The 57,671-nt window shown below is 40.6% G+C and carries 48 protein-coding genes (1 of these 48 running past the window's edge); 18 read left to right on the forward strand and 30 right to left on the reverse strand.

The window, feature by feature from the left end; genetic code table 11:
- Nucleotides 1–143 precede the first annotated feature (143 nt).
- Both H5200_RS01635 and H5200_RS01640 read left to right on the forward strand, forming a co-directional pair.
- On the forward strand, nt 144–1,268 hold the full coding sequence (locus H5200_RS01635) for a sterol desaturase family protein (RefSeq protein WP_149982407.1): 1,125 nt from the start codon (nt 144–146) through the stop codon (nt 1,266–1,268).
- A gap of 186 nt (nt 1,269–1,454) precedes the next feature.
- Nucleotides 1,455–3,209 carry a hypothetical protein gene (locus H5200_RS01640; protein ID WP_182760793.1) on the forward strand — a complete coding sequence of 585 codons (1,755 nt, stop codon included), beginning with the start codon at nt 1,455–1,457 and terminating at the stop codon, nt 3,207–3,209.
- 198 nt (nt 3,210–3,407) lie between these two features.
- Here H5200_RS01640 and H5200_RS01645 read toward each other — a convergent pair whose 3' ends face one another.
- From H5200_RS01645 to H5200_RS01660, 4 genes are all read right to left on the reverse strand, one after another.
- A complete protein-coding gene (locus H5200_RS01645; protein ID WP_182718565.1) occupies nt 3,408–4,682 on the reverse strand; it encodes a leucine-rich repeat-containing protein kinase family protein in 1,275 nt (424 codons plus the stop codon).
- Nucleotides 4,683–4,770: 88 nt separating this feature from the next.
- Nucleotides 4,771–5,484: a YebC/PmpR family DNA-binding transcriptional regulator gene (locus H5200_RS01650; protein ID WP_145233481.1), complete on the reverse strand. Its 714-nt coding sequence runs from the start codon at nt 5,482–5,484 to the stop codon at nt 4,771–4,773.
- A 179-nt stretch (nt 5,485–5,663) separates the two neighbouring features.
- On the reverse strand, nt 5,664–7,733 hold the full coding sequence (locus tag H5200_RS01655) for a M13 family metallopeptidase (protein ID WP_182760794.1): 2,070 nt from the start codon (nt 7,731–7,733) through the stop codon (nt 5,664–5,666).
- Between the two features lie 173 nt (nt 7,734–7,906).
- Entirely contained in the window at nt 7,907–9,649 is a 1,743-nt protein-coding gene (locus H5200_RS01660; protein WP_182740248.1) for an ABC transporter ATP-binding protein/permease, read from the reverse strand.
- A 222-nt stretch (nt 9,650–9,871) separates the two neighbouring features.
- On the opposite strand from H5200_RS01660, the gene H5200_RS01665 reads away from it, so the two are divergent.
- The 4 genes from H5200_RS01665 to secF all read left to right on the forward strand — a co-directional run bounded on the left by H5200_RS01665 (nt 9,872) and on the right by secF (nt 14,430).
- Nucleotides 9,872–10,921 (forward strand): NAD(P)-dependent alcohol dehydrogenase, encoded by a 1,050-nt coding sequence (locus tag H5200_RS01665; RefSeq protein WP_182760795.1) that lies wholly within the window; start codon nt 9,872–9,874, stop codon nt 10,919–10,921.
- 127 nt (nt 10,922–11,048) lie between these two features.
- Nucleotides 11,049–11,546 carry a hypothetical protein gene (locus H5200_RS01670; protein ID WP_182718568.1) on the forward strand — a complete coding sequence of 166 codons (498 nt, stop codon included), beginning with the start codon at nt 11,049–11,051 and terminating at the stop codon, nt 11,544–11,546.
- 107 nt (nt 11,547–11,653) lie between these two features.
- Nucleotides 11,654–13,507 (forward strand): protein translocase subunit SecD, encoded by a 1,854-nt coding sequence (secD, locus tag H5200_RS01675; protein WP_182760796.1) that lies wholly within the window; start codon nt 11,654–11,656, stop codon nt 13,505–13,507.
- Nucleotides 13,504–14,430, forward strand: coding sequence for a protein translocase subunit SecF (gene secF / locus H5200_RS01680; protein ID WP_149982401.1), 927 nt, complete (start codon nt 13,504–13,506; stop codon nt 14,428–14,430). The genes secD and secF overlap by 4 nt, the downstream gene beginning before the upstream one ends.
- A 68-nt stretch (nt 14,431–14,498) precedes the next feature.
- On the opposite strand, the gene ttcA is transcribed toward secF, so the two are convergent.
- From ttcA to ccoN, 11 genes are all read right to left on the reverse strand, one after another.
- Nucleotides 14,499–15,404 carry a tRNA 2-thiocytidine(32) synthetase TtcA gene (gene ttcA, locus H5200_RS01685; protein WP_145233494.1) on the reverse strand — a complete coding sequence of 302 codons (906 nt, stop codon included), beginning with the start codon at nt 15,402–15,404 and terminating at the stop codon, nt 14,499–14,501.
- 74 nt (nt 15,405–15,478) lie between these two features.
- On the reverse strand, nt 15,479–16,405 hold the full coding sequence (gene uspE, locus H5200_RS01690) for a universal stress protein UspE (RefSeq protein ID WP_182760797.1): 927 nt from the start codon (nt 16,403–16,405) through the stop codon (nt 15,479–15,481).
- A 92-nt stretch (nt 16,406–16,497) separates the two neighbouring features.
- Nucleotides 16,498–17,232 (reverse strand): FNR family transcription factor, encoded by a 735-nt coding sequence (locus H5200_RS01695; RefSeq protein WP_145233499.1) that lies wholly within the window; start codon nt 17,230–17,232, stop codon nt 16,498–16,500.
- A 41-nt stretch (nt 17,233–17,273) separates the two neighbouring features.
- Entirely contained in the window at nt 17,274–17,945 is a 672-nt protein-coding gene (locus H5200_RS01700) for a sulfite exporter TauE/SafE family protein (RefSeq protein ID WP_182718572.1), read from the reverse strand.
- On the reverse strand, nt 17,938–18,105 hold the full coding sequence (gene ccoS, locus H5200_RS01705) for a cbb3-type cytochrome oxidase assembly protein CcoS (protein WP_145233504.1): 168 nt from the start codon (nt 18,103–18,105) through the stop codon (nt 17,938–17,940). The genes H5200_RS01700 and ccoS overlap by 8 nt, the downstream gene beginning before the upstream one ends.
- Nucleotides 18,102–20,477, reverse strand: a complete 2,376-nt coding sequence (locus H5200_RS01710) for a heavy metal translocating P-type ATPase (protein ID WP_182760798.1) — start codon at nt 20,475–20,477, stop codon at nt 18,102–18,104. Before H5200_RS01710 ends, ccoS begins: the two co-directional genes overlap by 4 nt.
- A gap of 10 nt (nt 20,478–20,487) precedes the next feature.
- On the reverse strand, nt 20,488–20,979 hold the full coding sequence (locus H5200_RS01715) for a FixH family protein (protein ID WP_182718574.1): 492 nt from the start codon (nt 20,977–20,979) through the stop codon (nt 20,488–20,490).
- Between the two features lie 148 nt (nt 20,980–21,127).
- Nucleotides 21,128–22,093, reverse strand: coding sequence for a cytochrome-c oxidase, cbb3-type subunit III (gene ccoP, locus H5200_RS01720; protein ID WP_182718575.1), 966 nt, complete (start codon nt 22,091–22,093; stop codon nt 21,128–21,130).
- Nucleotides 22,090–22,275, reverse strand: coding sequence for a cbb3-type cytochrome c oxidase subunit 3 (locus H5200_RS01725; RefSeq protein WP_064667100.1), 186 nt, complete (start codon nt 22,273–22,275; stop codon nt 22,090–22,092). The genes ccoP and H5200_RS01725 overlap by 4 nt, the downstream gene beginning before the upstream one ends.
- 6 nt (nt 22,276–22,281) lie before the next feature.
- Nucleotides 22,282–22,956, reverse strand: a complete 675-nt coding sequence (gene ccoO, locus H5200_RS01730) for a cytochrome-c oxidase, cbb3-type subunit II (protein ID WP_149982438.1) — start codon at nt 22,954–22,956, stop codon at nt 22,282–22,284.
- A 12-nt stretch (nt 22,957–22,968) separates the two neighbouring features.
- The gene (gene ccoN, locus H5200_RS01735) at nt 22,969–24,402 is read right to left on the reverse strand and encodes a cytochrome-c oxidase, cbb3-type subunit I (RefSeq protein ID WP_149982386.1); all 1,434 of its coding nucleotides are present in this window, start codon (nt 24,400–24,402) and stop codon (nt 22,969–22,971) included.
- Nucleotides 24,403–24,741: 339 nt separating this feature from the next.
- Here ccoN and H5200_RS01740 point away from each other — a divergent pair, with 339 nt between their 5' ends.
- From H5200_RS01740 to H5200_RS01755, 4 genes are all read left to right on the forward strand, one after another.
- Nucleotides 24,742–25,164 (forward strand): hypothetical protein, encoded by a 423-nt coding sequence (locus H5200_RS01740; RefSeq protein WP_259398507.1) that lies wholly within the window; start codon nt 24,742–24,744, stop codon nt 25,162–25,164.
- A gap of 821 nt (nt 25,165–25,985) precedes the next feature.
- On the forward strand, nt 25,986–28,676 hold the full coding sequence (locus H5200_RS01745) for a TonB-dependent receptor (protein ID WP_182718576.1): 2,691 nt from the start codon (nt 25,986–25,988) through the stop codon (nt 28,674–28,676).
- Nucleotides 28,677–28,792: 116 nt separating this feature from the next.
- Nucleotides 28,793–30,148 (forward strand): hypothetical protein, encoded by a 1,356-nt coding sequence (locus H5200_RS01750; protein WP_182740239.1) that lies wholly within the window; start codon nt 28,793–28,795, stop codon nt 30,146–30,148.
- Between the two features lie 70 nt (nt 30,149–30,218).
- Nucleotides 30,219–30,767, forward strand: coding sequence for an HPP family protein (locus tag H5200_RS01755; protein ID WP_149982382.1), 549 nt, complete (start codon nt 30,219–30,221; stop codon nt 30,765–30,767).
- A gap of 49 nt (nt 30,768–30,816) precedes the next feature.
- On the opposite strand, the gene H5200_RS01760 is transcribed toward H5200_RS01755, so the two are convergent.
- The 8 genes from H5200_RS01760 to H5200_RS01795 form a co-directional block, all read right to left on the reverse strand.
- Nucleotides 30,817–31,068, reverse strand: coding sequence for a DUF3862 domain-containing protein (locus H5200_RS01760; RefSeq protein ID WP_149982381.1), 252 nt, complete (start codon nt 31,066–31,068; stop codon nt 30,817–30,819).
- 18 nt (nt 31,069–31,086) lie between these two features.
- Complete coding sequence (locus tag H5200_RS01765; RefSeq protein ID WP_182760799.1) at nt 31,087–31,923, reverse strand: peptidoglycan binding protein CsiV; 837 nt, start codon at nt 31,921–31,923, stop codon at nt 31,087–31,089.
- On the reverse strand, nt 31,923–35,396 hold the full coding sequence (mfd, locus tag H5200_RS01770) for a transcription-repair coupling factor (RefSeq protein ID WP_182760800.1): 3,474 nt from the start codon (nt 35,394–35,396) through the stop codon (nt 31,923–31,925). The genes H5200_RS01765 and mfd overlap by 1 nt, the downstream gene beginning before the upstream one ends.
- A gap of 44 nt (nt 35,397–35,440) precedes the next feature.
- Entirely contained in the window at nt 35,441–36,334 is an 894-nt protein-coding gene (locus tag H5200_RS01775; protein WP_182760801.1) for a carbon-nitrogen hydrolase, read from the reverse strand.
- Nucleotides 36,331–37,386 carry an agmatine/peptidylarginine deiminase gene (locus H5200_RS01780; protein WP_182760802.1) on the reverse strand — a complete coding sequence of 352 codons (1,056 nt, stop codon included), beginning with the start codon at nt 37,384–37,386 and terminating at the stop codon, nt 36,331–36,333. The genes H5200_RS01775 and H5200_RS01780 overlap by 4 nt, the downstream gene beginning before the upstream one ends.
- An 87-nt stretch (nt 37,387–37,473) precedes the next feature.
- Complete coding sequence (locus H5200_RS01785; protein ID WP_182740247.1) at nt 37,474–38,106, reverse strand: PilZ domain-containing protein; 633 nt, start codon at nt 38,104–38,106, stop codon at nt 37,474–37,476.
- A gap of 123 nt (nt 38,107–38,229) precedes the next feature.
- Nucleotides 38,230–41,403, reverse strand: coding sequence for an efflux RND transporter permease subunit (locus H5200_RS01790; RefSeq protein ID WP_182740235.1), 3,174 nt, complete (start codon nt 41,401–41,403; stop codon nt 38,230–38,232).
- Between the two features lie 14 nt (nt 41,404–41,417).
- Entirely contained in the window at nt 41,418–42,614 is a 1,197-nt protein-coding gene (locus tag H5200_RS01795; RefSeq protein WP_182760803.1) for an efflux RND transporter periplasmic adaptor subunit, read from the reverse strand.
- Nucleotides 42,615–43,098: 484 nt separating this feature from the next.
- On the opposite strand from H5200_RS01795, the gene H5200_RS01800 reads away from it, so the two are divergent.
- From H5200_RS01800 to H5200_RS01810, 3 genes are read left to right on the forward strand one after another with little or no spacing between them, the layout of a single operon-like run.
- Nucleotides 43,099–43,656, forward strand: a complete 558-nt coding sequence (locus H5200_RS01800) for an RNA polymerase sigma factor (protein WP_145233553.1) — start codon at nt 43,099–43,101, stop codon at nt 43,654–43,656.
- The gene (locus H5200_RS01805) at nt 43,653–44,729 is read left to right on the forward strand and encodes a FecR family protein (protein WP_145233555.1); all 1,077 of its coding nucleotides are present in this window, start codon (nt 43,653–43,655) and stop codon (nt 44,727–44,729) included. Before H5200_RS01800 ends, H5200_RS01805 begins: the two co-directional genes overlap by 4 nt.
- Before the next feature lie 40 nt (nt 44,730–44,769).
- Nucleotides 44,770–47,769, forward strand: coding sequence for a TonB-dependent receptor plug domain-containing protein (locus H5200_RS01810; RefSeq protein ID WP_404936373.1), 3,000 nt, complete (start codon nt 44,770–44,772; stop codon nt 47,767–47,769).
- Nucleotides 47,770–47,826: 57 nt separating this feature from the next.
- On the opposite strand, the gene H5200_RS01815 is transcribed toward H5200_RS01810, so the two are convergent.
- From H5200_RS01815 to H5200_RS01845, 7 genes are all read right to left on the reverse strand, one after another.
- The gene (locus tag H5200_RS01815) at nt 47,827–48,222 is read right to left on the reverse strand and encodes a biopolymer transporter ExbD (RefSeq protein ID WP_145233557.1); all 396 of its coding nucleotides are present in this window, start codon (nt 48,220–48,222) and stop codon (nt 47,827–47,829) included.
- A gap of 215 nt (nt 48,223–48,437) precedes the next feature.
- Nucleotides 48,438–48,881 (reverse strand): PA2169 family four-helix-bundle protein, encoded by a 444-nt coding sequence (locus tag H5200_RS01820; protein ID WP_145233559.1) that lies wholly within the window; start codon nt 48,879–48,881, stop codon nt 48,438–48,440.
- 167 nt (nt 48,882–49,048) lie between these two features.
- A complete protein-coding gene (locus H5200_RS01825) occupies nt 49,049–49,987 on the reverse strand; it encodes a LysR family transcriptional regulator (protein WP_182760804.1) in 939 nt (312 codons plus the stop codon).
- A 15-nt stretch (nt 49,988–50,002) separates the two neighbouring features.
- On the reverse strand, nt 50,003–51,721 hold the full coding sequence (aceK, locus tag H5200_RS01830; protein WP_182760805.1) for a bifunctional isocitrate dehydrogenase kinase/phosphatase: 1,719 nt from the start codon (nt 51,719–51,721) through the stop codon (nt 50,003–50,005).
- An 82-nt stretch (nt 51,722–51,803) separates the two neighbouring features.
- Nucleotides 51,804–52,280 carry a DUF4124 domain-containing protein gene (locus H5200_RS01835; protein WP_149982373.1) on the reverse strand — a complete coding sequence of 159 codons (477 nt, stop codon included), beginning with the start codon at nt 52,278–52,280 and terminating at the stop codon, nt 51,804–51,806.
- Nucleotides 52,281–52,356: 76 nt separating this feature from the next.
- Nucleotides 52,357–53,853 (reverse strand): DUF3413 domain-containing protein, encoded by a 1,497-nt coding sequence (locus H5200_RS01840; RefSeq protein WP_182760806.1) that lies wholly within the window; start codon nt 53,851–53,853, stop codon nt 52,357–52,359.
- Between the two features lie 5 nt (nt 53,854–53,858).
- A complete protein-coding gene (locus H5200_RS01845; protein WP_016707302.1) occupies nt 53,859–54,071 on the reverse strand; it encodes a DUF1414 domain-containing protein in 213 nt (70 codons plus the stop codon).
- A 62-nt stretch (nt 54,072–54,133) separates the two neighbouring features.
- Here H5200_RS01845 and yejK point away from each other — a divergent pair, with 62 nt between their 5' ends.
- The 5 genes from yejK to H5200_RS01870 all read left to right on the forward strand — a co-directional run.
- Entirely contained in the window at nt 54,134–55,147 is a 1,014-nt protein-coding gene (gene yejK / locus H5200_RS01850) for a nucleoid-associated protein YejK (RefSeq protein ID WP_149982371.1), read from the forward strand.
- Nucleotides 55,148–55,446: 299 nt separating this feature from the next.
- On the forward strand, nt 55,447–56,238 hold the full coding sequence (locus H5200_RS01855; RefSeq protein ID WP_182760849.1) for an alpha/beta fold hydrolase: 792 nt from the start codon (nt 55,447–55,449) through the stop codon (nt 56,236–56,238).
- A 342-nt stretch (nt 56,239–56,580) separates the two neighbouring features.
- Complete coding sequence (locus H5200_RS01860) at nt 56,581–56,928, forward strand: hypothetical protein (protein WP_182740231.1); 348 nt, start codon at nt 56,581–56,583, stop codon at nt 56,926–56,928.
- A gap of 233 nt (nt 56,929–57,161) precedes the next feature.
- Nucleotides 57,162–57,464, forward strand: a complete 303-nt coding sequence (locus H5200_RS01865; RefSeq protein ID WP_182718594.1) for a hypothetical protein — start codon at nt 57,162–57,164, stop codon at nt 57,462–57,464.
- Between the two features lie 97 nt (nt 57,465–57,561).
- Nucleotides 57,562–57,671, forward strand: the start of a protein-coding gene (locus H5200_RS01870; RefSeq protein ID WP_182760807.1) for an SMI1/KNR4 family protein. It continues 307 nt past the right edge of the window; only the first 110 of its 417 coding nucleotides appear in the window; the start codon lies at nt 57,562–57,564; its stop codon lies beyond the right edge, outside the window.

Below are 57,671 nucleotides of genomic sequence, written 5' to 3' on the forward strand. Positions count from 1 at the left end.
CGAGCTAAATAAAGCGCTAACTGCGTTATAATTTTTTCAAGTAGAACAACTACATGTCAAAATTTACGCCTTGTTATCACTGTATTTATCTGTCGCTATAAATGGTCAGTAACTTAACACGATTGATATAAAAGGAATTACTAATGAAAAATACTCTAAAAACTCACCTGTTTCGTACTAACCACCTACAAATAGGTGAAGGTAATATTAGCGGTTATATCGGCTGCTTTTTAGCTATGCTGTCTTGTTTAGGCGTGCTCGCCTTTCATTTTCCAGAATATTTAACCACACCGGAACTGAGAAAGAGCTACAGTGTCGAATTTTTACGTCAACTGATGTTTGGTGCGCTTATCGTGGCCGGTAGTTTGGGGTTACTTAACTTTGTACGTAACAAAAATAAACGTTTAGGTGCAACTGCGTGGTTTTTTATTGTGCTGGCCATTGCGTTTGGCGGCCCTAATGTTGAGGTGAATGATTTTGCTGATAACACCCCCTATATAGGCCTAGACTGGTTTATATTAGATTTATTGGGCTCAACCTTAATATTTATTCTCATTGAAAAGCTGTTACCGCACCGCAAAGAACAAAAGATATTACGCAGTGAATGGCGCGGTGATCTAAACCACTTTTTTGTTAACCATTTGATTATTGGGTTTGTGTTATTAGTGACTAATCACTTTGTGCACTATGGTTTTGGTTGGGCAGTGTCAAGCACTGTGCAGGGCTACATCAGTCAATTACCTTTTATATTGCAAGTGCTGTTAATTATTTTAGTCGCTGATTTGATGCAGTACTTTGTACACCGCGCTTATCATGAAGTGCCTTATTTATGGCGTTTTCATGGTATTCATCACAGTGCAAAAGAAATGGACTGGCTTGCAGGCTCTCGCCAGCACATTTTAGAAATTTTAGTGACGCGCAGTTTAGTACTTACGCCTATTTTCGTGCTGGGTTTTTCGCAGCAAGTGATCAGCTTATATGTGATAATCGTGGGTTTTCAGGCGGTATTTAACCATGCCAATGTACGGGTGAAATTTGGTTGGTTGAAATATTTATTGGTTACGCCACAGTTTCATCATTGGCATCACTCTTCAGATAAAGCGGCCATTGACCGTAATTATGCTGCGCACTTTTCATTCTTAGATTATGTTTTTGGCACGGCCGTAAAAGGCCAACAAGAATGGCCAGAAGCTTATGGCGTAGTCGGGGACTATGTACCAACTGGGATGTTAAAACAGCAGCTGTTTCCGTTTAAAAAGCAAAAATAGTCGCGATATGGGAATCCTTTCAATTTAGTGTTTTCGATAGTGATCATATTTTATCGAGTATTGGTATGGACAGATAATAACCAAAAATATATTGCTAAAAAAGGTACTAGTAGTAATAATTGATAACTGAAGGAATATGTATTAGTAGCGACTTTTTTGAAACTAATTAAACACAAGGATTCTATTTTGCAATTTAAATCATTTTTAGTGAGCTTATCTATTTTAGCCGCAAGTGGATGCGGTGGCTCTTCTGGAGACAGTCAAGATACAAAGCCACCTGCTATTTCAGAGCAAACGTTTACGCTCAAAATAACAGCCAATGGTGTTGCCGCAGGACTTGAAGTGTCATGGATGGATAACAAAGCGAAGCTTACTGCAGACAAGGTTATTGAACTGAGCGCAACGTCAAAAACATTTGTACAACCAACCTTATTAGCTATACCAGAAAGTATCACGTGCGACACACAGCTGAGCAATACAACAACGTTGAATTATAACCTTGCTGTTAAATGTGTATCTTCTCAGGCGAGTTTTGCACAAACAACCCCTTATTCATACCCTGTAACTATTCGTTATGGCGAGCAAAGTATTCAGTTAAAAGACTCTCCAGTCTCGGTTCCACCACTTACAATGATTGAGCCTGAAATTACAGCGCTTGGCGGGCCACAGATTTGTGAAGTTGATGACTCCTCTAATCTTAAGTTTAAAGTAGCTTGCCGTCCTTATACTGTGGTGTATGAAAAACGTAAATTGTATTTGGTGTTTAGTGAACAAGAAAAGCAATTATTATTTGATAACCCCGACAAAGAGCGGTTAATTGAATCTGAATATTTATGGTTTGATGAGCAAGTTTGGTTTATTACTGAAGGCGCCTCTACGCAATACAAATTACACTCAGCCTCTTTTAATAATGGCCAATTAGGTAATTATAAAGTCCATGATATTAACGCTTCAATTTTAGCTATTTCAGGCGGTAAACTATTTGCATTAACGTCTTTTCCTGATGGTGTTTATAGTTGGCAAAGTGGTAAATGGAAAGCTGTATCTAACCTAATCAACAATGGGGTTTTGAAAAGTGAATTTATTGCAAATAATCAAGACCTTTATCTAGCGCTTGAAGATAATAATGAGGTTTCATCAAAATCGTATATACAGATCATAAATGCTCAGATCCGAGGGAGCACTGTATTGAGTAAGCAGATCAGTACATTTAGTCATACACCATTTTTTGAATATGATGACATCACATTTGGTCTAGGTTTTGGTACTGATGAGCAGTTGCTTATAAATGTAATGGACGTTATACCAAGTGCGCGCGATGACGCTGTGTTTTCATTGAATAATGTACGCAATGCTACTATTTGGCAAAATGGTAATAACCAGTTCTTATTTACAAACCAAGACAGTGGCATTGAACAGTTTAAATTTACACGAGAACAAGTAGAGACAAGTACTGCATTCGATTTAACCGCGTTAAGACAAATAACTCCTGATTGGATTGGCGGCGACTTAGATACTTTACTAGCGGGTGATTTTGTTGAGACAGCATCGATAAAATATGCCGTGCTTAAATATTTACGTAAGGCTGGTACAGAGCAGTCAGAATTGCAGTTGCAATCACGGTTAAATACCACTCAACCGATCAGAGTTTATAATGAAACATGGCGCACAATTGCGAGTTATGCACGAAGTAATACTAAAAAAATAACTCCTATTGTGAGTGAACAAGGCTATTTATTGATTTATGTAGGTGATGCGTCATCTAATCAATCTACGGGGCAACTGTGGGCCCTATCAGCGGATAAAGAGTATTTGATCAAAGCTGATGTGTCATGGGAAAGTTATTCAATGAAAGACTTTCATTTTGAGACTATTTCTGAAAAACACCTTGTGGTGTATAGCGAATTTGCCAACGAAGTCATTACAATAACGCTTGATTAACGCTATTTTATTAACCAACTGAGCTTTGGGTGAATTAGTTTGACCAAAGCTCAGTAAAGTTACTGATATTATAAAAGCATACCAGACACGAAAGCCATATAAGTAGACCAAGGCTTATTTATATTCAGTTTTATTTTATAGCTATGTAGCAAAGCAAGGCGGTAAAGCACGACTCAGAGGTAGAGTCGCGCATAAAAGTTATAGTTTTTCTATTAGTGCTTTAAGAGTTGGTCGTTGGCTCATATCTTCATTCATACATTGTTGAGCAAGTGTTGTTAACTGTGTTGCATCGCTCGTAACTTCAGAACACACGCTCAGTAAATCATCAATTAAGCAGCCAATCGCTCTGACTTCAATACGCTGCATTTGTTGGCGCTGATAGTCGGTCAGAGAGTCTAAGTTAGTTGCTGCGCCAAAGTCACCAAACAATACTGTGTATTCATCGTTTATCATGGTGTTGTGCGCATATACATCGCCATGACTTACGTTATTGATATGTAAGTGGGCAAGGGTGCTGACCATTTGCTTAGCTATGTGTTTAATGGCGTGAGCAGTAAACTGTGTATGCTCAAAAAAGGTATCGCGGGTGCAAGTATCAAGTGACGGCGGTAAGCCGAGGTTTTGATAGTCCTTGCTGATAAGCTCCATAACCAGACCAAGTTGCTCTGGGTTATCGATATAGGCGAGAACGTTTATTAGGTTTTTATGTTCGCCCGCTTGCAAGCAACAGTTTACTTCATCAAGTGGATAGCCATCACTGGTGATCGCGCCTTTAAACAGTTTTAACGCCACATTATTGTGCTGCCACTGTGCTAAGTGAATAATCCCAGACGCACCTTCACCAATTTTTTCAACAAGTGAAAACTCGTTTAGTTGTACGGCTGCTAATTGAACTTGTTGTAAACTTTGTGCTTTATTAAAGTCATTGCCTGCAAAAGCCAGCCAACTGAGTTTTGGTAATTCAAACAGCCAGTCATTAACATCAGTTAAGTTATTCGCAGATAAACGCACGAGTTCAAGCGCTTGGCACTGCTGCATGCTGTGTGGCAAAGTCGTTAGTCGATTACCAGCAAGGGCAAGTTTACGCAGTTGCGTAAGTTCACCAAAAGAGTCTGGCAATTGTTCAATATGGTTGTCAGTTAAAATTAACCATTGTGTCGAAAGCGGCAAACTATGCTCGGCAAATTCACTGATTTTATTGCCTTTAAATGCAATCATAATAAGGGAAGGGCATTTTGCCAATACAGCAGGAATATGCTGGAACTGATTGAATGATAAAAACACCCGCTTTAATTTAGTTAAACTAGCAAATTCGTCGGGCAAATCAGATAAATTATTATTTGATAAATCGAGTACTTCGAGGGTATCTGCAAGGGTAAAAATTTCGTCTGGGAATGTGGTTAGCTCTTCAACTAGTTGTAAACGTTTAGTGCCAGCTAATTTACCACTACGAAGCTGTTCAACGGTATTCAAAATACAAATCCATTTATTTAGGGGTTTAACAATAAGAAAATAAAAAGGCCAATCAAGTTGGCCTTAGTCATAATTTTAGTCAATAAAATTAAAATTGTGCGTTGTGGTACACGTTTTGTACGTCGTCACAATCTTCAAGCATCGCTAAAAAGCGTTCCATTACTTCTACGTCTTCGCCTGCAATGGGTGCTTCAACTTGCGGCACAAAAGAGATCAAATCTTCATCAAACTCAGTAACGCCCATTTCTTCAAGTGCGGTACGGGTGTTGTTGTACTCAGTATGCGGAGCAAAAACAGTGACTTTGCCGGCTTCAACTTCTACGTCAGTAACATCAACGTCAGCCATCATTAGTGCTTCAAGCACGGCTTCGTCATCATCGCCATCAAATACAAAAATAGCTAAATGATCAAATAAGTGAGATACCGAGTTTTGTGCACCAATTTTAGCGTTTGCTTTAGTAAAACATACACGTACATCAGCAAAGGTACGTTTGTTGTTGTCAGTTAAGCAATCAACAATGATCATGCAGTTACCAGGGCCATAGCCTTCGTAACGAGTTGCTGAGTAGTCTTCACCGCCGCCGCCTTTGGCTTTATCAATTGCGCGGTCAATTACGTGTGCTGGTACTTGATCTTTTTTAGCGCGTTCAATTAAACGACGTAGCGATAGGTTGCCATCGGGATCAATACCACCATTTTTTGCGCAAATATAAATTTCTTTACCGTACTTTGAGTAAACTTTAGTTTTAGCACCCGCAGTCTTAGCCATTGAATCTTTTTTGTTTTGGTAAGCTCTTCCCATCTGCGTTTCGCCTTAAATATGTTTTTAAAAGTATAAATTTTGTAGTGCCGTATTCTATACCCAACTCGCTTGGAAATACAGAATTCAGTGGGAATTAAAGTTGCTTTGAGTGAGCAAGCAGCACAAAAAATATAACCCGCAGTTGCGGGTTATATTTTCAATCGAAATGTATCGGGTTATTACCAAATACGTACGCGTTGATCTTCTGGTAAATACAAGGCATCACCCGGTTGTACATTGAATGCTTTGTACCATGCATCGTGGTTACGTGGTGCTTGTGCTCTAAAGCGACCGGGTGCATGTGTGCCACCACGAAGCTGGTTTAACATGCTTTGCTCAGTGCGTTTTTCTTTCCATACTTGTGCCCAGGCTAGGAAGAACCGTTGATCGCCCGTAAGGCCGTCAATAATAGGCGCTTCTTTACCGTTTAGGCTGAGTTTGTAAGCGTGATAAGCCATTGCTAACCCACCCACGTCACCGATGTTTTCACCTAAGCTATTACGACCATTAACGAAGTTACCAGGGATTGGCTCGTATTGACTGTATTGTGCAGCAAGTTGGTCGGCTTTGGCATCAAATGCAGCACGATCGGCATCTGTCCACCAGTTACGTTGTACGCCGTTAGCATCTGACTTAGAGCCTTGATCGTCAAAACCATGGCCCATTTCATGACCAATCACGGCACCAATGCCACCATAGTTTACTGCCGGATCGGCATTAGGATCGAAAAATGGTGGTTGTAGAATTGCTGCAGGGAATACAATTTCGTTAAACGAACTGTTGTAGTAAGCGTTAACACGTTGTGGTGTCATGCCCCAGCGGTTACGGTCGGTTTTTTGCAATTCTTTTGCAGCGCTTTCAGCTCGGAAAAACTCGCGGGTATTTTTGATGTTGCCCATCAAATCATTGCTACTTATGCTTAAACCATCAAATGATTGCCATACATCGGGATAGCCAATTTTAGGCACAAACGCAGCGAGTTTAGCGCGGGCATTTACTTTCGTTTCTGCTCCCATCCAGTCTAGGTTGTCAATACGTTCGCCCAGAGCTGTTCGCAGGTTTTCTACCAATGCTGACATTTGTTGTTTTGATGATTCAGGGAAGTAGCGTGCTACATACACTTTACCAATGGCAAAACCTAATGAATCAGTGCTCGACATTTGGCTGATAGCGCGTTTCCAGCGTGGGCGAGGCTCTTGCTGGCCATTTAGCTCTTTTCCGTAAAATGCGAAGTTAGTATTGAATACATCTTCAGACAGTAGCTCTGCATTAGAGCTTAGTGCGTGATAGGTTAAGTAATCTTTCCATACAGTAAGATCTTCTTGATTGATCAATGCAATCATGGCTTTGATCGGCTCTGGTTGCGATACATTTAACTGTGGTACTTGGTATCCTGTTTGTTCAAAATACAGATCCCAATTAAAATCAGGATAGCTAGAGCTCAGCTCGCTGCGTTCGATTTGATTTAGGGTAAGGTCGCGGTTACGACGTTTTTCTCGTGGCCACTGGCCTTGTGCTATTTTGGTTTCAAGGGCTAAAATTGCCTCAGCACGTTCAGTTGTATTGTCAACACCTGCAAATTTAAGCATGTCGGCAATATGGGCTACATAAGCAGTACGAGTTTTAACAAAACGTTCTGAATCTTCAAGGTAGTAAGAACGATCTGGTAAACCTAAGCCGCCAGCACCTAATGACATTTCATATTTATTTGGGTCTAAGCGGTTAAACCACATGCCACCACCAATAGGCGAGTTAACGCCCGTTAACCACGATTGGCCAAACAATTTGGTTAGATCATCGGTTGATGAAACGTTACTAATTTCCGTTAGTAGTGGTTTAATTGGCGACACACCAAGCTTATTAAGGGTATCGGTATCCATATACGCGTTATAGAAATCGGCAACTAACTTTTCTTCAGTATTTAAATCTTTTCGGGCTGCGATCTCTTCAATAATTGCCTTAACACGCTCTTCGCTGCGCTCTGCCAATCCTGCAAATGCACCGTAGCGAGTTTTATCGGCAGGCATAACGTAGTTGTCATACCATGTGCCACTGGCGTACATGAAAAAGTCATCACCTGGTTTTATGGCTTCATTGCGGGCTGTTAAATCTACCCCAAAGCTACCTAATTCAGCTTTTGCTGTCTGGGTTTCGGCACTAGGCTGCTGTTGCGCTTGTGTTGTTTTAGGCTCTGAACAGCCGGTCAGAAATGTGGCAGCAAGTGTTGCTGCAATAAGTGTTTTCTTCATTGGATTTCCCTGAATGTAATTTAATTATTTTTATCTCACGTTTTTCTAACTCGGATTGTTATTGATAACCTAAAAACAGACAAACTTTTGAGGTGAATTACTTCTCAGTTAGGTGAAACAACAAGCAACGCGACATACAGTGTGTATCCCGCGCCGAAGATGAGTCTCCATGTTTATGCTGTTTTTTGTTGAAGTTCCCACATGCGCGCGTATTCACCATTGAGGGTAAGTAACTCATCATGTTTACCTTGCTCGATCAGCTGGCCCTCTTTGAGCACAATAATCGTATCTGCATCTGTTATTGTTGATAAGCGATGGGCAATAACTAAACTGGTATGATTAGAGGCTAGTGCAGACATGGCTTTTAATATTGCTTGCTCGGAATGAGAGTCTAGCGCTGATGTTGCTTCGTCAAAAATGATAATAGGGGAGCGTTTTAAAATGGCTCGGGCTATGGCAATGCGTTGTTTTTCACCGCCTGAAACTTTTAAACCTCGTTCACCAACGAGGGTTTGATCACCTTTATCTAAACTATCAATAAAGCTGCGTAAATGCGCCATATTAATAGCATTATCAATGTCTTGTGCTGTAGCATCTGGACGGCCATAAGCAATGTTGTCGCGAATGCTGGTATTAAATAACACAGTATCTTGTGGCACAATGGCAATCGCTTGTCGCAAGCTGTTGAGTGTGACGCTAGTAAGTTGTTGACCATCAATATGTATTTCACCGCTGTCAATATCATAAAAGCGATACAGTAAACGGGCTAGGGTGCTTTTTCCTGCACCGCTGGCGCCCACCACCGCGACTTTGCTGCCTGCTTTAATAGAAAAACTAAGCTGCTTAATGATAGGTCTTGATGGATGGTAGCCAAAGTTAACGTTTTTAAATTCTATATCAGCGTGTTGTATATTGAGCTGTTGTGCATTTGCTTTATCTGAAATGAGTGGTTTACGGGTTAATAGTCCGAGCATATTTTCAAGGTCGGTTAAGGCGCGGCGAATTTCTCGATAAACAAAGCCTAAAAAATTGAGCGGTAAAAATAATTGGATCATATAGGCGTTGATCATTACCAACTCACCAATAGAGAGTGTGCCTTTAACCACTTCAATACTAGCAAGCCACATTAAAGCGGTGATCGCTGCTGCTATGATCAAGGCTTGACCTGAATTAAGGGCAAGCAACGATAAGCGGTTTTTAAGCCGGGCTTGCTCCCAACTAGCTAAAAAGCCATCATAAGTTTGTGCTTCATGCTTTTCATTATTAAAATATTTAACGGTTTCATAATTAAGTAAGCTGTCAATAGCACGGCTATTACTATTATTGTCGGCTTGGTTTGCTTCGCGAATAAAGCGGTTGCGCCACTGTGTTACAACAACCGTGAAGGTAATATATAAAGCCACTGCAAGCAGGGTAACTACGGCAAACCACGGCGAAAATAAAGTTGCAAAAATAATCGCAACTACGGCTATTTCAAATAAAGTTGGCACAATATTGAACATTAAAAAGCGCATTAAGAAGCTTAAGCCACTGGTGCCACGCTCTATATCACGGCTAATGCCGCCAGTTTGCCTATCAAGATGAAACGACAACTCAAGGCTGTGTAGGTGATTAAATACTTTTAGGCCAATATGGCGCATAGCATGTTCAGTTACACGACCAAACAACGCATCACGTACTTCACCAAAAAACACACTCGCAAAACGTAGTCCGCCATACAGTAACAGTAAAGCTATGGGTACGATGACTATATTTTGTAAACTTGGATCAACACTGTCGATTATTTCTTTCAGCGCCCATGGCATCAATAAAGTGGCACCCTTTGCGGCGATCAATGCCAGTGTTGCAAGTGTTACACGGCCTTTAAAAGCAACTAAGTAAGGCCACAAGGTGACAATGCTTTGCTTTAAATTCATCGCATCATGATGTTTTATTGCTTCTTGTTTACCCATTCCGCGCATATTTTCTCTAACTCTATTAAGTCTGCATTAAACTTTTTCTAGTAGCCTAGAGTATAAACTTTAACAGTTTGTATCTAGGGCTATACTACTAACAGCACATAGTACAGTTTAGGCAGCTTAAGACAATGTTTTAGAGTGGTTAATTAAACTCAGTTTTTAACAAAGAAGGGAAAGCAGATGAAAACTATCGGATACGCAGCAAATCAAGCTAATACGCCATTAGAGCCATTTCATTTTGAAAGACGCGATTTGCGCGATGAAGATGTTGCGATTGAAATCTTATATTGCGGGGTGTGCCATTCAGATCTACATACCGTAAATAATGATTGGGGTGGTACTAGTTACCCAATTATACCAGGACATGAGATTGTCGGTCGTGTCGATGAGGTTGGCAGCAAAGTGACTAAATACAAAGTTGGCGATAATGTAGCAGTTGGTTGTATGGTTGATAGCTGCCTTGAGTGTGACCAATGCCACAAAGGCGAAGAGCAATTTTGTCGCGAAGGTATGGTCGGAACTTATTCAGGAAAAGATCGTATCACTGGTGAATCAACCAAAGGTGGTTACGCCAAACACATTGTAGTGCGCGAAGAGTTTGTTTTAAACGTTCCAGAATCACTTTATCTTGCTAAGTGTGCGCCAATTTTATGCGCGGGTATTACCACGTATTCGCCGCTACGTACTTTTAATGTCGGGCCTGGTAGCCGAGTTGGCGTTATTGGCTTAGGTGGGTTAGGCCATATGGCAATTAAAATCGCAGCGGCAATGGGTGCCCATGTGACAGCTATTAGTCGATCAGATGATAAAAAACAGCAAGCGTTGGAATATGGCGCTGAAGGTTTGCTGGTATCTAAAGACGAACAAGCCATGAAAGCATACGCTAATCAGTTTGATGTGATCATTAATACTATTCCAGTTAAGCATGACTTTACCCCTTATATGCCCCTATTAGATATTGATGGTACTCAAGTATTAGTCGGACAAGTGGGTGAGATGGCTGAATCAAACTCGGTGCCATTATTATTGGGGCGTCGCCGCGTGGCTGGCTCTTTGATTGGTGGTATTGCACAAACTCAAGAAATTCTTAATTTCTGTGCGCTGCATAATATTTTACCGGAAGTAGAGATGATCAATATGGCAGATATTAATCAGGCTTTTGAACGCTTAAAAGAAGGTGATTTGTCTCATCGTTATGTCATTGACATGTCCTCACTTGAAGTCGCTTAATTATCGACTGTGATTTTTGGCCGTAAGTAGTTTTACTTGCGGTTTTTTTTGTTCAATTGCAAATTAGCTATTGAAATAGGGCAATTACTCCCCATTTATAATACCAGCTTACTATTTAGATAATAAAATGATCCGTTTTCGCTTAGTCCTTACTGTATTACTGCTGTTTACTGCACTTTTTAGTGTGCAGGCTAATGCTGTGAGCAACGCTGAGACTAATGTGAGCCAGCCTACCGCTTTTTTTCAGTCGGCGATGTTATCTGATTTGAGTGTTTTAGAGGTTAAGGTATTTGATACTTCAGTATCAGATAGCACCCCTTTTACCAAGAAGATACCAATTGCGGCGGCTGATCAACAAACAGAAGGCGCGGGGTTTGAGTCTTTACAGCCACGCTTTTCAGCGAGTAATTCATCGTTATTTCTGTATCAAAGCCAAGTTGAGCCAAGTTATGTGGCAATATTTGAGTTTTTTGTACCTAGCCTTGCGCGCCAACTTTACTTACAACCCCTTGAACCGCCAATAACATTACCTTGGTTTGTAGCCTACGAAGGTAAAAAATCACGGATTAGTGGTTGGAAAGACGCCAACTTACAATACCGTGCAGTACTTACTTACTTCAGTTAACTCTTCCTACTAATTTTTTCGATGTTTTAGTCATTCAACTAAAGCAAATAAATTACTGCGCCTATGAGGCGAGAAACCGATGCTTGCATTGGTTTAAAGGAAGCAATATGTTAAAAAATTCATCAAAAAAACCGCAGCTACAGCGTTTTAAAATAAGCTATATGGCGATGTTTTTGGCGCTGGTATTATTAGCTATCAGTGCCTTACCAAATTTATATCCAGCAAAATCGTGGCTGCATCTGAGTACAACGCAGAGCCAGCCACGTTCACAGCAGTTACTAGCGAATACTCCTTCGCAAAAATCTGTTATTGATTTTTTAAATCAACATGGGTTTCTGGTTGAGCAATCAATTCAAGTGGCGCAAAACAGCCTTTCATTAAATGTGTTACTACAAGAGCCAACCAAAAGTGCCGCAGCGCAACAAGCGTTAAAAAGTGAATTTACGCAGTTGAATGCAAAAATAGTCACGCATCAAACAAGTCCCGATTGGTTACAAAGCTTAGGATTAGCACCTATAAAATTAGGTCTTGATCTTAATGGTGGTGTGTTATTTGTATTAGATGTTGATTTAGTGAAAGCGCAACAAGAGCAACTTGATAGTGCGTATGAACAAACTAAAACAATTATTCGTGATGAAAAAGCCAGAGGTGTTCGTGTACAAAAAAATGCCCATGGTTTTGAATTACACGCGTTGCCTGCTGCTAAAAGTGACTTAGCCGCAGTACAGGCGAATGTACTAAAGCGTTTTGAGCGTTTAATGGCAACTGCGCATTCACAGGGTAATTTAACAACGGTGGCATTTAGTTTTAGTGAACAAGGTAGTAATGCGTTTGATAAAGAAGTAATGAGTCAAACCTTAACCACTTTAAGAGGCCGTATTGAAGAATTAGGCATTACTGAAGCAGTTACCCAGCGCCAAGGTAAACAACGTATTCGTATTGAGTTACCCGGTGTACAAGATCCAAGTGAAGCAAAACGTATTATAGGTGCAACAGCGTCGCTTGATTTTTATCAGCTTAAAGAAATCGGTGGAAAAACCTTTAACCTGCAAAATGGTGGCTCGATCAATTTAGACCCAATTGCTATTTTTTCAGGACAGCACATCAATAATGCCCATGCAGGGCGCGATGAATGGGGCAAGCCGCTAGTGCAGCTTAGCCTTGACAGCCAAGGTGGCGAGGCGATGTCAGCATTTTCAAAACGTAATATCGGTAAACCAATGGCAACGGTGTATTCTGAATATTATAAAAATGCCAAAGGTGAAGTAGTTAAAAAAAGTGAAGTGATTAATGTAGCCAATATAGCTCAACATTTGAGTAGCCAATTTAGTATTACTAATATGCAAAGCCCACAAGCGGCGCAGGATTTAGCATTGCTATTACGTGCAGGTTCATTAACTGCGCCGGTGACAATCGTACAAGAACAAACCATTGGGCCAAGCTTGGGCGCAGATAACATACATAATGGGCTCGCGGCCTTAATGTTGGGAATGGGTATTACATTAGCCTTTATGGCGCTGTGGTATCGCCGTTTAGGGCTGGTGGCAAATATTGCCTTATTATTGAATTTAACAGCTTTAGTAGGATTAATGTCACTGCTGCCTGGCGTGGTGCTAACTTTACCGGGCATCGCCGGGCTGGTACTGACAATCGGTATGGCTGTTGATACTAATGTTATTATTTTTGAGCGGATCAAAGAAGAGCGCCGTAAAGGCCGAGCACCATATCAAGCGATAGAGCAGGGCTACCAACAAGCATTTGCGACAATTTTTGATGCTAATATTACCACTATGATCACGGCAATTATTTTATATGGTATTGGCTATGGGCCAATCAAAGGCTTTGCAATTACGCTGGCGTTAGGGCTAATAACTAGCGTATTTACCGGGGTGTATGTTTCTAAGGCGTTGAGTCAGACTTTGTATTTAAAATTGGCAAATAAGCGAGGAGCTCGCGCATGAGCAATTCAAATGAAAAAATGAGCACCACAACCCGCTTACGTTTATCGGGGTTGGTTTTATCTATCCTACTAGTGCTGCTCTCTGTAATAGGGGTTGCTACAAAAGGATTGAATTTCGGCCTTGATTTTACTGGTGGCTATTTAACTGAGTTTACCACTGCAGTGCCAATTAGTGAGGCTGAGCTGGCGAAAAAAATTAGTTATTATCACCATGATGACTTTACCTTAAGCGCTCAATCTAGCCAGCACTTTCAGTTAAGAGAGGCAGAGCAAGCCAGTACATCGCCTTGGTTAGCAACGCTTACGCAAGATGAGACATTGGGTGCTGAAGTGTTGTCATCTTCTTACTTAGGCTCTCAAGTTGGCGATGAATTATTTGAACAAGGCTGTTTGGCATTATTTGCGGCAATGGTTGCCGTGATGATTTATTTAGCGCTACGCTTTGAGTGGCGTTTAGCGTTGGGATCGGTTGTGGCTTTAATGCATGACGTGGTGGTGGTAGTTGGTTTATTTGCATGGTTACAGCTTGATTTTAACTTAACCGTGTTAGCGAGTTTACTGGCAATCATTGGTTATTCATTAAATGATTCAATTATTGTCGGGGACAGGGTACGCGAGCTACTGCGCTTAGATTCCACAACACAACAAGCTAGCGTGAATACGGTGATCAATGAATCAATTAAGAGCACTTTGACCCGTACTTTGATCACCTCAGGCACTACTCTTGCAACAGTGGCGAGTGTGTGGTTATTGGCTGGTGCGCCGTTACAGGGGTTTTCTATCGCACTATTTGTAGGAATTGTTGTGGGAACATTATCGTCAATTTGTATTGCTGCAACGTTACCGCAGTTACTTGGTTTAAGACATGAAAACTATCAAGTTAAGGTCGATGAGCAAAGCCAAGCGTTGATGGATATGCCGTAACTGACTTTATCAACGAAAAACAAAAATGCCGCGATATACGCGGCATTTTTATTCTTTAAGTTAATTTGTTAACTTAAATTAATTGTCACAACGTCAGCTGTTTCATCATCGTTGAGTACAGGTTGTTTTGGTATGTCTGGTTTATCAAGCGCAATATCGCCGCCATCAATTACTTCACCGGTTTTTAAGTTGGTGAAATCAAATAACTCATTATCTGCTAGATGCGAAGGCACAACATTTTGCATTGCAGTAAAAATACTCTCAATACGACCAGGGTGCTCAATATCCCACTGTGCAAGCATCGCTTTGGTATGTTTGCGTTGCAGATTTTCTTGTGAGCCACACAGATTACATGGAATGATAGGGTATGCTTGGCTGATAGCATATTGTTCAATATCTGTTTCTTTACAGTAGGCTAATGGACGAATTACCATGTGCTCGCCGTTATCGCTCATTAATTTAGCTGGCATGCTTTTCAGTTTGCCACCATAAAACATATTTAAGAATAGGGTTTCGATCATATCGTCGCGATGATGACCTAAGGCGATTTTAGTGGCCCCCATTTCATTTGCGGTACGATATAAAATGCCGCGACGTAAGCGTGAGCATAGCGAACAGGTTGTTTTACCTTCAGGAATAATATCAGTCACTATACTGTAGGTGTCTTCTTCAACAATTTTGTATTCAATATTCTGAGTGTCTAAATATGCTGGCAATACATGTTCAGGAAAGCCTGGTTGCTTTTGATCAAGGTTAACAACAAACAAATCAAATTTAATAGGTGCAACACGCTGTAAATGCTGCAGCATGTCAAGTAGAGTATAACTGTCTTTTCCACCAGAGAGGCACACCATGATACGGTCGCCTTCTTCAATCATATTGAAGTCCATCACCGCTTGACCGGTTTGACGACGTAAGCGTTTTTGTAACTTAGATAAGCTATGTTGAGCTTTGGCTTGAACAGAATGCGACATTACGCCCCCTTTAGAACTATGGGTAAAATAAAGGGGCGTATTATATGCCTAAAGTTTCAATCAACAAAATTTATTTAATCTTTTGCCAGCGGGCTCACATAGCCATCGGGTTTTAAGGCTAATACGTCACAATCAAGGCTGTCAATAACATGCTCTGCGGTGTTACCTACTAAGGCTGCACTTAATCCAGTGCGGCCAACCGTACCAATTACCACTAATTCACTATTAAGGCGCTTTGCTACATCCGGGATCACGTCCTCTGGTAAACCTTCTTCTATGACACAGTTTTGCTGGGCGATTTGATGACTAGCTGCTAACTCATGGGTTGATTCTATATGGTGTTTTTTAACCGACTCGTTATAAATACTGGGTTTAAACTCAGGGATTTCAATTGCAATGTTTACCGGTGTCGCAGGATAGGCGTTAACGATACTAAGGCTTGCGTTAGCCAGTTCACATAAAAACTGCGCATCTTGAATAATACGATGGTTTAAATCAAGGTGCTGTTGGTTTTCACTTACAGCGTTAACAGCAGCTAAAATATTACCCTGCGAAGGCCAAGCGTGCTCTTTTACCAATAATACCGGGGCTGGGCATTTACGAATTAAATGCCAATCGGTTGGAGTAAAAATTACTGACTTAAGTGTATCGTGCTGGTGAGTTCCTTTTACAACCAAATCAAACTGTTGGTCTATTACCGTATCGATGATCGCTTCATAAGTGCGATTATGCCAAACCACTTGGCTGTTAATATCGACGTCTGGGTAGTGTTGCAAAATTTCATCCAGCCATAACTGACGGTCTTTAACGACGGCATTGCGCATTGCCTCGCGCTCATCGCCAGAGAGCATGGTCGTCATCTCATAGGAAAAATCATAAATGCTCATAAAAGCGGTGATACTGGCACCGGACTTTTTGGCTAATTCGATAGATCGAGATAAACCATGCTGAGACTCAGCGGTTGGATCAATAATGGCGAGTATTTGTTTGATGGTGTTCATAAGCTGCTCCTTTAACTACTTTATAGCTAGAGTGTAACGTATAACGTGAGTAGTTAAAGTAACAGCTAACAACTAGTTGCGCTAGATCAAGTTTATTTTGGGTGGATTGCTGCAGCTGCGGATAACCCATCACTATCTAGAATAGTGATAAATTTACCTTCCACTTTTATTAAAGCAGCTTTTTGAAAACGACTCAGTAAACGACTAATCGTTTCAACGGTTAAACCAAGGTAATTACCAATTTCACCCCGGGTCATGGTAAAGCGAAACTCTTTACGAGAAAACCCGCGTTCGCCAAAGCGATTTGACAAGTTGTAGATAAAACTAGCTAAGCGCTCTTCGGCTGATTTTTTATTCAGTGACAAAAACATTTCTTGGTCGTAGTTAATTTCACTGCTCATCAGGCGCATAATCTGCTGGCGTAGTTTTGGTAATTTACCCGCTAGATCATCAAGTGTTTCAAATGGAATTTCGCATACCATTGAGGTTTCGAGCGCTTGAGAAAAGCTTTGGTGTGCCATTTTATTTATTGCATCAAAGCCGATTAAATCTCCTGCGAGATGAAAGCCAGTAATTTGCTCGTCACCTTGCTCTGAAAGGGTGTAGGACTTAAATGAACCAGAGCGAACAGCAAAAATAGCGTTCAGTGGCGCTCCTGATTCAAAAAGAAAATCCCCTTTATGTAATGGTTTTTTACGCTCAATGATTTCATCAAGTTTATCCATTTCTTGCCCATTGAGGGTAAAAGGTAAGCACAGTTGACTAATACTGCAGTCATTGCAGCTGATTGTGCAATTATTTTTGGCTTTGTTTTGATATAAATCCATTAGTTCAGTCCATTAAATGTTGTCACATTAATTTGTTAAGGTTAATGCAGCAGCTTGTCAGTTGCAATGATAAGTAAATAAATCCCGTACCAAATAAGTACACTGCCCAGTGCTATTCGTGCCCATGGGTGATTTAATACTTTATGTAATACTTGTGCGCCCATGCCGATACTTAACATCGCGGGAAACGTACCAAGCGCGAAAAATAGCATGACTAGAGCGCCATCAAGGGCTGTGTTGCTGGTCATCGCCCAGGTTAGCGCTGAATAAACTAAACCACAGGGTAACCAACCCCATAATGCGCCATAAGCCATTGCTTTAGGTAATGAGTTGATTGGCATTATAAAACGATTTAGTTTTACCAAGTGCTGCCACACCAAGGTTTTCCCTAGCGATTCCAGCCATTGTAAGCTTGCGCCTAACCGCATGATATACAAGCCAACCAAAATCATAAACAGGCCACTTAAAAACGCTAAAATTAACGCGAACCAATGACTTTGGGTGGCAAAATGGCTGCTGATCCCAGCAACGAGCGCCCCTGCGAGCATATAACTGCCGGCACGACCGATGTTATACGCAATGGAGTACTGCAATGGCCGGGTTTTATCTGTGGCTAATTGTAAGGAGCTGGCAATACCACCACACATTGCGATGCAATGTCCGCTGCCAATAAGGCCCATGATAAAAGCGCTGAAAAATAAGGGGTCAATCATTACTTTTTTTGTGCTGCTCTTTATCATCTTCAAACAAAATGCTGTGACCTTGTTTGTTTAAATCTGAAAATTGTTCACCGCGAACGGCCCAAAAAAACACCCCAATCGCGATCAGTACAAATAAAATAGCAATTGGAACTAGAATATAAATTATACTCATAATTTTAATAACCTTAGTGAGTTACTGATCACTATGATGGAACTGGCAGACATCCCAATCACAGCCATCCAAGGTGCAACTAGGCCTAATGCCGCAAGCGGTAAGATTGAACCATTATAGAGCAATGAAAGCGCTAAATTTTGCTTTATTATTCGGCGTGTTTTTTTCGATACCGTCAATAAATGCTCTATAGCGGCTAAATCACTATTGAGTAATACCACATCAGCGGTGTTTTTGGAAATATCAGCGCCAGTTTCCATTGCGATAGATAAATGCGCGCTATTAAACACTGGACTGTCGTTGACACCATCTCCTACCATAGCAACAATTTCACCTTGGCTTGACCACAGCTTCACTTCGCTTTGTTTATCCTCTGGTAGACAGCCTACTTTAAAGCTATCAAGTTTGAGCTTCTTAGCAATTTGTTGCCCTGCATTTGAGGCGTCCCCAGTTAGCATGTGGCAGGTTAAGCCTTGCTGTTGTAAAGAGGTAATTAAGTTTGCAGCATTACTTTTTACTTCATCTACAAAGTAAAAATTAGCAACCGGTTGTTGATCAATGTAGAACGTTGCTTGAGCATTACTTTTTTTACTGTTGAACCAACCACTTTTACCAATTGCATAGTTATGATTGTCATCTTCACCGGTGATGCCACAGCCAGGATGAATTTTAATATTCGTTAAGTCGCGCTGTGTGGGTGTGAACTCATTAAATGCAGTCGCAATAGGGTGTTCGGAGTAACTTTCAAGTTGCGCTGCAAGAGCCAAAATCTGTTTTTTAGATAAAGAATTTGCTAATAAGTCCACAGCATCTAGGCTAAAACGCCCCTGTGTTAACGTGCCTGTTTTATCAAAAGCAACGCGCGTTAATTGTGGTAGTGTTTCTAGCACATGAGACTGCTTAATGAGTATTCCTTTGCGGGTTAAGGTAGCCACCGCGCAGGTTAAGGCGGTTGGAATTGCTAAACTTAGCGCACATGGGCAAGTTGCAACAAGGACCGCAATGGTGATCCAAAAGGCATGTTCAGGGTCAACTTGATACCAGCCGATGGCGGTAAGTGAGGCAAATACCAGCAAGCAGGCAACAAACCACTGTGCCACTTTGTCGGTGATTTCCACCAGTTTAGGACGGGTGGCAAGCGCACTGTGCTGCAATTTAATTATTTGGTTTAAAAGAGTATTTTGACCAATTTTATTGATAAGGATTTCAATTACACCATCATGATTCACGGTACCGGCAAAAACTTGATGATCAATGTACTTACTAACTGGTAAATGCTCACCTGTCATCATTGCTTCATCAACGGTGGTGCTGCCAGTGCAAATAACACCATCTGCAGGAATTGTTTCTCCGGCTTTAATTAAGACTCGGTCACCGAGTTTTAATTTTTTAGCTGCAATAATATGTTCGTGGCCGTTTTCATCCAAAGTACGGGCTGTAAGTGGTAATAACTTTTGTAAGTTAGCAGTAAACTCACTGGCTTTCAGTCGAGCCCTAAACTCTAAATATTTACCTAGCAATAATAAGAAGGTGAACATACAAATTGATTCAAAATACACTTCGCCCACGGCCATCACGGTGGCGTAACTACTTGCGCCATATGCGCCAAAAATAGCCAGGGATACAGGAAGATCCATGTTTAACTGCTTGGCTTTTAAGCCATTAATTGCATTAGTTAAAAAGGGCATAGCACTGTATAAAATAACCGGTGAAGCGAGTATTAAGCTGATCCATCGAAAATACTGTTCAAAGTTTTCTTCCATACCAGAAAACATGCCAAAGTACATGGCGAAAGCAAACATCATCACCTGCATGGTCATTAAGCCTGCTACGCCGAGCCTGCGTATATACGCTTTGGCAACTAGCTGCTTTTGACTTGCTTCAACATCGACTTGAAACGGGTAGGCCTTGTAGCCAATTTCTAATAACGATTTGATAATGTCGCTTAATGGTGTCTGATCTTTATGCCATTGGATCATCGCGCGGTTTGTTGATGTATTTACGTCAACGCGTTTGATTGCGGGTATGTTTAACAGTTGCCTTTCAATCAACCATGCACAGGCAGCGCAAGTGATCCCTTCAACGGTCAATAACACTTCACTGATATCGTTAGTTTGAGAAATAAACTCGTCTTGAATATCTGGGTTATCGTAACTACTAATAAATGCTAATTGCTCAGGAACTAGCTGTTCTACTTTACCAGCGCGCACGGTTCTGAATTTATAATAATCGGTCATGCCTTGAGCAACAATCGTCTCGGCAACGGTTTGACAGCCTATGCAACACATCGGTTGCGCGCTACCGTCTATAACAACAGTAGCGTTAAAACCCGATGGTACACTTTCAAGGCAATGAAAGCAGTTATTAGACATGATGGGGTGACTACTTATATTCAGGACTTATGGCAATACTTTGCTCACTTGGCAAAGTGATGTTTTCTTTTAATTTCCAGCTACCGTCTATCGGCTCAATAAATACAGTATAAGCACCATCAGTATATGGTTCGACAATTGCTGTAAATTCACCATTCGCATTTGGGGTTAAATGAGTACTAAAGTCATGAGCCTGAATCGTTCGGTGATAAAACGATAGTTTTAATGAGTGGATATTACTGGTGTCCCCCTTATTGAATTTAAAGCTGACTTTATCAGCTTCGATTAGCAAGTCACCATGTAAATATAACGCTTTAGCTTTCTCGAATTTGCTCAGTTCTAAGTTAATTGCTTTGCCTTTTTTATAGTAATCATCAACCACCATATCAGGACCATTGCCGATCGCAGTTATAAAAAGGGAAATACAACCAATGATGGCAACTAGCGGAAAAAAGATTAAGAACCACGGCCAGAAATTTTTATACCAAGGAGTAGGGGTCATAAATACACTTAATTAGTTTACGATAAGGGCATTTTATAGGATTTAAGTTGAAAAAACTAAAAAAAAGCCTCCAGATGGAGGCTTTTTTGATCTGAATTAATCTATTGAATTAAAACATTAAAATATAAACATTCTATTAACGTTTTAGTTATTTATCTTGCGATAAACTATAAACGTATGCAGTTAATAGATGAATTTTTTCTTCACCTAAAATGTCTTTCCAAGCTGGCATAACACCGGCACGACCGTTGTTAAGTGTTTCTTCAACAGCACGTTGAGAACCACCATATAGCCAGATGTTATCAGTTAAGTTAGGTGCACCAAACGGTAAATTATGTGCAACTGAACCTTTACCATCAGCACCATGACACGCGGCACACATTGCAAACTTAGCTGCACCTGCGGCTGCGTCTTTTTGGTTAACGGTACGACCTGATAAACTTAGTACATGAGCAGTCATTTCTTTAACGCCTTGCTCACCCAATGCAGCACCCCAAGGTGGCATTGCAGCAATACGACCATGTAACAGTGTTTCTTTGATTTTATCTGGCGTGCCACCGTACAACCAATCTTTATCAGTTAGGTTAGGGAAGCCTTGACCACCACGGGCATCAGAACCATGACACTGCGAACAGTTTTGTGCGAATAAACGCTGGCCAATTTCCAGTGCTTTTTCATCAGTAACAAGCGTTTCGATATCTTGCTGAGCATAAGCGGCAAAAATAGGACCAAAACGCTCATCTGCAGCTTCATATTCTTTATCAAGCTTTACAAATTCACCATTCGCTTTGGCTTCTTCAACTGCTTTTTTAGATTCAGCTAAAGAGGTAATACCTTGGTTAGAGCTACTCCATTTAGCAATACCTTCCCAATTACCTAAACCTGGGTATGCTGCTAAGTAGTAAACTGACCATACAAATGTTGCAAAGAACATGTAAGTCCACCACTTAGGTAGCGGATTATTTAGTTCTTCAATACCATCAAATTCGTGCCCGCAGCTTTCACCTTCTTTAACACCAGTGTAGTTTGTTAAATTCCACACTAGTAAGCCAAAAATGATAAATAAGCATGCAAGGGTTAATACAATAACCCATATACTCCAAAAGCTAGTCATTTCTCAGACCCCTTTTCCTCGTTAGAGATTGTATCGTTGTGTTTTTTCTCATCTTCAAAGATGACATTAGCGGCGTCTTTAAAACGAGTTTTACTACGCTTGCTATATGCCCACACAACAATGACAATAAATAGTACTAAAATTACCAGAGTTAAAATGCCTCTGTATGTTCCGTAATCCATAATTAATTACTTCAAGTGCGTGCCAAGTTGTTGCAAATAAGCGATAAGGGCTTGTATTTCTGTCGCACCTTTACCGTCATTCATTGCATCAACTTTAGCAACATCAGCGATTAGTTCTTCATCACTACCATATCCTAAACCAGGGTGAGCTGGGTTTTGTGGATTAATAGCAAATGTATCACGGAAAATTTTAAGCTTTTTCAGAGTAAGGCTAGTGTCAACACGATCCTCTGCTAACCAAGGGAAACCTGGCATGTTTGACTCAGGAACCACAGCACGTGGATTCACTAAGTGAGCATAATGCCAGTCATCCGAGTAACGTTTACCTACGCGTGCTAGGTCAGGACCAGTACGTTTAGAACCCCATTGAAATGGGTGATCCCATACTGATTCACCAGCAACAGAGTAGTGACCGTAACGTTCTACTTCATCACGGAAAGGGCGGATCATTTGTGAGTGACAGTTATAACAACCTTCACGTACATAGATATCGCGGCCTTCCATTTCCAGCGCGTTTAGTGGACGTAAACCATCCACTGGCTTTGTTGTATCGTCTTGGAACATCAGTGGAGTGATCTCTACTAATGCGCCGAAGCTGATAGCAAAAACAGTCAAGATAGCCATAAGGCCGATATTTTTTTCGACTATTTCATGTTTGTTTTGTGAATTTTTATTGCTCATCATCTCACTCCGTTATGCTAATTGTGCTTGCGCATCTAATTTCAACGAATCATTCTTCGCTGAAATTGTACGGTAAACGTTATAAGCCATAACCAGCATGCCTGTGACGATGAATACACCGCCTAAGAAGCGCATAACATAGAAAGGATGTGATGCTTGTAGCGACTGTACAAAGCTGTACATTAATGTACCGTCGGCATTTACTGCACGCCACATTAGACCTTGCATAACACCTGAGATCCACATTGCTACAATGTAAAGTACAACACCCACAGTGTGTAACCAGAAGTGTGTATTAACAAGTTTCACGCTATACATACGACCTTGTGAAAATAACGCAGGGATAAGGTGGTAAATAGCACCGATAGAAATCATTGCAACCCAACCAAGCGCACCAGAGTGAACGTGGCCAACAGTCCAATCAGTGTAATGAGAAAGAGCATTAACTGATTTAATTGCCATCATTGGGCCTTCGAAGGTCGACATACCATAGAAAGACAACGATACAACTAAGAAACGTAGTACTGGATCAGTACGTAGTTTATGCCATGCACCAGATAACGTCATGATACCGTTGATCATACCACCCCAAGATGGAACGAATAAGATGATTGACATCACCATACCTAAACTTTGTGTCCAATCAGGAAGTGCAGTGTAGTGTAAGTGGTGAGGACCAGCCCAGATATACAGTGATATCAATGCCCAAAAGTGAACAACTGATAAACGGTATGAATAAACTGGACGACCAGCTTGTTTAGGCACGAAATAATACATCATACCCAAGAAACCAGCTGTTAATAGGAAACCTACAGCGTTATGACCGTACCACCACTGAACCATAGCATCTACTGCACCGGCGTAGATTGAGTATGACTTAGTCAGTGATACTGGTACTGCCATGCTGTTAACAATATGAAGTACTGCAACAGTAATGATAAAGCCAGCATAGAACCAGTTAGCAACATAGATATGAGACACTTTACGTTTAGCAATGGTGCCCATAAATACAACTGCATAGGTAACCCAGACAATAGCGATTAGAATATCGATTGGCCACTCAAGCTCAGCATATTCTTTTGAACTTGTTATACCTAGAGGTAGAGTGATAACCGCAAGTACGATAACTAACTGCCAGCCCCAAAATGTAAAGGCGGCTAATTTGTCGGAAAGAAGGCGCGTTTGACAAGTACGTTGAACAACATAATAAGATGTTGCAAAAAGTGCACTGGTACCAAATGCGAAAATAACTGCGTTCGTGTGTAACGGACGTAGTCGAGAGTATGTTAACCATGGTGTATCAAAGTTAAGTGCTGGCCAAGCTAATTGGGCAGCAATCAGAACCCCAATACTCATGCCAACGATGCCCCAAATCACTGTCATAATAGCGAATTGGCGTACAACCTTATAGTTGTACTCAGTTTGTGATGCTACTGTTTGGCTCATTTTCTGGCTTCCGCTGCAATAAATGCGTTTAGAAATGAATTACCCACTTTATAAAGTGGGGCCTACTATTATTCTCAAGTATGTTATCAAAAAACCCTCAATGCCTTGACTGCTTCAGAAAACAAACTCGAGAAACCCTTATTTTTGCGGGGAAATGATAAAATTTTTGGCCTAAAAAAGATAGGTCAATTGCATAAAATTATGACATCAATCAATTTTTCACATGCAGTTGGCTATTTTTTGACACACTTTTGTACATTTGTGTAAGAATTTTGTTCAGTGGTTGTATTTTAACAGTACGCTGATTAGTATCGGCCTTTAATTTATCTAAGGAATACTATGCCAATTAAGCTTTTAGTTGTGTTTTTAAGCGCATTGCATATGTTAATGGCGTGTGGCCCACAACCGCTAAGTATAGAAGCGCAAACCCAAGATGCAAGTTGTCGGCCAAATCAGTTATGCGAGTATGATAATCAGGTGAAAATTTGGTTGAGTGAGCAACAAATAACACCAGAGACGCCTTTTGAAATACATTTATCGTTACCAAGCACATTGTTAGTTCACAGTGCTAAGCTTGAAGGTATCACTATGTATATGGGATATATTCCAGTGTTGTTTGAGCCGCGTAATGATATTTTAGTCGCGCAAGGTATGGTTGGCATTTGTTCCGAGCGTAATATGACCTGGAAGTTGACACTCGAAGTTAAAAATCCACAGGGCCAATTTAAGCAGATATTTTATTACTTTGATGCGATTTATTGATATCAGTTTAATTCATATTAAATCGGATTGTTGGTTAAGAAGTTTGCTACCCGAAGCTTAGAGTATAGAGTTACGAACGTTCGTTATCAATTATTCTACCCATCCATACACGCAATTTTTGGTACCTTCATTAGCTAAGTATTAGCTGACTTCATGCATTAATAATGCACTGGACCCATTTTTTAATTGAACCTTTAACTCATCAAAACACTTCAAAGCAATATTTACTGAAATAAGACGCTAAATATTAAGTTGAGTATCTATTTGTAAATCAGAGTTTTCAGTTTAAGTCTCGCCTCGTTTTTATATTTTCAGTTAAATTTATAGAGTGCGCATAAAACCACCTTATTTTGACATTAAGCTGCAATGAACAAAGCTAAAAACCACTACATTGCTATCAAAAAAGTTGCATAGAGCTTAAATACGCAAAATTATTGCATAACTATGGTTAGCAGTTGTTGGTCAGTTTTGCAGTTTTAATAAAATGATGTGATTAACTTGTGAAATTTTCTGATTTAGGTATTTTTTATACGTTAATTACATATAATTACAAAATCCATTAGTTTGATTTCATACATGTTTAAAATGTTTTTGTTTGTCCTTAAGTTTATGAACTTAAAGTGTATTAACTAGTTAACAATGAAACATTCATTAACTAACGTACCTGTTGCAGGTTTATCAATAATCGCAAAGATAATTATTGACCACTCATTCAGATTTCATTCAGTTAAATCCGCCTAAGTTGCCATCGCTGACTCGATATTCTCAAATAAAACGAGCGCTACCTGAGCAAGGTATTTCTCCAACAAGTAGGGTTTCACATGAAAAAATCTATGATTGGCTTAGCTGTTGTCACAGCTATTCCTATGTTTTCAACAATGCAAGTAGCAGCAGCTGAAAATGCGGCGCAAACTATCGAAAAAATTCAAGTAACGGGTTCTCGCATTAAGCGTTCAGATATGGAAACCGCTAGCCCAGTTACATTAATTGGCGCCGATGATATTAAAGCAATGGGTGCAACAAGCATCGATAGCGTATTACAAAAGATGACCGCTACAGGCGGCGCAATGACAAACCCTGGTGTTAATAATGGATCTGGCGGTAACGCATCGATTAACCTTCGCGGTTTAGGTTCTCAACGTACTTTAGTGCTTGTTAACGGTCGTCGTATGATCAACTCAGGGACTGGTGCAGCGTCTACCGTTGATTTAAACACTATTCCAGTATCAATGATCAAGCAAATTGAAGTACTTAAAGATGGTGCTTCTGCTGTTTATGGTACTGATGCTGTGGCAGGTGTTGTAAACATCATCCTTAAAAATGACTTTGAAGGTTTAGATTTAAATGTAAACACTGCAATGACTTCAAAGCATGATGCAACTGAAAATTCAATTGATTTTACAGTTGGTACTTCTTTTGATAAAGGTAACATTGTTTTTGGTGCTCAGTACACTAATCGTGGCCAAGCAAGCCAAAGTGATCGTGACTTCTCAAGCTGCCCACTACTAGAAGGCGCAAATGGCCTATATTGTGGTGGTTCTTCATTCAGCGAAGGTGGACACATTCAAAGTAATGTGACGGCTGATATCTTAAATAAAGATGGTGAATTAGAGAAGACGGGTGTTGCTGACGACAGTGGTTTAAGTGGACTAGGCGGTACTTTACATCGCTACACAACAGCAGCTGATGCATACAACTACTCAAAAAGTAGCTATTTATATACACCAATGAATCGTTTAAATATTACGGGTCTTGGTACATATGAACTTACCGACGATACAAATTTCTTCAGTGAATTCACTTATACTAAACGTTGGTCAGAGCAGCAGTTAGCTCCACAACCAATTAACTTTGCATTTAACTACGATCCAAGCACTATGGGCAATAGCTTATTAGGCCAAACGTATGATAAACGTCAAGTTGTTAATAATGCGTTTGTAGAAGATGCAAATGGTGATTATGTTACAACGCCAACCAACTACGCTGCAGGTGACCCAATTAGCTACCGTCGTCGTATGAGCGAAAGTGGTACTCGTAACTACACCCAAACTGTAGATACTGTGCGCATAGTTGTTGGTGCTGAAGGTGTAATTAATGATTACTCTTGGGATCTTTCTGCAAATTTTGGTCGTAACGATTCAGTAAGTAAAACCAGCAATCTTCACAATGTTTCGGCGTTAAAAGCGGCCGTAGATGCTGGCACATTTAATCCTTTAAATGAAGCTGATTGGGCTCAAGCAAATGTAAATCCTTATATTTACAAAGAACAAGAATCAGGTGGCAGCCAGTTATTTATCGTTGCTGGTTCACTGTCTGGTGAGATGTTTGAACTACCTGCAGGTTATGCTGCATTTGCTGCTGGCGTAGAGCATCGTCAAGAAAAAGCATGGCAAGATCCTGACTCAATTGCTGCACAAGGTCTAGGTAATGATCCTCGTATCGATCCAACAAGTGGCGGCTTTGATGTTGATGAAGCTTATGTCGAATTTGCAATTCCATTATTAGCAGATGCACCTTTAGCGCAAAGTGTTGAATTAAGTGCGGCAATTCGTGCTTTTGATTACAGCACCTTTGGTTCAGATAATACTTGGAAGTTAGGTTTAACTTGGAGAGCAACAGACGAGCTAATGATGCGTGCTGTGCGTTCAACAGCTTTCCGTGCACCTACTGTTGATGAATTGTATTCTGGTAAAGCAATATCTTATGATGGTGTAACTTACCCTGGCGCAGACGATCAAGCTGAAGTTACTGTTGGTGGTAATACAGCTTTAACTCCAGAAGAAGCTGATACATTAACATTCGGTATTGTGTATGAGCCTGAGTGGATTAGCGGCTTTTCAATGACAGTAGATTACTACGATATTGAAATTGAAAATGCGATCAGTACTTACACTAGTCAATTCGTTGTTGATCAATGTATTAATCCTAGCGGCACAGGTACTACACTGTGTGAAAATACCGGTGCATTTATACGTCCAGATGGTCGTATAGTATTTAATAACCAGTTACGTAATATCGGTTCTGAAAAAACATCAGGTATTGATTTAAACTTAGCGTATTCATTTGATGCATTAGGTGTAGCTTGGAAAGCAGGCTTAGATACAACATATTTAGACGAGTATGTAGTAGACACTGGTGCTGTGATTGATTACCAAGGCTACGTTACAAATGGTAGCGGTGGTTTTGCAGATCTTAAGTCAAACTTCCACCTTACAGCAAGCAGTGATAGCTGGGATGCAACGTATGAAGCCCGTTATATTGCCGGAATGGATAGCTTTACATGTCGTAATGAACCGGGTAAATGTATTGCACCAACGACTCCATCTATTGTATACCACGATATAAGTGGCTCATATATGATAAATGATATCGTGAGTGTTTCAGCTGGTGTAAATAACTTATTTGATAAACAACCACCTTATTACTCAGGTAACTACGATTCAAATACTGATCCGTTCACATATGATGTATTAGGTCGTCGTTTCTTTGCTGGTGTGAATGTTAAACTTTAATCAGTAAGTAACTTTGATTTTATCTAAGGCCTAGTTTTTACTAGGCCTTTTTTTATTGAACAAATGAAAGTGTGGCAGTAAACTAGAGGCATCTTTTTACTTATTAGGAGAGCTGATTGCTAAAACAGGATGAAAACTTATCCTTTATAATTGAACCTGAATTGAGCCCGCGCTCTGAACAGCGCATTGATATGTATTTTTCTATTCCGAATGAAATGGGCATCAATCCGCAAACGTTAACAGAAGAATCGTATTTTAATAACCACTTCAAATCGTATTTAGCGTATAACGCCAATAATATCCATTTACCTTTAGTGCGCAGTCGCTTTGTTAGTAAAAATAAAGGTGAACAACAAGACTATCGGCAAAACCTCAATTTGTATTGTTATCAAGTCCGCCTAGCGATTGATACCGATATCAAAGATACCTTGAAGATTGAAGAAGTTGATGAGTTTTATCAGCGCGCTATTGAATTATGTGAACAAAGTCAAAGCTTACTTAAAAAACTAAGGCGTTACACACCAGATGATGAAAAACTGATCTCGTTTTATACCAATGCAGATAACTATCTGAGTTGGCATATTGAGCAGTCGTTTTTAAAATTACTTGACGAAGGGCCTCGTAGCAGTGATTTCGCGAAAGAGCGTAATGATCTGATGAATTTTTGTAAAGCCGAGCAAGATTATCGACATGAGCTGCAATATAACTCGGAATCAACCCTTCAGGATGCAAACCGGATCACCAATAAGATGCGTCTTTTACAGCGTTTGATTGAGCATGGTGTGGTGTTAAATCGTAATACTCGTTACCTTAATAGTTATTTAAAACGATTGGTTAAAGGAACCGTTACAGCGATTATAATGGCGCTTGTTATGGTTGTGGTTCTGAATGCGCGGATCTCATTTACCGAAGTGACTGCGACATTAGTGATCATTTTGGGCGCTATTTACGGGATGCGAGAAATTTTTAAAGAAGACATAACACGAGTTATTTGGCGAGCCATTGTGAAAGGGCGGCCAAAATGGCGGTTTCAATTTCGAAATAGTGTAACCAAAGATAAAATAGCTACACAATACATCTGGCTTGAATATACACGCTTTAAACATATTCCAGAGGATGTACGAAAAATATTTTCAAAACGACGTCAACAAAATAAACAAGCAGCGCAATGGCTGCACTTTGCCAGTGAAATTCGGGTTAATGCAAAAGAGTTTTTACCTGGTTATGATAGCTTGCAACAGACCTTGCAGTTTAGTTTAGCGGCGTTTGCGCGGAACTTAAAAAAAGGCGAAGGTAAACTGTATCATCTTGATAGTAATAAAATATCAAAACAAAGTGTGGAGCGCCGCTATCAACTAAATGTAGTGCTTTCATATCAAAATGACGAAGAGATAAAGTATCAGCGTTATAAAATCACTTTAAATAGAAGTAAAATTGTTAGTATTGAGCTTATTTATAGCGAAATGGAATAAAAGTTGTCGTCGATTTTCTTATCTATCAGGTATTATCTCCCTCATTTTACACAGCTTGAGGGGAAGTGATATGCGCTTTCTGATTTCCAGGATGGCCGCAACCAGTCAATGTCCACCACGTAAACCAATGAGTAAAATTATGTGGTCTTTACTTGGGTCATTTTTGGGCATTTATTTGGTTGCTATAATTGGTAAAAGTTTACAGTTTGATCCGTTAACTAATTTATTTTTAATTGGTTCTTTAGGTGCAACTGCAGTGCTTGTTTACGGTGCGCCATTAGCGGAGTTTTCTCAGCCGCGCAATCTTATTGGCGGTCATGCTCTCAGCGCGTTGGTAGGTGTGACTGTGGCAAAACTGCTAACTGCTGATTTAATGTTGGCAAGTGCTTTGGCTGTATCATTATCAGTTGCAGTTATGCACTTAACACGTACTTTGCATCCTCCCGGTGGCGCTACTGCATTGATTGCGGTTATTGGTGGTAATGGTATACAACAGCTTGGTTATTACTATGTGCTTAGCCCTGTGTTGTTTGGTACGACAATTATGCTGTTAGTTGGGTTGCTAGTTAATAATTTATCACGCAATCCTAAACGTCATTATCCTGTTTATTGGTGGTAATAACATTAAGTCAGTAGGTAGTAAGTTTGTTACTACCTACTGCAATGGTTTATTTTTCTAAACCAGTTTTACTGTACAAAGATACTTTGTTTGACACTAAGGTTATTTCAATGTTTTTACTGTCATCGCCCCATGTACAATTTGTGTGTAGGGTTTTTTCAACACAATTATCAGCACTGCCTAAAATAGCTTCTACTGCAGTTTTATCCATGCCAATTTCGATTTTTTCGTAGTTCTCTAAGCTTACTTTTGAGCAAGCTGCTAGGCTTAATGCTGCAGCAATAATTAAAAGCTTTTTCATTCGGTCATCTTCCTTTATTTAGTGTTTGAATTTTCTAATTTGTACAATCATGCCCATTTTAGGATGGTCAAAATAATGAATGTCGCCACTTATAACGCGTTTGAATTGTGCGAACCGAGCGTGTTGGATTTCACCGTTGGCTTGTCTTTCATTCACATCAAAACTGGCATTAATAAATAAATAATGGCGCAAGTAAATATTAAAGCTACCATCTAGCTCCCATTGATCCGTAGCTTGTTCAACTACTGGGGCTATGCTCTGGTTGGTGTTGACTAAACTAATAAAGTCATTATTTGTATACTGTGGCGTTTGTGCAATCACAGGTGCGCGTAATAATTTACCGCCAAACAGTTTAATACTTTCAGAGCGAGATTGGCTCGCACCTTCAAAACGCCATCCTGTATGAAGTATAGGCTTGAGTCCTTTTCGCGCCAGCTCTTGCTGTTGTGATATAAATTGTAGCTGTTCGGGAGCAAGTAAGTAGGTTTGCTCCATATCGTCTTTAACAGGCGCTATTGGGCTAAGTGGCAGTGCTGAGTAACTGTGTAGGTAGTCAATACTGCCATCACATAAATTAGAGCGATTGGCACCAATCACAGAATCGGTTAATGACTGTGAATTAAAGCGAGTGTCGCCGTTGATACACTCCTGTTTAGCTTGCGCAGTATAAAGTGGTGTCAGTAAATCAACGCTACGCTTAGCCTTAATTGGCTCTTTGTCTAAGCTAAAATCCTCTTGCAAATAAGGGGCAGGGCGCTGTTTGAATATCAGTACTTCTACTTCAAACCAACGTTCTGCAAATGCTGCGCTACTAAATACACAACACAGTAGGATAAGAGATTTTTTAAGCAACATTAATGGCTAACCTTTTTTTCGAAATCTGCAATCATTGCAGTGACCATTTTTAAGCGTTCGCGGGCATTCGCCTCATTGATCGCAAAGCGCAACTTATTTGCACCATCCATTTTATACACCTTAGGTGCACTTTGTATCAAACCTATAATGAAGCTAGGGTTAACCTTAGTATGTTGACTAAACTCAAAATAGCCACCTTTTGGATTTGCTTCAATTTTTTTAATGCCTAATTCGCTGGCTTTGAGTTTCAGTTGTTGCAAACTAAATAGGTTTTTAGTTGCATCAGGCAGCAGGCCGAAGCGATCAATCAGCTCAACTTGTAATTCGTCCATATCATCTAGGTTAGCGCAGCTGGCAACCCGTTTGTAAATACCTAGTCGCGCATTTACATCGTGAATATAATCTTCAGGCAGTAAAGCGGCTAATTTTAAGTCCACTTCACTTTGTTGTTGTAGCAAGTTATCAAGGGTAGGCTCTTTGCCTTCACGAAGAGATTTCACAGCTTGCTCAAGCATTTCCATATATAAGCTAAAGCCGATGGTCTGCATTTGTCCTGATTGATCATCACCAAGCAACTCACCAGCACCACGGATCTCTAAATCGTGGGTTGCGAGTGCAAAACCGGCACCTAAATCTTCCAGTGACTCGATGGCTTCAAGGCGTTTTACAGCATCTTTCGACAGCCCTTTAGGATTACCCGTTAATAAGTAAGCATAAGCTTGATGATGGCTGCGACCAACTCGACCCCGTAACTGATGTAACTGCGCCAAGCCTAGTTTATCGGCTCTATCCATAATAATTGTGTTTGCTGTGGGGATATCAATTCCCGTTTCAATGATGGTAGTACATACGAGTACGTTGTATTTCTGGTGGTAAAATTCGCTCATCAGTTGTTCTAAATCACGTTCGCGCATTTGGCCATGGGCAGAAGCGACGCTTGCTTCAGGTACCCACTCACTAATTTCTTCTGCCACGCGGTCAATAGTTTCAACGTTATTATGTAAAAAGTATACTTGGCCACCACGCTTTATTTCCCGCAATACCGCCTCTCTGATCAAATCTGCATCGCGTTGACGAACAAATGTTTTAACCGCTAAGCGTTTTGCAGGAGGGGTAGCGATGATTGAAAGATCACGCATACCACTCATGGCCATATTTAATGTACGTGGGATAGGTGTTGCAGTGAGTGTTAAAATGTCAACATCGGCACGCAGTGATTTTATCTTCTCTTTTTGACGTACCCCAAACCGGTGTTCTTCATCGACAATGAGCAAGCCAAGATCTTTAAATATAATATCGGCTTGGATCAATTTGTGAGTACCAATGACGATGTCCAAGGTACCTTTAGCCATTTTTTCTAGGGTGTCTTTTTGTTCTTTAGGTGAATTAAAGCGAGACAGCACACCGACTTCAATGGGTAAGTCGGCAAATCGATCTTTAAAGTTTTCAAAGTGTTGTTGTGCAAGCAAGGTAGTTGGTACTAAAACGGCTACTTGTTTATTGTCGTTTACAGCAACAAAGGCGGCGCGCATCGCAACTTCAGTTTTGCCAAAACCTACATCACCACAGACTAACCTATCCATTGCTTGTTTACTTTGCATATCACCTAGCACAGCTTCGATAGCGTTACGCTGATCGTCAGTTTCCTCAAATGGAAACCCATCGCTAAAGACGCGATAAGCAGCACCATCAAGTTTAAAGGCATTCCCCGGTTTTGCTTGGCGCTGGGCGTAAATATCGAGTAATTCAGCGGCCACATCACGTACCTTTTCCGCCGCGCGTTTTTTCGCTTTTTCCCAAGCATCAGATCCCAGTTTATGCAGCGGTGCACTGGCTTCTTCGCCACCAGAATAACGACTGAGCATATGCAGGGCTGACACTGGCACATACAACTTTGCTTCATTGGCATAGGTAATGGTTACAAACTCAGTGATCAGTCCCGCCGCATCAATCGTTTGCAGACCTTGGTAGCGGCCTACACCATGATCCAAGTGTACAATCGGTTGGCCAACTTTAAGTTCAGCTAAGTTACGGATGAGCGCATCTTGGCTAGCTTCGTATTTATGTTTACGACGGCGACGCTGCGATACTTTAATGCCAAGTAATTCTTGTTCAGTAACAATGGATAATGCGGGCTTTGTACCAAGTACCACACTTTGTTCTAGTGGGCTGACAATTAAGCCAACATCGCTACTACTATTTACAAATTCATCGAATGATGAAAACTCTTTAAACTTTAAGCCACTGGGTTTAAGTATAGCGAGCAGAGATTCACGGCGACCATCGGATTCTACTGACAGTAAGATACGGCCTTTTTGTTTCTTTTGCGCTGCTACATAATTTATAAATGCTTGATAGGGTTCATGTAGTTTATGATCAATGCGTATTGCGGGTAACTCGCTGGTGACTAGATTTTTATTGCCTGCTTTTGTCGCGAGTTTTGCTTGCGATAACCGAATGCGAGCAAAGTTGCCTAAATTTTCAAACAGTTCATTAATGGGTTGATAAAGTGCAACTGGCTCAAGTAACGGGCGCAGTGGATCGACTCGACGGTTTTCATAACGCACATTAATATCATGCCAAAAATGCTCCGCAGCATCTTCTAAATCTCCCAGTTGCATCACTGTTGCAGTATCTGGCAGGTAATCAAAGATAGTGGCTAATTGCTCAAAAAACAGCGGCATATAATATTCGATACCAGCAGGCCAATTGCCTTTGGTCACTTGCATATACACGGAATCTTGCGATGAGCTGGCACCAAATTTTTCACGGTAGTTTATTCTAAATCGTTCAACATCGGCTTCGTTGGTAGGGAACTCATGAGCAGGTAGTAATTCAATTTTATCGACTTTTTCATCCGAGCGTTGGCTTTCAACATCAAATAAACGAATGGTATCAAGTTCGTCATCAAGAAAATCGAGTCTAAATGGATGCGGACTGCCCATTGGGTATAAATCAACAATCGAGCCACGAATGGCGTATTCACCATGCTCCATGACTTGTTGCACATGTAAATAGCCTGCTTGCTCTAAGTTACTGCGAAGTTTGTGGGTATCGAGAATATCACCGACTTTAAAATTAATGGTTGAACCATAAATAAACGAAGCAGGGGCGGTACGTAGCATCAAGGTAGACACAGGCACAATTAATACACTTTGTTGTTCTTTTTTTAAAGTATTTAAGGTGGCTAAGCGCGATGAAATTATATCTTGATGGGGTGAGAAATGATCGTAAGGCAACGTTTCCCAATCAGGGAATATCATTACTGGATGCTCGGGGAGCAAGCACTCCAACTCTGTTTCAAGGCGCAATGCACTGGGTGTATCAGGGGTAACAATAAGCACTAAGCCAGCTTGTTGTTTAACTCCTTGTGCAATGGCAATACTTAAACCACTGCCAGTGAGTTGCCCCCATTGAATTTTATCTTTTTGAGATTTTACCCAAGGCAAGGCTGCCCATTGCGCAAACGCCATTTACTACTCCTTTAATGCGCCTCAACTGAGGCGCTAATTTATTCTTAATCGCGATATATTTTGGTTAAATCGTGGTAATGATCTATACGACGGTCGCGTAGGTACGGCCAAATGCGTCTTACATTTTCAGAACGCTTTTGATCAAGTTCAACAAGTAACAGTTGCTCATCAGTGTTGTTGGCTTCTGCTAGCAGTTCACCTTGAGGACCCGCTATAAACGAGTTACCCCAAAATTGAATACCATCACTTTGACCACTTGGATCACTTTCATGACCGACACGATTACAACTAATCACGGGTACGCCATTGGCAACCGCATGTGCGCGTTGCGATATTACCCACGCATCTTTTTGACGTGTTTTCTCGCCTTCGTCATCACGTGGATCCCAGCCAATTGCGGTTGGGTAAATTAATAGTTCAGCACCGGCCATTGCCATTAAACGCGCAGCCTCTGGAAACCATTGATCCCAACACACTAAGACACCAAGTTTGCCGACAGAAGTTTGAATTGGTTCGAAACCTAAATCACCCGGAGTGAAATAAAACTTTTCGTAAAAGCCTGGATCGTCAGGGATATGCATTTTACGGTATTTCCCCGCAATTGTGCCGTCTTTTTCAAGCACTACCGCAGTATTGTGATAAAGCCCTGTGGCACGTTTTTCAAATAAAGAGGCAACAATAACAATGCTTAATTCTTTTGCAAGCTCAGCTAAAGTGTCGCTACTTGGGCCAGGAATAGTCTCTGCCAAATCAAATACATCAACATCTTCGGTTTGACAAAAGTACAGACTGCGATGTAATTCTTGTAACACCACCAGTTGTGCGCCTTGGCTTGCGGCATCGCGAATACCGGCAATTGATTTTGCCATGTTTTGTGCGGCATTATCACTGTTACTTTGCTGCACTAAGGCAACGATTAAATTTGCAGGGCTGCTCATAATGATGCTCCAGCTAAAAATCCACGGGGTAATTGCATAGTAATGCAGTGTAAACTACCAAATTGATGAATAATTGGTAAGCAGTTTACGCCTATTATTTGATGCTCAGGGTAGGCCGTTTGAATTTGTGCTAAGGCTAATTCGTCATTGGCATCAGCATAAATAGGCACAAGTACAGCTCCATTAATGATTAAATAATTTGCGTAGGTGGCAGGTAACCTGTCGCCATCATCATTAAATACGGCTTTTGGCCATGGTAAATCAATTAAGGTATAAGGTTTACCTGTTGTTGTTTTAAAACCTTGTAACTGCTTTTCCATGGCATCAAGAGCGCTGAAGTGTTGGTCATTTTTATCATCACACTTTACATACACTAAGGTATCATTAGGCGCAAAGCGCACTAAAGTGTCGATATGACTGTCGGTATCGTCACCGGCTAAATAGCCATGATCAACCCATAAAAAGTCGGTGGCGCCAAGTTGTTCACGCAAGCACTGTTCAATGTCTTGTTGGGTTAGATTTGGATTACGATTTGGATTAAGCAAACATTCACTGGTGGTCAATAGTACACCGTGTTGATCAATCTCTACACCGCCACCTTCAAGAACCAAATCAAGCGCTTGGTATTGATTGCGCGTATCGGCAAGTTGTTTAATCAGTACCGCATTAATTTTATTATCTAATTCACTGGTAAATTTATTACCCCAGCCATTAAAGATAAAATCAACAATTTTTAGTTGGCTATTATCAGCAACTGCGGCGCAGGTTAATGGGCCATGATCACGTGCCCACGTATCGTTACAGGGAGTAACAACAAAATGCACGCGGCTCAAATCAACAGCGTTGCTATGCAATAACTGGCTAATGTGTGTTTTTAAGGCTTCATCATGAGCGATGATCACTAATTGCTCTGCATTACAAATATGCTGACATAATTGCACGTATACAGGCTCTACAGCGGTTAAATTGTCGCACCAATCAGTGGCTTGGTGTGGCCAAGTGAGCATAACGGCGTCTTGCTCAGCCCATTCGGGTAAAAGTCTAAAGTTCATGAATTTAATAAACAAACAAAGGTGCTATTAGTTTAGCATTTCAACTATAGCCAAGCCACTTCAAAATGAGGGTTGCTAGTATCTATATTATTCTGGTTTTGTTGGCTCTGTTGTGTCTTGGTTATCAAAGTTGTCGCTTTCATGTTGCAGCAGCTGACGCTTTTTCAGTTGTCTGGTTTGTGCATGTAAACTAGCACGTACCACAAGTTCTTGATCAGTATCGCGGATGGCTTTAAAAAGTAGGGTGTATTGGTAGTGTTCATCGTCAATCTTATTAACCGCAACTACCTCGGTGTAACAATAAATAGCAGAGGCTTCATGCTGTAAAAATAATTTAGTGCGAAATACTTGGCCAATAGAGTAGACTTTTGTATCGGTTAGTTTGACACCGCCACCGCCGTAGCTATCACAATAAATGGCGTTATCTTCGGGCTGCTCTGAGGCTAATATATGGCTCATGATCAAGTCGATTTTACGCGATTGTGCTTGTAAAAATACGGCAAGCTCTTGTGCCAAATCACCAAGGCTACGCAATGGTCTTAACGAGCTTTGCTCTAATTCACTAACCTCATTGGCCAATTTAAATAACGGTGGGATATCTGCTTCTAGTTGCGCTAAGGTAGTAGGCACTTTGCTATCGTCAACAGCAAATAAATTTACTCGATTACTTTCATCAATCTGAAAGTACTGCTCAAACTCGGTTAATTTTTCACTATTCATCATAAGGCTCCTCGACGCAATAGTTTAATAGTAGCGCCGACAGTATAAAATTGCTAGTTATCAAATTACCATAAAAAAGGGCAAACCACTGTTTGCCCTTATATTTTTGTAGCTGAGCTTAAATCATAAATTACCCTCTTGGGTGTCGACATGTTCACGCTTGTGGTGGCTTGCAATTTCATCGGATAAATCTGCTCGCGAGCGTTTTTCAGTAAGTTTGCGCTCAGTTAACCAATAAAAGAACAGTGGTACAAAGAACACGGCAAGGAAGGTTGCTGCCATCATGCCGCCCATAACGCCAGTACCAACGCTATGACGTGCACCTGCACCGGCGCCTGAGCTCAATACTAATGGCACTACACCTAAAATAAAGGCCATCGAAGTCATGATGATGGGTCTAAATCGAAGGCGGGCAGCTTCAAGTGCTGCAGCGCTTGCGCTCCAACCTTGTTGATGTTTCATCAATGCATATTCAACAATCAAAATGGCATTTTTACTGGCTAAACCAAGTAAGGTCACTAAGCCGATTTGGAAGTACACATCGTTAGTCATGCCTACTAACCAGATTGATACCAATGCGCCAAAGGTTCCAAATGGCAATGCTAGCATCACCGATAGTGGCAATGACCAACGCTCATATAGTGCTGCAAGGATTAAGAAAACCATGATCACCGCAAGGCCTAAAGCAATTCCTGTGGTACCTGAGCTGCGTTTTTCTTGATACGCAGAGCCGGTCCAGTCGTAGGTCATATCCGGTGGTAATACTGCTTTTGCAATACGTTCAACTTCAGCAATTGCTTGGCCAGAGCTGTAACCGGGTGCAGCATTACCGAGCAGTTTTACCGCAGGCAAGTTATTATAACGATTTAGATTTTCTGGTCCGCGGCTATATTCAATATTAGTAAACGCAGACATAGGGACCATAGTACCTTGACTGTTTTTTACATAAATTCGTCCAATGTCATCAGGCTTCATTCTAAATTCAGCTTCTGCTGACATGAGTACTTGCCAAGCTCGGCCAAACTTATTGAAGTCGTTCACATAATAAGTACCCAGTGTACCGGCAAGGGCTGTAAAGGCATCGTCAATTTCAATGCCCATTGCGCGGGCTTGTTCACGATCTACATCAACTTTAAGTTGCGGTGCATTTGGTCGCCACAACGTTTGTAGGCCACTTAAAATAGGGCTTTTTTGTGCTTCAGCCATCATTAAACCCATGGCTTGTTGCAGTTTTTCTGGGCCACCTGCGCCTTTGTTTTGAATATAAAATTCAAATCCGCCAGTGCTCCCTAAACCAAAAATAGCAGGGGGGTTAAACGCTAAAACAAGTGCTTCGTTGATATGCGCAGTTTTCATAAACAGCTCATTAACCAAACTTTTAGTATCAACCTCTCGTTCATCCCAATGTTTTTGGGTGACGAATAAGGTGGCTGCACTGTTTTTATAACCGCCGCCAATAAAATCAAAGCCTGTAAATGCCACCACATTTTCATTGGCAGGATTAGATTGTACGGCGCTAATTACTTCAGCCACTACTTTTTCTGTACGCTCAAGGGATGAGCCGTCAGGTAAGAAAATAGCTGAAATATAGTAGCCTTGGTCTTCATCAGGCACTAATGAACCTGGAGTGCTTTTCCAAAGGCCAATGGTAATTGACACCATACCAATCATCAGCAATAAACCTAATGCTCCTCGGCGCACCATAAAACCAACAGCACCCACATACTTACTGGTTATTTTAGTAAATACACGGTTGAACCATAAAAAGAAGCTTGCGGTTTGTTTATGCTCTTGTTTTAAAATAAGCACACATAAAGCAGGGGTCATTGTTAGTGCAACTATGCCAGATAAGCTCACAGCAATTGAAATGGTGATCGCAAACTGACGGAATAGTTCGCCAGTTAAGCCACCTAGAAATGCAATTGGCACAAACACTGAGCAAAGTACTAGAACAATAGCAACAACAGGTCCTGATACTTCTTTCATCGCTTTTATTGCGGCTTCATGGGCGCTCACATGCTCTTCGTGCATGATACGCTCTACGTTTTCAAGTACCACTATGGCGTCATCCACTACGATACCAATAGACAGTACCATACCAAATAAAGTCAATGAGTTAATAGAATAACCAAGCATATACATGCCAGCAAACGTACCAAGTAATGACACCGGTACGGCAAGAGTTGGGATCAGTGTGGCGCGCCAATTTTGTAAAAATAAGAACACCACTAAGAAAACCAGTACCATTGCTTCAAGTAGTGTTTTCACTACTTCGCGGATCGAGACTTCAACAAAACGGGTGGTATCGTACGAATTTAAGTGAGCAAGTCCAGTGGGAAATTGCTGAGTTAACTCTGCTAATACGCCATTAACTTCTGCTGCTACATCAAGTGCATTGGCACCAGGTTGTAGGAAAATACCTAATAGTACGGCTTCTTTGCCGTTGATAGTGCCTCTGAAGTTATAATCTTTTGCACCAAGTTCAACACGGGCGATGTCTTTTAAACGTAAGCTACTGCCATCAAGGTTTGAACGAATAATGATTTCTTCAAATTGTTCAGGCTCTGATAAACGCCCTTGAGCGGTAACACTGTAAACCAGCTCTTGCGCTGATTGTGAAGTGGGGGTTGCACCAATCGAACCGGCTGCATATTGAGAGTTTTGGCTGCGAACTGCCCCTGCGACTTCTTCAACAGTAACACCGAGCTGACTCATTACATCAGGGCGCAGCCAAATACGCATGGCGTAATCTTTCGCGCCAAAAATTTGTACGCTCGTTGTACCAGGAACACGTTTAATACGGTCTAAAATATTCAGGGTGACATAGTTTGAAGTCCATAGACTATCACGAGTGCCGTCCGGTGAATAAAACGCATGAACTTGCAAAAAACTCGATGAACCTTTTTGCACCACCACGCCTTGGCGCCGTGTTTCTTCAGGTAAACGAGCTTCAACTTGCTTTACACGGTTATTGACGTTAACTGCTGCTTGGTCAATATCGGTGCCAATTTCAAACGTTATTTCAATGGTTGTTGCACCAGAGCTTGTCGAGGTTGAAGACATATACATCATGCCTTCAACACCGGTAATCGCATTTTCAATCGGCGCGGCTACGGTTTGTTCGAGTACTTCAGCCGACGCACCCGGATAGGCTGCTGTCACTTGCACAACGGGTGGGGCAATTTCAGGGTATTGGGCGATCGGCAAGCTGCGCATGGCAGCCAGGCCCGCCAGCACAATAACAATTGAGATCACAAACGCAAAAATAGGTCTGTCGATAAAATAACGAGAAAACATAAAACTCCCTGCGCCTATTCTGCGCTTACGTTGTTTGTTGCATTGTTAACGGCCACTGGCATGCCTGGAAAGAAAATCTTTGCCATACCATCGATGATCACTTCATCGCCTTGCTGTATGCCTGATTTAATCAACCAAAAGTTTTTATCACCTTGATTATCTGGCTTTTGGATCCACTCACCTACTTCAACGGGAGCTGGGCGCGCAATCGTGCCGCCTTGTTCATTTTTAGCGACTACATAAACAAATTTACCAGTGCCATTATCAAGTACCGCACGTTGTGGTATTACAAATGCATTTTTGCGTACCGCACCACTTAACATCACTCGCACAAATTGACCTGGGCGAAGTTCAAAATCAGTGTTGGGGATAATTGCTTGTAGTTCGCTGGTGCCGGTATTTGGATTAATACGTACATCAGAGAAGTTAACTTTGCCACTTTTATTGGAGAGTGAACCGTCTTGTAATTTAATGCTCGTGTGCCACTGACCTTTTTCTGGCAGCGATAAAGAGCCATTTGCGACATCTTGACGCATTTGTAATTGTTCACGCTCAGAAATACCAAATCGTAAACGAATAGGATCAAACTGGGTAATTTGCGTTAATAATAGATCGGGACCTGATACAAAAGTACCTACCGACACAAATTCACGGCCCACCACCCCAGCGACAGGTGCTTTTACTTGCGCATATTCTAAATTCAGTTGGGCTTCTTTTAATGCAACTTTCGCGGCCTCTAACGTCGTGTTAGCAATATCTTGGGTGGAGCTGGCGTTATCATAATCCCGTTGTGAGACTGATTTCTCAGCACGTAGTTTGGCTAATCGATTCACTTCACGTTCGGCTTGTACTAAAGATGCTTTTGCACCATTAAGAGCTGCTTGCGCGCTTTCAACCGCCAATTGATAGGGGGCTAAATCTATAGTGAAAAGTGACTGCCCTTGCTTAACTGTCTGGCCTTCATCAAAGTTACGAGATTCTAGGATCCCCGTTACTCTGGCACGTACTTGAACTTCTTTAGAACCTGATAAGGTTGCCGGTAGTTCAATAGTGAATGGGGCATCTTCATAGGTTGCTATGGTTGTTGCCACAGCTGCTGGATGCATTGCTGCTTGTTCGGCTTTAGGTGCTTCACTACAACCTTGTAGAAACAACGAAGCCGAGGTAAATAAGAATAAAGATAATTTTGATGGTGCGAAAGACAGACGCATGGTTACTCCACAGTTCCAATTGTTAAGTATAAATAATATGTAACATTTTATAAGCTAATAGCATGACATTCTGTTGATTTTATCATCAGCTTGACTTACGTGGTGCTTAATCCATTTAGCTTAGTTAAATACGAGTGTATACCTTAAATTTTTACAGGTATATGCTGGTGTTTATTTTTTTCATTGCATTTTAAAGAGTGTAGAACATATTAGGGCTATATGAACCAAGTCGCAGCAACCGTGGTTTTTAAAGCGTAATTTAGTTTAATAACTAAATAATTGAGCGCTTTTATGCGCCCCGCAATAAAGCTGTTTATAAAATAATGAAGTCATTGTTTTGTATGACAATAGCTTAATTATGACGTGCTGTAAGTGCTTTGTTAGCGAAACTGCTTTAATAACCACAAAATTAACAAATTGCCTTGTAATTGGCGCTAAAACTCGTACCCTAGGCGTAATAATAATAGCAAGGGTAAAGTTAATAATGACGCGCAAGCCGACATTATCTACAACATTTATTGATCTGTCTTCACAGTTGCGACGTTTTGTTTCGCGGATTGTACAACCAGATGACGTGGAAGATATAGTACAAGAAACCTTTGTTAAGAGCTATCAGGCTGATTTAAAACAAGATATTAAATATACGCGCAGTTATATGCTAAAGACTGCCAAGCATTTGGCGCTTAACCATATTGCTAAATGGGATAATCAGCATTGCGATTCATTAGATACCTCTGATGATTATCAGCAGTCGTTGCGATCTATGCAGCTTGAGGATGAAGTGACCTCAAAAGAGCGCTTTTTACTGTTTTGCCGTGCTACTGAGCAACTAAGCCAGCCAGTGCGAAAATGTTTTATTTTAAAGAAAGTATATGGCATGAGCCAAAAAGAAATCGCAGCGCAAATGAAGTTAAGTGAAAGTACGGTTGAAAAACATATTGCCAAAGGTCTGTTACAATCTATGCGCTACATGCAGCAACATGAGCAGTTAGGTGAGCACAGCAGTGCCACTATTGAACCTGCCAGGAGGGTGGGAAAATGAGTAATATTCATCAATTTTCGTCTAAAGATGCTATTCAAGCAGATGCCAGTCGTTGGATAAGTGCTATGGATAGGGGCTTATCAAAGCAAGAACGTATGCAATTTCAGCACTGGGTGCAACAAAATAAAGCTCATCAAGATGCGGTATTTGAGTTAGCCCAGTTATGGGATGAACTGAGCGTATTAAATGAGTTGAGTAGCTTATTTCCCAATAAAAATAGCATCAATAAGCCTGCCCGCAGAGAAATTAATTTTTCGATTGCGGCAAGTGTCTTTGCCGCATTGCTAGTTGCCAGCTTTATATTTGTTGGTATTGAACAGTGGCCAACAACACCACAAGAACAAGCCAAGTACAGTAAAATTTACCGTACTAAAGTCGGTGAGCAAGCAACGTTTGTGCTACCAGATAGTACGATAGTGCAATTAAATACCAATAGCTTATTAGAAGTTGCGTATACAAAAAACCGCCGACAACTGATTTTAAGTCGAGGCGAAGGGCGTTTTAATGTTGCTAAAGATGCCGCACGTCCATTTACGGTGATGGCGGGCGATAAGTCATTTACCGCACTGGGGACTGTTTTTAATGTGCAACGTAATGCAGCATCGGATCTTGAGTTGGTTGTTACTGAGGGTAAAGTGATGATCACGGATCCTTCGGTTGCAGTAAATGCTGATGATTTTGTTCAATTGCAAAGTGCTAGTAATGATACCGACAGTGTGAAAAAAATTAATGCTAGTATTGTTATCTCTGGCGAAAAAGCATTAATTAAAGAAAGCATTACTAAGCCAATCAAACGGTTAACACAAGATGATGTACAACGGGATCTGGCATGGCAACAAGGTATGCTAATTTTTAATGGCGAGTCGTTAAGCGAAGCACTGCAAGAAGTGAGTCGCTATACCGCAACGCGTTTTGAACTTGCTGATCCTGCATTAGCTTCTTTAAAAGTGGCTGGGGTGTTTAAAGCCGGTGATATTATCGGTTTACTTGATAGCCTGCGCATCAATTTAGCCATTGAGCATGAACGTTTAGGTGAACATATCGTAAGCCTAAAACACGGTGATCACAGCTAAGCTTATGCTTGCTCTTTGATTTAAAGTGTCAGAAGTTACAATGGTAAATATAAAAAGTAAAAAAATAATTAATAAAAAAATAGGATTGCATAGCGGATTATTCTTTCTCAACTGTTTGTATAAGTTGCGCAGTAACCAAACGTATCCAATTTGTGGGTTAATTGTATTAGCACCTTTAGTATTTAGCCTAAATGTTCAGGCTGAGGCTGCAAATCCACAGATGGTACAATTTGATATAAAAGCGCAGCGAGCAGATCAAGCATTGATAGAGTTTGCAAAACAAACAGAACAAACCGTGGTTTTTTCGTTTGACTTAGCAAAACAATACCAAGCTCAATCAGTGTATGGTTATTACACTCAGTTAGAAGCGCTTAGTACAATGCTGAAAAATACTGAACTCGATGCGGTTGTTGATCAAAATGGTTTACTGAGTATAAAACTCAAACAAATCAATAGGAATGATAACAACATGAGAAAGCTTTCAGGGGTCAGTGCTGCTGTAATACCACTTTTAATGGCAACCAATAGCCAAGTTGCTAATGCACAAGAACAAGCCGCTCAAGAAAATATTGAAAAAATCGCCATCGTTGGTAGCCGTGTAGCAGGGCGTTCGGTCGAAGACTTACCCGTACCTGTTGATATTTTAAGTGCTGAAGCGCTAGAAAATACCGGACAAACAGAAGTCGGCCGTATGTTACAAGCTATCGCACCGTCTTTTAACTTTTCAAGTTCATCGATCAGTGATGGTACTGATGCACTACGACCTGCCACTTTACGTGGCTTAGGGCCAGATCAAACATTAGTACTTATCAATGGTAAACGTCGTCACCAAGCCAGCATTATCCATATTAATACATCTGTAGGTCGTGGTACTGCAGGTACAGATATGAATGCGATCCCAGCTGCTGCAATTAAACGTATCGAAGTATTACGTGATGGTGCGGCTGCACAATATGGTTCAGATGCGATTGCGGGTGTTATCAACATCGTATTAAAAGATGCTGATGAAGGCGGTAAAGCCGCAGTTAACTATGGCCAGTATTCTGAAGGTGATGGCGAAACCGTTACGGTTGATTTTAATAAAGGCTTTGCGCTAGGCGACGATGGTTATTTAAATACCACTATCAACTACCGCGACCGTGCACCTACAAATCGTGCCGGTTTACATGGCTCTTGCCAGTTTTATGGTTGCACAGAGCTTGATGATGGCACGCTGTTAGCGGGCGATCCTCGTGAGCTGACTGCACCACGTGATACGTTTAGAATTGGTGATGCAGACTCGCAACAATTTGCTTTAACGGTGAATACCGGTTATGAACTTGCTGGTGGTGAGCTCTATGGCTTTATTACTTATTCAACCCGAGATAACGAATCAGCCGCGTTCTTCCGTCATAATGCCAATGCTGATGGCAACCCTGTTTTACAAGATGGTGATGCGGTGATCCCGATGGGCTTCTTGCCAATGATCAACACCACCATTGATGATATATCGTATAACTTTGGCTTTAAAAAAGAGTTTGATAATAGCTCTAGTCTTGACCTGTCATACACCTATGGTGAAAACAGCATCGATTATACCACTAGTGACACTATCAATGGTTCATACGCTAATTTATTACGTTATGATCAAGGTTTAAGTGCTGATGATATTCGTGCCACTATTCCTCGCCAAGCGTATGCGTATGGCATGGAGTTATCACTGCAAACAATCAATCTTGATTTTACACAAGACTATGATAATTTTTCACTGGCAATGGGTGCCGAGCTTCGCACCGATGAATATCGTATTTTAGAAGGCAGTGAATACGCTTACCGTGATTATGATACTAATAATGGTGTTAATATTTACGATGGTATGAGCGGTGGTATTGGCAGCGAAAATGCAGCAGGTGGTACTCAAGGTTTTGGTGGTTCATCGCCGGAATCTTCTGTGGATGAATCACGTGATGTGATTTCGTTTTACCTTGATGCTGAAACTTACATTATTGATGATGTAATTATCTCTGGCGCACTGCGTTACGATAACTACAAAGGCTTTGGTGATACGGTTAACTTTAAGTTAGCGGGTAACTGGTCGGTGACTGATGACGTTTCACTGCGCGGTGCGGTGAGTACTGGTTTTAGAGCACCATCAATGCAGCAATTGTATTTCAATAATATCAGTACCCAGTTTGTAGTTGGTCCTAATGGCGATCTAATTGCAGAAGAAGTTGGTACTTTTAGAAACGACAGCACACTTGCACAGAGTATTGGTATTCCAAAACTTAAAGAAGAAAAGTCACAAAACATGAGCTTAGGTATTGTGTATAACGTGACGGATAATATTAATGTTACCGTTGATTATTATTCAATTGATATTGACGACCGTATTGTGATCAGTAACTGTTTAGGTAAAGGGTTGTCATCAACGCTAGATGCTGCATTGGTTAGTTCTGGCGCAGGTGCAGGGCAGTTTTTCTTAAATGGTGCAGATACCGAAACGCAAGGTGTGGATTTTGTTGCGACATGGAACACGGAAGGCTTAGGCGGTACCCTAGATTTTACATTAGCGGCTAACTTTACTGAAACCGATGTGGTTGATTTATTTACTCCTGCGGGCAGTGGTTTGGAAACGATCCCTGTCGAAGATGTATTTTCTTCGCAAGAAACCTCAATCATCGAAGAATGGCAACCACAAGACAGAGTAAACTTAAGTGCATTATATCGCCTTGAAGATTGGACGGTAAACTTATCGCTCAATCGTTATGGCGAATACACGGTTGAAGATGGCGGTCGCCAGACTTACGGCGCTGAAATTCTTACCGATATAAAAGTAAATTATTTTGTCACAGACAACTTGTCACTAAATATTGGTGCAAACAATTTATTTGACGTTTACCCTGATAAAAATACCATAGGTAATTCTCGCTCAGGCACAATTGTTGATGCTTCTGGTAATACTATTATCAGTTCAACCGGTGTATTTGAGTACTCACGCCGTTCAGCACCATTTGGTTTTAACGGTGCTTACTACTATGTAGGTGCTGAATACCGATTCTAAAAATAACTTCTCCTACGTTATTTAGTTTTGAAGGGCCGTCTGGCCCTTTTTTTGCTTTTAGTGTGATGTGAGTGCAATGGGGTAGTTATCATACTCTTTGATATTATTCATTACTGTCATTAAAGTTTGATGCGTACTGTTTTCGTCAGCGGCTATTTGTACTGTGGCGATATTATACTTCGCAGCAAACATCGCAAGGTTAGTGGCAACTTGGTTTAAGTCAATTAATCGCCCCGCAAAATACACCGCATTGCTTTGGTCAATACTAAAATGAGCACTTTTAGTTTGTTTATCAATACTGGGTTTATCTACAGGCCGTTGCAGCTCTATTGCCACAGGTTTTACAAATGAAGTTGTAACAATAAAAAATATTAAAAGTATAAATACAATATCAAGCATCGGCGTCATATCAACGTCAGCGTTTTGTGGGTTTACATGTTGTTTATTTCTCATAATGGAACCTTGTTATTTTTGATAAAATGCTGCGGCGCCACAGCGGGATAGTAGGTACCTATTAATAAGCCTAGACGATTAAAATCATGCTGTGGTTAAATAAACATGCTATTTTTATTAATTATTTGCATTATTTTGTTATAAAAATCATTTAACTATAATTATGAGCATAAAAAAGCCCAGCGCGTGGCTGGGCTTTCATTTAAGCATTGTGGTTAATGCTTCTGCATACGGCTCATTTCCGTATGACAGCTTTGCATGGTCAGTAATACTTTAGCGAGGGCGGCTTCACAATCGTGCGGTTGTGGTTTTTTCATGGCAGCTTTGATTTCTTCAAGTGTTTTATCTTCCACTTCTTCAAGCTCTTTGACATAAATTTGATCGTTGTTGGCACTAAATTTTGTGATCAGTGCGGTATATGCTCGGCGAGCTTCAACAGCAAAAGACGAACCATCTTCTCGTTCACCTTGCTGATTAATAGCGTAAGGCTGTAGGTTTTCAACGCTGACTTTACGTGCGTCTATCATACGCTGAAATAGCGCACCAATGGCTGGATCTTGTACTTTTTCCTGCGCCTTTTCATAAAAGTCGATGCCGCTGTTCATTACTTGGATAATGTCAGTGATATGATTTACTTCGTTTCCTTGCTGGGCATTCATAATATTGACCTCTTTAAGTTAAATGAATATTAAAGTTCAAGTAACTTAAAGCAATTGCCATTCCATTTTTAAATTATTTTAACATCATGATTATTAATACTTTTAAATTGATGTTTGCTTACTTGAAAATACCAGTAAGCAAATTTTACAGGACTTTTGTAAGAGCGTTACTTTAATTCATCTGCAACTTCGGCTATTTTTTGGCGTAACCAAATATGACTGGCATCTCTGTGAAGTAATGGGCTCCAAATCATATCTAACTCAAATGGTGGTATAGGGAAGGGAGGCTCCAGAATTTGCAAACCAGGATCATCTAAATAAATATTAGCGGCTTTTGAAGGGAGTGTCGCAATCAGGTTCTTCTCTTTCGCTAGATGTATTGCAACGTGGTAATTACGGGTGAATGTGGCAATATTTCGGTGTTTACCAAAGTGGGCGAGCGCTTCATCAACCCAGCCAAGTTTTTGTACGTCTTTAGGATCCATACCAACCCCGACACCAAAACCTGTTTTACTTACCCAAATATGCCGAGCTTTTAAATAACTATCGAGGCTAAAATTTTCAATGATCGGGTTGTCAGCTTTTACTAAACAACAAAAGCTATCTTTCCAAATACGTTTGTGATGAAACGACTGCGGTAGGTTTTCGAAACGATTTATTGCCATATCAACTTTACCGTTTTCTACATCATGAAAAGTAACATCACTTGGAGTGAGAATATCGAGTGTGGTATCCGGCGCTTCATCGTGTAATTTACTCAGTAGCTTAGGTGCTAAGGTGCTGGCAGCATAGTCACTGGCCATAATCCTAAATACCCGTTTGCTTTGGCTGGCCTCAAATTCACGGTTTGGTGCAAGCGTTTCTTCTAATGTCATTAAGATGCCACGGATCACCGGCTGCAATTCAATAGCTCGTTCAGTGGGCACCATACCATCACTGGTGCGTACTAAGATCGGATCGTTAAACAGGTTACGTAAACGTTTTAAACCATTACTCATTGCCGGCTGTGTAATGCTAAGCTGGTTTGCGGCGCGAGTAACATTACATTCGCGTAATAATGTGTCGAGATAAACGAGTAAGTTTAAATCTATTTTACTGATATTCATTGTGTGTCCTTTCGTCTACCATTTATGGATAAAACGCTGCGCTGTTGGATAAGGGTAGATATGGCTAACGACCCCTGCTTTTATATTTCGTTGCGCTTGCTGCCAAAATGCGACGTCTAATAGTTCTGGATGTGTTTGGCTGAAAACTGCTTTGTATTGCGGGTTCGGCATTACAAAAGTGCATAACTGCTCTGGAAATACATCTTGTGGTGCCACAGAGTAACTTTGCTCATTGGTTAAGTAGTCATCATAACTTTTGGCTTTAGGCAGTGCTCTAAAGTTCATGTCTGTTAAATATTGCACTTCATCATAATCATAAAAAATAATGCGTTTGTGTTTACTGACACCAAAGTTTTTAAGCAACATATCGCCTGGGAAAATATTAACGGCGATCATTTCCTTGAGTGCTTGGCCATATTCTGCAATGGCAACAGCGGCATCTTCAGTATTAGCTTTTTCTAAATATAAATTCAGTGGCGTCATGCGTCGCTCAATATACATATGTTTGATGATCAGTAAGTCGCCTTCGATGATCATTGATGAACCAATAGTTTGTTTAAGCTGTGCAAGCAATGTAGCGTTAAAACGCGCAACAGGGAATACGACGTTAGAATACTCTATGGTATCTGCCATACGACCAACCCGATCATGGCTTTTAACTAATTGGTAGCGTTTGAGAACGGTATCGCGGCCAAATGGTTTACTTTCACCAAATTTGTCTTTAATTATTTTAAATACATAATCAAATGAAGGTAGGGTAAATACCATCATCACCATGCCCGGTGTGCCAGGGGCAATCACAAAATCATCACTGGAGCGTTGTAAATGGGTTAAAAACTCGCGATAGAACTCGGTTTTACCTTGTTTATGAAAGCCAATGGCATTGTAAAGCTCTGCTAAGGTTTTGTTGGGCATTAGTTGGTTTAAAAACCGAACTAATGCGGAAGGAGCGTGGGTTTCAACCATAAAATAAGCGCGAGCAAAGCCAAAAATAACCCGCATTTGCGATGAGTTAGTCAGTAAAGCATCGAGATACAGACCTTGCTCTTGATGATGTAACACCGCAATAATAAATGGCTGCACACCACTTTGTGATACTACACGGCCGACAATATAGGCTGCTTTGTTGCGATAAAACGGCGTTTGTAATATGTCAAAGCGCATTTGCCACGCACGGTGATGGGTGTCGGGTGCTTGTTTATAAAACGCTTTTACTAAAAGTCGTATATCGCGCTCTAAATTAACAAAATCGGCTTTAAAATCAAATTGATTAATTATTTTACGGATAGTGGGCTTTAAGCCGTCTACAACAGGAAAGTAGCTGCGGTATTCTGCTTCTACAGGAAGCGCAGGAGCATCTGCCAAGGTGGCTTTTACAAAAATAAAATCATTATTAAAATAACGTCGATGAAATAAGCGGCAAAACACAGAGTTATAAAATGTTTCGGCTAATTCTGCTTGTGGATGAAACGTTAAAAAGTGCTGGTAGATTTGTTTTGTTTGCAGCCAGAGTGATTCATCCAATTGATTGGCTAATTGCTGATTTTGTAGTTGCTGGGTGGTTTCGTTAACCCGATCATCGTAATAAGTGATCCGCAAGCGACTAATGTCGTGCATTTTTGTCCAGTTTTTATTTGCAAATGCCAGAGGTGCTTGTGCGGTGATCTGCTGAAATAATTTATAATGCTTTTTAAAGCCATTTAAAATTAGCTCGGCAATGTTTTGTGGTTGCATGAACGGGTACTCCAAAATGACCTGTAGAGTATATGCTCTACACATGTTAAGAGTATGCTAAATATTGGTAAAACCCAATAGTTTATTCATAACGTTTCAGTTTTTTTTCGAGTGCAGAGAGCTGTTTGTTGGTCGTTTTGGTGTTTTTGGCAAACGTTTTATTGATCACTTTTAGCTGCTTTTTTATCTCTTTGCTAAGCTTTTTTTTATCATCATCACTCATTAAACGATTTAGCCGTTGCAGTTGCTCGTATTCAGCGCGGTCACGGTCACGACTCAAAATGGCGAGTTTATATTTAACACTGCGTATCTCAGCGTTGAGATTACGAATAATTTGTTCACGCTCAAGGGAGTTAAGCGCTTTGACATGATTTACAGTAGCCGGAGTGACGTTGGGCGACACTGCTATTTTATGTTGCGTTGCCTGCCCGCCACAGGGGAATTGGCTAAATGTAGTGCCTCTGTCGGTTACGCACTTGTAATATTGATCTGCGGAAGCCGCCTGATCAGCAACAAATAGCAAACTAATAAAAATAACGAAAAGAGTACACAGTTTCATTACGCTAGCCTTCCCTAGTTAGGGCATAATCATATATGAAAACTATAACCTAACTTGGGTAAATTGCCAGTAGCAGTTATTCGGTAAAGGTTTTTAGCTTTTTAATGCTTTGTGCTAAAAACGGAATATCTAAACCTTGCTCTATTGAAAAGCCTTGTGCAGCAGAGATATTTTTATAATTACCATCAGAATCAATTAATGTAATACGGTCTTTCTTATAGGCAATAAATACGCCTTGCGAATAATTAACGCCCATATCGCCTTTTTTGTTATACAAATTAACGCCTAGCATGCTTTGCTTTGCGATATCAGCACAATTTAAATATTGGCCAACGCTTGTGGCAATTAAATCGCTTGGTTGGATCAAGCCTTCAGTACGGGTTACTTTTCTATCCGTGCTGTATAAAGATGAAGCACTCACAATACCGTGATCAACATCGGCTAAACTAAATGCAAATACTTGATTGACTCCCTCACGAAGCGCAGTGTTTTCATCGGCGTTAATGATACGAATTGCTGCATCACCCGCTGTTGTACTATTGATATAGTTAAAATCATCAAAGCCACTGACACTAATACTACGGCGATTACTTTGCCACACCGGCAATGTTTGCTCTGTCATTAAGGCTGGCTTGTAGTATGCAGGTAAACCGTAAATCAAGCTAAATAGCACATCTTGATGATGAACGGGTTGTAAAAGCTGCTCGGTTTTATTTAAATTTTTGTGCTGTTTAGCAAAATTAGTTAACGCAGGCGCAGAGCTAAACACTAAAATATCGACTGTCGCAGCAGTAAATTCTTCACAGCGAGCAATTGGTGTTGGAGCCGTGTAATCTACATTTTGTGTATTAACCTTTACGTTATGCGCTTGCTCGTAACTTTCAATATCAAGTAAATCATTTTTTGCCAATAAACTTTTTGCTGTCGTTGGGTAGGACAAGGGTAAGACATTATCTTGCTTAGTAATATCAAACTTCAAATTTGCATCAGCCCAAATATGAATACTGTGACTCATCGCAAAACAGACTAATAACAATGAGCTGGCGTAACGAGCAAATTTATATTGTTTTAAGCGGGCTAAATGGTGCCATGTATAGTTACTTGCTAATAATTGAAATGCAAAAATAAGCATCACAATTCCGCCAGCGAGCAGGGTTGTCAGCGCTGGAGAGCTGGTTAAACGATGCCATAATAAGGTAATAATTTCAGGTAATGCAGAGCTACTTAAATGGTAGCCTAAATTAAAATACACATAGGCATCAAGCGTCAGTAGTGATGCACCACAGGTGGCAAGTATTGCTGCCATACCGCGGATATGACGTGGGTAAGGAAATATTAAACTTAGCGGAAATACCGTCAGCACAAAGGCAATAAAGGTAATAAAACTAGTGTGGCTAAGCCATGTCACTAGCATATAAAGCATACCCATAAAGCTGGTGGGAGGAGAGTCAGCAAATAAGTAACTTAAACTTATAAGCAACACTAAGCCGATATTGGCAAAAGTAAACAAATGCCCCCAACTTAATAATTGACTCGCTTTAGACGAAAACTGATTGTGCTGCGATAAATTCATAAAGTCTATTTAACCGATTGCGCAAGTGCTTTGGCAAAATTGTCTGCAACCGCTTGTCTTTTCCCTGTTGGTACATGCTCTTTTAAGATATGCGTGATAGAATTTCCTAAACACATAAGACTTAAATCAACCGGCGCATTGTGCTTAGTTAACACATCAATGAGCTGATCGACGATTTGTTCTACTTCATCATTAGAATATTTTGATAAGATTGGCATCAGTTGGTTCAATAAAAGAGTTATATTCTCACATTTTAACACCAGAGGCGTGAAAAACAAAGATGGCAATAGATGTTAAAAAGTTAGTCGTTCATTATGTAGACAAAAAAGACGACGATACGCAAATTCATTTGCGCAATGACGAAATGGCAGTGAATGATAAAGTCGCTGTATTCATCGAGCAACTTCATCACGCATACAACGGCAAACCAGGTAAAGGGTACTGTGCTTTTAGTGGTGATAAAAACTCTGTAGTTGCATCAGCCATGCAAAGTTACCGCAATAGCGAGCTTGGCTTTTGGCACATGACAGAGCAAGCTTCAGCTGTACTTAAAGAGGAACTTGATAAGTACGCGTTTAACGAAACTGGCTATTTAGTATTTTGTCATTATCAATACGTAGCAACCGATTATATGCTGATTGCAATGATCAACATCAAAGAGCATTACTCTATTACCTCTGAGCTTGATTTAGCCTCGTCACGCCATTTAGATATTTCCCGCATGCAACTAGCTGCACGCATCGATTTAACTGCGTGGGACACCCAAGCAGAAGACAATCGTTATATCTCATTTATTAAAGGCCGAGCAGGGCGCAAAGTCGCCGACTTTTTCTTAGACTTTTTAGGTTGCGAAGAAGGCATCGATCCTAAACAGCAAAGCCAAGTAATGCTCAATGCAGTTGAAGATTATTTATCAGAGCAACAATTTGATAAATCTGAAAAAGACGATCTGCGTAAACAAGTATTTGATTACTGTAATGACTGCGTTACTACTGGTGAAGATGCTAACGTCAGCGAGTTATCAGCAACGCTCACCAAAGGTGACGACAACCCATTTGAAAGCTTTTGCAAAGAGCAAAGCTATGATTTAGAAGAGTCATTCCCGGTCGATAAAAAAACTGTTACCAGTATGGTTAAATTCTCTGGCCTTGGCGGCGGCGTGAGCATCAGTTTTGAGCGCAAACACTTAGGCGAACGGGTAATGTACAATGAGGCCACTGATACGTTAGTTATTAAAGGTATACCGCCGAACCTTAAAGACCAATTGCAACGGTTTATGGAAAGTGAAGACTAGCGCTTTAAGCCATAAGCCATAAGCGGTAAGTTTTAAGCAGATTTGAGTTAGTTGAAAGCGTGGTGTTTACACCGCGCTTTCTTGTTTTTGCTGTGTGCCGAAGCATAGTTACAGTCGATACTAAATTAATTAAGCTGTCTGAAAAAACCACCGCGAATAAGATTATTACTCTAGCTTTTAATACAAAAAATAATTGAACCAAAATAGTAACTTGGCTATGGTTCATTAATAAAAGTGAATTATAAAATGAGTTTATCTACAGGTTTAGTCGTTAAGGAGGAAAAGTCAAATTTGGATTGATGCTTTGCTATTTTTTTGTCACGGCAAGTGTGTTTGCCAAGCCTAGTTTTATTAAGGTTAATGGCTATGATGTTGAGTACGAAATCGCGGGGAGTGGCAAGCATACTGTATTTTTAGAGGCTGGTGGCTCTGCGGGGTTGTCTGATTGGGAGCCGGTTTTTGAAAAGTTTGCAAAGGAAGCCCGCATCATTCGTTATTCAAGAATTGGTAACGGCGGTTCTACGCAATTGAGAAAAAATTACAGCTCGGAAGAGTATGCAAACGAAGCTCTCATGTTACTTGAAGCGTTACACGTTGAAAAACCAATCGTCTATATTGCTCATTCATATGGTGCTTATACCGCAAGACGATTCGCTGCAACTTACCCTGAGTGGGTTTCAGCCCTCATGCTGATTGAGCCTGCTTCGGAGCGTGATGTTGATATCATGCGCCAAATTGATCTTGCAAAAGCTGAGAAAGAAATAGCACAAGTGAAATTAGACGATATGGCCAATGGTATGTCCAACCAGTATCTGGACTTTTGGGCGAAAAGACCATTGCCAGATTATCCACAGATCCCAGATATTCCAGTAACCGTTATTGCATCCGTGAAAAAGTATAAAAATCCGCCATTACTCTTTTTTACCGATGAAGGCCGAAAAATGTGGGGCGAATTGCATTCAGCTTGGGCTGAGTCTTTTCCACAAGGTAAAGCTGTATTAACTGATAAGAGCTATCATTATCCTCAAAATGATGAACCAGATAGGGTGGTGCAAGAAGTAATTGAACTGTTAGGCAGAATTAAAGACTAACTTTGATCCATGAGTAAACATTAATTTAAAATAATGAATTATGAGTATTGAGTTACTTCAGACAATGTAATGGTCATAGTTATATTTGGCGCAAAGCTTTGAAAAATTAACGCCTATAAATTCGTTTTACCTAAAACTGGCCAGGTGTATTCGGTTAGTTTTGATAAAAATGAAGGGATAATTGAGGTTCAGGGGTTTCGAATTGAAATGGCAGAAGTGTCTTGCCATAGTTTGGTAGAGTTTGGGAGTAATAGGCTCTATTTATTGTAAATTCACTTAATGAGCGCATATTACCTGACTGATTTGCCATGGGTTCTGATCAGATAAAAATAGGGTATTAAAATGGAAGTTTTAGAATTTCGTCAACGACTACAAACTATACTTGTAAACGAACTAAAAATGTGGAGACATCGGCTGTGCAATCAAACAATGTTAGTTTTCGATTTTGGATGTTTTGCATGGCATGGCTATTTTGAATTGAGCTTTTTAACGAACGATGAACCAGAGATGGAAATGTTTTCACGAGACGTAGACTTTATGGCACAGTGGAGACTATACGATTTCACATCTACGTACCTCTCCAAGTGGCCTCAAGCTACTGAACTGGCAATTGAAATGCAACAAAGTTATGAGTCTGCAAGCGAGCCATCTGCTAAAGCAGACGAATTCTTTCTGCATGTGCTGCTGTAGTTAAATCTAGAGAAGTCAAAGAAGTGTTGGCAACATACTCGCTAGCGAACGATTTTGAAATGCGCGTGTTAAATTCAGATGATACTTCAAATAAGAACTATTGTAACTTTAATACCTAAGAAGGCCCTGTATAATCCTTCTAAGGTTGTTATACCAAAGAGTAGGATGCTATGAGGATCACTGAGCACGCTAGAGTGCTAAAAATTGCTAAGCTCAATTTGACGAGTGGCTTAATGAAGCTCACTCTAGGCGGTTTTGTGCACGAAGACCTTGAGTTTAGGTGCAATAAACCAAAGTATTATCTTGAACCAGACGGGTTTTCATCACCTGGTTTAGACGTAATTCCGCTGTGGGAATCAGACGACATGATAACAGGTTTTTATTTTGAGGGAGCGACGCCTGTTTTCATCGTATATTATATCGATAGCCCAAGTGCAGTTAGAGAAATTGGCCGCAGTGTCGACGAGCTGATTAATTATCTTGTAGACGAATATGCAGAGAATGAAGAACAAGTGCGAAATGTGTTATCAAACTAAAGATTACATAAAATCGACATCTCGGTTACCACTTTTGTGCTGTTTTGTTGTTTAAAGCTACCACGTTTGATAGGTATTTATAAGTTAGGAAAATACAATGCAAATTGAAGAAGTCATAGCACTATTAAAAGAAAAGAATGAACCGGTCCCAAAGCCTTTACTATTACCAACGGAAGACGAAGTGTCTTGTGCTGAAAAAGACTTATC

It is taken from the genome of Pseudoalteromonas sp. SG43-7, assembly GCF_014164295.1.
Lineage (GTDB): Bacteria > Pseudomonadota > Gammaproteobacteria > Enterobacterales > Alteromonadaceae > Pseudoalteromonas > Pseudoalteromonas rhizosphaerae.

Excerpts from the sequence above, each read along its gene's own strand:
- H5200_RS01695 (WP_145233499.1), bottom strand. The coding sequence starts at position 17,232 with ATGGATTTATATCAAAACAAAGCCAAAAATAATTGCACAATCAGCTGC.
- ttcA (WP_145233494.1), bottom strand. The coding sequence starts at position 15,404 with ATGTCGCATTCTGTTCAAGCCAAAGCTCAACATAGCTTATCTAAGTTA.
- H5200_RS01715 (WP_182718574.1), bottom strand. The coding sequence starts at position 20,979 with ATGACCCCTACTCCTTGGTATAAAAATTTCTGGCCGTGGTTCTTAATC.
- H5200_RS01860 (WP_182740231.1), top strand. The coding sequence starts at position 56,581 with ATGGAAGTTTTAGAATTTCGTCAACGACTACAAACTATACTTGTAAAC.
- H5200_RS01775 (WP_182760801.1), bottom strand. The coding sequence starts at position 36,334 with ATGAGCAGCCCTGCAAATTTAATCGTTGCCTTAGTGCAGCAAAGTAAC.
- H5200_RS01780 (WP_182760802.1), bottom strand. The coding sequence starts at position 37,386 with ATGAACTTTAGACTTTTACCCGAATGGGCTGAGCAAGACGCCGTTATG.
- mfd (WP_182760800.1), bottom strand. The coding sequence starts at position 35,396 with ATGGCGTTTGCGCAATGGGCAGCCTTGCCTTGGGTAAAATCTCAAAAA.
- H5200_RS01790 (WP_182740235.1), bottom strand. The coding sequence starts at position 41,403 with ATGTTTTCTCGTTATTTTATCGACAGACCTATTTTTGCGTTTGTGATC.
- H5200_RS01725 (WP_064667100.1), bottom strand. The coding sequence starts at position 22,275 with ATGGATTACGGAACATACAGAGGCATTTTAACTCTGGTAATTTTAGTA.
- uspE (WP_182760797.1), bottom strand. The coding sequence starts at position 16,405 with ATGAACACCATCAAACAAATACTCGCCATTATTGATCCAACCGCTGAG.
- secD (WP_182760796.1), top strand. The coding sequence starts at position 11,654 with ATGTTAAAAAATTCATCAAAAAAACCGCAGCTACAGCGTTTTAAAATA.
- H5200_RS01745 (WP_182718576.1), top strand. The coding sequence starts at position 25,986 with ATGAAAAAATCTATGATTGGCTTAGCTGTTGTCACAGCTATTCCTATG.
- H5200_RS01815 (WP_145233557.1), bottom strand. The coding sequence starts at position 48,222 with ATGAGAAATAAACAACATGTAAACCCACAAAACGCTGACGTTGATATG.
- H5200_RS01665 (WP_182760795.1), top strand. The coding sequence starts at position 9,872 with ATGAAAACTATCGGATACGCAGCAAATCAAGCTAATACGCCATTAGAG.
- H5200_RS01820 (WP_145233559.1), bottom strand. The coding sequence starts at position 48,881 with ATGAATGCCCAGCAAGGAAACGAAGTAAATCATATCACTGACATTATC.
- H5200_RS01810 (WP_404936373.1), top strand. The coding sequence starts at position 44,770 with ATGGTAAATATAAAAAGTAAAAAAATAATTAATAAAAAAATAGGATTG.
- H5200_RS01825 (WP_182760804.1), bottom strand. The coding sequence starts at position 49,987 with ATGAATATCAGTAAAATAGATTTAAACTTACTCGTTTATCTCGACACA.
- H5200_RS01835 (WP_149982373.1), bottom strand. The coding sequence starts at position 52,280 with ATGAAACTGTGTACTCTTTTCGTTATTTTTATTAGTTTGCTATTTGTT.
- H5200_RS01805 (WP_145233555.1), top strand. The coding sequence starts at position 43,653 with ATGAGTAATATTCATCAATTTTCGTCTAAAGATGCTATTCAAGCAGAT.
- H5200_RS01635 (WP_149982407.1), top strand. The coding sequence starts at position 144 with ATGAAAAATACTCTAAAAACTCACCTGTTTCGTACTAACCACCTACAA.
- ccoN (WP_149982386.1), bottom strand. The coding sequence starts at position 24,402 with ATGAGCCAAACAGTAGCATCACAAACTGAGTACAACTATAAGGTTGTA.
- H5200_RS01655 (WP_182760794.1), bottom strand. The coding sequence starts at position 7,733 with ATGAAGAAAACACTTATTGCAGCAACACTTGCTGCCACATTTCTGACC.
- H5200_RS01755 (WP_149982382.1), top strand. The coding sequence starts at position 30,219 with ATGCGCTTTCTGATTTCCAGGATGGCCGCAACCAGTCAATGTCCACCA.
- H5200_RS01700 (WP_182718572.1), bottom strand. The coding sequence starts at position 17,945 with ATGATTGACCCCTTATTTTTCAGCGCTTTTATCATGGGCCTTATTGGC.
- H5200_RS01660 (WP_182740248.1), bottom strand. The coding sequence starts at position 9,649 with ATGAATTTAAAGCAAAGCATTGTCACCTTGTGGCCTTACTTAGTTGCT.
- ccoS (WP_145233504.1), bottom strand. The coding sequence starts at position 18,105 with ATGAGTATAATTTATATTCTAGTTCCAATTGCTATTTTATTTGTACTG.
- H5200_RS01670 (WP_182718568.1), top strand. The coding sequence starts at position 11,049 with ATGATCCGTTTTCGCTTAGTCCTTACTGTATTACTGCTGTTTACTGCA.
- H5200_RS01855 (WP_182760849.1), top strand. The coding sequence starts at position 55,447 with ATGCTTTGCTATTTTTTTGTCACGGCAAGTGTGTTTGCCAAGCCTAGT.
- H5200_RS01650 (WP_145233481.1), bottom strand. The coding sequence starts at position 5,484 with ATGGGAAGAGCTTACCAAAACAAAAAAGATTCAATGGCTAAGACTGCG.
- H5200_RS01845 (WP_016707302.1), bottom strand. The coding sequence starts at position 54,071 with ATGCCAATCTTATCAAAATATTCTAATGATGAAGTAGAACAAATCGTC.
- H5200_RS01740 (WP_259398507.1), top strand. The coding sequence starts at position 24,742 with ATGCCAATTAAGCTTTTAGTTGTGTTTTTAAGCGCATTGCATATGTTA.
- secF (WP_149982401.1), top strand. The coding sequence starts at position 13,504 with ATGAGCAATTCAAATGAAAAAATGAGCACCACAACCCGCTTACGTTTA.
- aceK (WP_182760805.1), bottom strand. The coding sequence starts at position 51,721 with ATGCAACCACAAAACATTGCCGAGCTAATTTTAAATGGCTTTAAAAAG.
- H5200_RS01765 (WP_182760799.1), bottom strand. The coding sequence starts at position 31,923 with ATGTTGCTTAAAAAATCTCTTATCCTACTGTGTTGTGTATTTAGTAGC.
- H5200_RS01800 (WP_145233553.1), top strand. The coding sequence starts at position 43,099 with ATGACGCGCAAGCCGACATTATCTACAACATTTATTGATCTGTCTTCA.
- yejK (WP_149982371.1), top strand. The coding sequence starts at position 54,134 with ATGGCAATAGATGTTAAAAAGTTAGTCGTTCATTATGTAGACAAAAAA.
- ccoP (WP_182718575.1), bottom strand. The coding sequence starts at position 22,093 with ATGACTAGCTTTTGGAGTATATGGGTTATTGTATTAACCCTTGCATGC.
- H5200_RS01795 (WP_182760803.1), bottom strand. The coding sequence starts at position 42,614 with ATGCGTCTGTCTTTCGCACCATCAAAATTATCTTTATTCTTATTTACC.
- H5200_RS01785 (WP_182740247.1), bottom strand. The coding sequence starts at position 38,106 with ATGAATAGTGAAAAATTAACCGAGTTTGAGCAGTACTTTCAGATTGAT.
- H5200_RS01840 (WP_182760806.1), bottom strand. The coding sequence starts at position 53,853 with ATGAATTTATCGCAGCACAATCAGTTTTCGTCTAAAGCGAGTCAATTA.
- ccoO (WP_149982438.1), bottom strand. The coding sequence starts at position 22,956 with ATGAGCAATAAAAATTCACAAAACAAACATGAAATAGTCGAAAAAAAT.
- H5200_RS01865 (WP_182718594.1), top strand. The coding sequence starts at position 57,162 with ATGAAGCTCACTCTAGGCGGTTTTGTGCACGAAGACCTTGAGTTTAGG.
- H5200_RS01760 (WP_149982381.1), bottom strand. The coding sequence starts at position 31,068 with ATGAAAAAGCTTTTAATTATTGCTGCAGCATTAAGCCTAGCAGCTTGC.
- H5200_RS01710 (WP_182760798.1), bottom strand. The coding sequence starts at position 20,477 with ATGTCTAATAACTGCTTTCATTGCCTTGAAAGTGTACCATCGGGTTTT.